A 57,671-nucleotide genomic window follows, 5' to 3' on the forward strand; every position below is an offset into this window, starting at 1 on the left:
GGAGAATTCGGGTGTGCGACGACCTTGCCGGTCGGTCAATTCATCATCCGGCGGAGAGCCTTGATCTGCTCTCTCTGCATCTCGATGTATTTTTCGATGGCCTTGCGCAGCTCCCGCGAGCGGAGCTTTTCGGTATCGCGCTGCACTTCGTCGAGTGCGGCTTCGGCGTTGGCGAGCGTGGTCTTCATGGCGGGCCCAGTTACGAAGCGGCCCCGGCGTGCCTAGGAGTCCGGGGCCATAACCTCAGCACCTTTGCGCCAGGCTGCTCGGCTACGACTGCCAATATATAGAACTTCGGCTTGCAGAAATTGAGCTGGCTCAAGCACCGTAAGATACCGGTGGCTCCGTATGATTGCGGAGGGGCTGACGGCGCGTCAGAACGTCGGCGGCGTGCAGGCCGAGATCACTTCGCACGGCTTGCCGCCGACGCAGCGGAAGCGATGCGGGCGGCGGCTCTCGAAATAATAGGCGTCGCCCGGATTGAGAATGCGACGCTCGTCCTCGACGGTGACTTCGAGCTTGCCCGAAATCACGATGCCGCCTTCCTCGCCGTCATGGACGAGATGAACGCGTCCGGTGTCGCTGCCGGGCTCGTAGCGCTCTTTCAAGATCTGCAGGCTGCGGCCGAACAGATTGTCGCCGACTTGCCGATACGAGATCGGCTTCTTGCCGACCTCGGTCAGCTCTTCGGCGCGGTAGAAGATCTTGCGTCGGCTCTCCGGCTCGAGCGCGAAGAACTCGGCGAGTCCCATCGGGATGCCGTCGAGGATGCGCTTGAGCGCGCCGACCGACGGGTTCATCTGGTTGGATTCGATCAGCGAGATCGTCGAATTGGTGACGCCGGCGCGTTTTGCCAGTTCACGCTGCGACAGCTTGTGGCGCGCCCGGATGAATCGCAGCCGTCCACCGATGTCGACGCTCATGCCCAAGTCCTGTGTTGCAGGTGTTGCGGATCGCGCAAATATGGACCGGTAGCCCCAGTAAAATCAATGGCTTGCAGGCCGTCAGAAAAGGACTTGTTGCGCTTTTGAAGCCGTGGCTCTGCTAGCATGTCAGCAAAGGAGCGCGGCCGTGACCCTTCATCAGATTCCGAACACTATCAAGACCGACTCGTTCTGGATGCCGTTCACGGCCAACCGGCAGTTCAAGAAGGCGCCGCGCCTGTTCTCCTCGGCCGAGGGCATGCACTACACCACCGTCGACGGCCGCAAGGTGATCGACGGCTCCGCCGGCCTCTGGTGCGTCAATGCCGGCCACGGCCGCAAGCAGATCGCGGCTGCGGTCGAGCGGCAGCTGATGACGCTGGACTTCGCGCCGTCGTTCCAGATGGGCCACCCGCTGGCATTCGACTTCGCTGAGCGCCTTGCCGAGATCGCGCCGAAGGGCCTCGATCGCATCTTCTTCACCAATTCCGGCTCCGAGTCGGTCGACACCGCGCTGAAGATCGCGCTCGCCTATCATCGCGCCACCGGCCAGTCGAGCCGCACCCGCCTGATCGGCCGCGAGCGCGGCTATCACGGTGTCGGCTTCGGCGGCACCTCGGTCGGCGGCATGGTCGCCAATCGCCGCGCCTTCGCGACCCTGCTGCCGGGCGTCGACCACATCCGCCATACCCACGATCTCACCCGTAACGCTTTCGCCAAGGACCAGCCCGAGCATGGCGCCGAGCTCGCCGACGATCTCGAGCGTCTGGTGGCCCTGCACGGCGCCGAGACCATCGCCGCCGTCATCGTCGAGCCGGTGCCGGGTTCGACCGCGGTGCTGCCGCCGCCGAAGGGCTATCTGCAGCGCCTGCGCGAAATCTGCGACAAGCACGGCATCCTCTTGATCTTCGACGAGGTCATCACCGGCTTCGGCCGTCTCGGCACGCCGTTCGCCGCCAACTTCTTCGGCGTCACGCCGGACCTGATGACGACGGCCAAGGGCATCACCAACGGCACCATTCCCTGTGGCGCGGTGTTCGCCAGCCGCAAGGTGCATGACGGCATGATGGTCGGCCCGGAGAGCCAGATGGAGCTGTTCCATGGCTACACCTATTCCGCGCATCCGACCGCCTGCGCCGCCGGTATCGCGACGCTCGACATCTACAAGGACGAGGGCCTGCTCACGCGCGGTGCCTCGATCGCCGAATACTGGCGCGATGCACTGCATTCGCTCAAGGGCCTGCCGAACGTCGTCGACATCCGCAATTGCGGCCTGATGGGCGCGGTGGAGCTGGCGCCGCGCGACGGCGTCGTCGGTGCGCGCGGCTATGACGTCATGGTCGACTGCTTCAACACGGGCCTCTATCTGCGCATGAGCGGCGACAGCTTTGCGATGTCGCCCCCGCTCATCGTCGAGAAGAGCCACATCGACCAGATGGTTTCGATCCTCGGCGACGCCATCAAGAAGGTGGCCTGATAATTGCTCTCGCCGTTGCGAGTTGTTTCCTTGCAGCGGCGAGCGTGATGCCGCGGGAGTTTGACCAAGCGTGAAAGTTCTGATCCTCGGCAGCGGTGTCATCGGTGTCACCTCTGCCTACTACCTCGCACGTGCCGGCCATGACGTGACGGTCGTCGACCGTCAGCCGGAGCCGGCACTTGAGACCTCTTTTGCCAATGCCGGCGAGGTGTCGCCCGGCTATTCCTCGCCCTGGGCCGGTCCCGGCGTGCCGGTGAAGGCGGTCAAGTGGCTCTTGATGAAGCACGGCCCGCTGGTGATCCGGCCGAAGCTCGACCCTGTGATGTGGGTCTGGCTGCTCAAGATGCTGCGCAACTGCACCAGCGCGCGTTACGCGGTCAACAAGAGCCGGATGATCCCGATCGCGGAATACAGCCGCGATTGCCTGCGCGATCTGCGTCGCGACATCGGTATCCAGTATGACGAGCGCTCGCAGGGCACGCTGCAGCTGTTCCGCCACCAGTCCCAGCTCGACGGCACCGGCGAGGATATCGCCGTGCTCAAGCAATATGGCGTGCCCTTCGAGGTGCTGAGCCGCGAGGGCTGCATTGCGGTGGAGCCGGCGCTCGGCGGCGTGAAGGAAAAGTTCGCCGGCGGGCTTCGCCTGCCGCAGGACGAGACCGGCGACTGCCACATGTTCACGCAGGCTCTGGCCAAGCACGCCCAGGCGCTCGGCGTGCGCTTCATGTTCAACACCGGCATCGATCGCATCGTCACCGACGGCGCGCGCGTCAGCGGCGTCGCCAGCAGCGCCGGCCTGTTGCAGGCGGACGCTTACGTGCTCGCGCTCGGCAGCTGGTCGCCGCGCCTCGTCGCGCCGCTCGGGATTTCGCTGCCGGTCTATCCGGTGAAGGGTTATTCGATCACGGTGCCGATCAAGGACGCCTCCGGCGCGCCGGAATCGACCGTGATGGACGAGAGCTACAAGGTCGCGATCACCCGCCTCGGCGATCGCATCCGCGTCGGCGGTACCGCCGAGATATCAGGCTATTCGAGCAAGCTCTACGACGCGCGCCGCGCCACGCTCGATCATTCCCTGACCGACCTGTTCCCGCGCGGCGGTGACCTGTCAAAGGCGACGTTCTGGAGCGGCCTGCGCCCGATGACGCCGGACGGCCCGCCCGTGATCGGCCCGGCCCAATACGCCAACCTCCACCTCAACACCGGCCACGGCACGCTCGGCTGGACCATGTCCTGCGGCTCCGGCCGCGTGCTCGCCGACATGCTGTCGGGCAAGAAGCCGGACATCGATGTCAGCGCGCTGACGGTGGACCGGTACAATCACCGGTTCGGGTGATTTGCTTCAGCGCCTTGATGCGCGTTCAGCGAGAAACCTGGTGACGGGCCCTTCGTCACCGTACATCGCCTTCCAAAGATCGGCGCCTGAGGCCCAATCTCCCATCCATTGGGCAAAGCTAGGAGCTTCGTCGAAGAAGGCTTCTTTCCAATCGGAGCCGTCGTAGACGTTCGGATCGAATATGCGCATCCGGAAATCTCCGTCTGCACAATCTACGCAGGACAAGATTGCGCATCCCCAGTGGCAGACAGGCAGAAGTCTCGCAGGCCACTTCCAATTCGGCTCGTCGGCACAGTCGCCCTGAAATTGCTCATAAATGGCAGGGGCGGTTTTGCCTGTATCGTCCGGCACACCATTGGTGAGCCCGATCAGACCATACCCAGGCCCAAAACCACCATTACCGATCTCGGCGTAAATTCGTTTCAAGAGGGGCGGGAACGAGAATCCGAGTCGTTGTTCGTCGGATGCAACATCAGCAGGGTTGCTACGTGTCAATCTCGACCGCGAGCCTTTGCCAAGATCGGTAAGTCCCATCCTTAATCGCTGGTGGATGGCCGCAACAATCAAATCGTCCATCGGAGCTTCTTTCAAAGATGACGCGGTCATCTCAGCACATCAAAGGGATGCGTGCTACCCCGCCCCCGTCACGCAGTTCACCCACAGCACCACGGCCTTCGCATCCTGCGCCGGGTTCGAAAACCGGTGCGGCCGTCGGCTGGCAAACCGAAAACTGTCGCCTTGCTTCAGCGACCACGTTTCGCTGTCCACCGTCAGCATCATCTCGCCTTCGAGCACGAGGCCGGCCTCTTCGCCGTCATGGGTGTAGAGCTCGTCGCCGGTGGAGCCGCCGGGCTCCAGATGCACCAGGAACAGGTTGAGCCTGTTGTCGGCGCTCGCCGGGCTCAGCAATTGCTTCGACACACCGGTGCGCCAGAGCTTCAGCTCGGGGCGCTGCAGGCCGCGCGTCACCACCTGGTCGGACGCGCCGTCGGCGCCCGGGCTCGCGCCGAACAGTGCGGCGATGCCGACGCCGAGCACGTCGGCGAGCGTCGCCAGCACGCGCAGCGACGGCGACGACAGGCCGCGCTCGATCTGGCTGAGGAAGCCGATCGACAGCTCCGTGCGCGCGGCGACCATCTCCAGCGAGAACTGCCTGACGCGCCTGAGATTGCGGATGCGACGACCGACCGCGACGTCCATCGCGGGCTCGGCCGGTTTGGCGACGGCTTTGGCTCTCGCCTTCCTGGCCGGCTTTGCGGCGGCCGGTTTGCGCATTCTTTTGCCACCGCTCACGTCAAACCGCTTCCTTCATGTGCATGAAAACCGCTTGCATCACTGGCGAAAGTGTGACCAAATTTTCATATTGGTGAAAATAGGCCGAAACGGCTTGGCCCGCAACGTCTGCGATCAAGACATCTGCGAGGCCCACTTCGGCCGGGCCCAAAGGGGGATGCGATGAAGCGTTTTGTTCAGGCCGCGATTGCGGCGCTCGCGCTGTTTGCCGCCGCGCCTGGCTCGGCGCAGCAGGTGCTGAAGGTCGGCTCGACGCCGACAGGCATTCCCTTCACCTTCCTCGACACCAAGACCAACACCATCCAGGGCATCATGGTCGATATCATCACCGAGGTCGGCAAGGACGCCGGCCTCAACGTGCAGATCGAGCCAATGGCGTTCTCGGCACTGATCCCGTCGCTGACCTCGAGCAAGATCGACATCATCGCGGCTGCGATGTTCATCACCGCGCCGCGCAAGGAGGTCGTCGACTTCTCCGACCCGATCTACACCTACGGCGAGGGCCTCGTGGTGCCGAAGGGCGACACCAAGGCTTACACCACCCAGGAAGACCTGAAGGGCGAGACCGTCGGCGCCCAGGTCGGCACCGCCTTCGTCGATGCGCTGAAGAAGTCCGGCCTGTTCGCGGACGTGAAGGCCTACGACACCATCCCCGACATCCTGCGCGACGTGAACACCGGCCGTCTCAAGGCTGGCTTCGCCGACTATCCCATCCTCGCCTATAACCTGAAGCAGGGCGGTTTCCCCGAGGTGCGTCTCGTCGACGGCTACAAGCCCGTCACCGTCGGCTCGGTCGGTATCGGCGTGCGCAAGGGCGAGAGCGCGCTGCTCGGCAAGATCAACGCCTCGCTGGCGAAGCTGAAGGCCAACGGCACCATCGACAAGATCCTCGATAAATGGGGCCTGAAGGCGCAGGGTTGATCGATAGAGGCTGATCGAAAGCTGCCCGATGAAAGGCTTCTGGCACGACGCTGCCGAGTTCTTCCCGATCCTGATGAACGGCGTCGCATTGACGATCGTCGTCACCATCGGCTCGCTGCTGCTCTCGACCCTGCTCGGTCTCGTCTGGGCGATGATGCGGGTCTCCGGCATCAAGGCGCTGTCGATGCTCAGCGCCAGCCTGATCAACGTGATCCGCGGCATCCCGATCATCGTCCTCTTGTTCTATCTCTACTTCGTGATGCCGGATCTCGGCGTCACGCTGTCGGCCTTGCAGGCCGCCATCCTCGGGCTCGGCATCGCCTACTCGGCCTATCAGGCCGAAAACTTCCGCGCCGGCATCGAGGCCATCGACAAGGGCCAGATCGAGGCGGCGCAGTCGATCGGCATGGGCTGGTGGCTCACCATGCGCCGCGTGGTGCTGCCGCAGGCCGTGCGCATCGTGCTGCCGCCCTACGGCAATGTCATGATCATGATGCTGAAGGACTCTTCGCAAGCCTCGACCATCACGGTCGCCGAGCTCGCGCTGCAGGGCAAGCTGATTGCGTCCTCGACCTTCAAGAACACCAGCGTGTTCACGCTGGTTGCGCTGATGTATCTCACCATGAGCATTCCTTTGATCCTGCTGGTCCGTCATTTCGAGAAGCGGGCCGGCAAGAAATGATCGAGCTGAGCGACGTCCACAAGAGCTTTGGCGAGGTCGAGGTGCTCAAGGGCATCACGGCTTCCGTCGAGAAGGGCGAGGTGGTCTGCATCATCGGTCCCTCGGGCTCCGGCAAATCCACCATCCTGCGCTGCATCAACGGGCTAGAAAGCTACGACCGCGGCGAGATCAGCGTCGAGGGATTGAAGGTCGACCGCGACGCGCCGTCGATCGTGAACATCCGCACCCAGGTGTCGATGGTGTTCCAGCGCTTCAACCTGTTCCCGCACCGCACGGCGCTGGAGAACGTGGTTGAAGGTCCGCTCTTCGTGAAGAAGGAGCCGCGTGCCGCAGCGCTCGAGCGGGGCCGCGCGCTACTCGCTCAGGTCGGCCTCGCCGAGAAGGCCGACGCCGACCCGCCGCAGCTCTCCGGCGGCCAGCAGCAGCGCGTCGCGATCGCGCGGGCGCTTGCGATGCAGCCCAAGGCAATCCTGTTCGACGAGCCGACCTCGGCGCTCGACCCTGAATTGGTCGGCGACGTCCTCGGCGTGATGCGCAAGCTCGCCGACGACGGCATGACCATGGTCGTCGTCACCCACGAGATGGGCTTTGCCCGCGACGTCGCCGACCGCGTGCTGTTCATCGACGGCGGCGTCATTGTCGAGCAAGGGCCGGCGAAATCGGTGCTCAATCAACCGCAGCACGCGCGCACGCAGGACTTCCTGCGCCGCGTGCTGCATCCGCTCTGACCGGACTTCGCCATGACGCGCCTGCCCCTGCCGCCCTCGCTCTATGCCGACACCGCCGTCGCGCCGGTCGCGACACCGCCGCTCGACGTCGACAAGACCGTTTCCGTCGCGATCATTGGCGGCGGCTATACCGGTCTGTCCACCGCCTTGCATCTGGCTGAGCAGGGCGTCGAGGCGCTGGTGCTGGAGGCGCAGGAGCCGGGCTGGGGCGCGTCCGGCAACAATGGCGGCCACACCAATCCCGGCCTGAAGCACGATCCCGATCAGATCGAGGCGGATTTCGGCGCTGAGCTCGGCCGCCGCATGATCGAGTTCTCCTACGGCACCCCGAACTTCACGCACGATCTCATCCGGCGCTACCAGATTCCCTGCGAGGCGCGGCAGAACGGCACGCTGCGCGCGGCTTACAATGAGGCCAGCGCCGCCGCGATCGAGGCGACCGCGCAGCAATGCATCCGTCGCGGCATGCCTGTGACGTACCTCAACCGCGAGCAGCTGCGCGAGATGACCGGCACGGACCGCTACATCGGCGCCATGCTGGACAGCCGCGGCGGCGATCTGCATCCCCTCAGCTATGCCCGCGGCCTTGCGCGCGCTGCGATCTCCGCGGGCGCAAAGGTGCATGGCGAGACGCCGGCTTTGTCACTGCGCCGCGACGGCAATCGCTGGCGCATCGAGACGCCGCGTGCGGTCGTACATGCGGAGAAAGTTCTGCTTGCGACCAACGGCTTCACCGACGATCTCTGGCCCGCGCTCCGCCGCACCATCGTGCCGGTGTTTTCCTCGATCGCTGCCACCGCACCGCTGTCCGACGATGTCGCCCGCTCGATCATGCCGACGCGCCCGGTGCTCTACGAGAGCGGCCACATCACCGTCTACTATCGCATCGACCAGCAGAACCGCCTGCTGATGGGCGGCCGCGGTCCGATGCGCTGGATCAACTCGCCGCACGATGTCGCCTATCTCATGCGTTATGCGGAAAGGCTGTGGCCCCAGCTCAAGGGCGTCGCCTGGACCCACGGCTGGAACAGCCGGCTCGCGATCACCGGGGATCATTACCCGCATGTGCACGAGCCCGCGGAGAGCGTCCTGATCTCGCTCGGCTGCAACGGCCGCGGCGTCGCGCTCTCGACGGCGATGGGCGCGCAGCTCGCGCGCCGGCTGATCGGCGGCGCCAGGGCCGAAATCGACATGCCCATATCAGGCATCAAGCCGATCCCGATGCACGCGTTCTGGCCGGTCGGCGTGACCACCGCTGTGATTGCGGGCCGCGTGCGGGACCGGCTCGGCATATAAAGAAGGCGCCGCCTTGTTACGGGCGGCGCCTTGCAGGAATTGCAGATGGCGTCAGCAGCGGCCCTGCTTCCACAGTCCGGGCGGGCAACCGTGGCCGCGCCAGCCGACCTTGCGTCCATGCGACCATCCGGGCGGCGTGCCATGGTGATGATGGCCCATCGCGTGGCCATAACCGTGTCCGCCGCCATGGCCGCCCTTGGCCAGCACGGGGCTGGTGAGCGTGAGGCCGGCTGCAACGATCAGCGACGCGGCGAGCGCAAGTTTCTTCATCGTGTCCTCCAGTGGGGCGAGCGCACTTGTCCGTTCAATGAACAGACGACGCGCAGCTAAGTTCCTTGCAAATGTGGAGGAGTCGTGACGCTCGCGGAGATGCGCAATCGCGCATCGGTTCAACGCGTGCTGGCACATTCTCGCTTGCGACGTACACGCGGTTCAAACGGACTCAAGCCTCCGCCACCGCATCGGCCCAAGGCTGGAAGATCTCGACCGCGCCGGAATTGACCTCGCCCTCGCGCATCACCACGCTCGGACAGGCGAACTTCTGCGGCAGCGCCTGCACGCGGCTCTCTTCATAGTCGAAGCGCGCCGCCAGGACTTCGCGCACCTCCGCCGGCAGGCGGCAATCGCCGATCACAGTCGCGCCTTCGCTGGCGTCGATGCGAGGCTGATGGATGGCGGCATCGAGGTCCATGCCGAAATCCATCGCGAAGGACACGAGCTGCATGACAGAAGGCAGGATGCGGCGGCCGCCGGAGGCGCCGACCGCGAGGCGCTTGCCGTCCCCGGTTTCGGCGATGACCGGCGTGTAGTTGGTGAGGCAGCGCTTGCCTGATACGAGCGAGTTGGTGGTGCCGGGCGTCGGATCGAACCACATGATGCCGTTGTTCATGGCGATACCGGTATGAGGCGTCACGTATTTCGAGCCGAAGGACGAGAGCAGCGTCTGCGTCACCGCCGCGATGTTGCCGTCGCGGTCGACCACGGAGAAGTGCGTGGTACAGGCCGGCGCGAGATATTCGGCGCCGAGCGAGCGCTTGCCGTCGGCATCGCCCATGTCCTTGAGCCGCTCGCGATAGGCCGCCTGCAGGGCCACCGCATATTCGGCGTAGGCGGCCGCATCGGGCTCGCTGCCCGGCTTCAGATTCTGCTCGAGCAGGCGCAGCGCATGCGCCAGCGTCGGTCCTGCCGTGAGCTCCGGCGTCGCGAACACCTTGCCGCCGCGATAGGGGATCGCCAGGGGCTCGCGCAGATGGCTGCGGAATGCTGCGAGATCCTCCACCGACAGCGAGCCGCCGTCGGCTTTGATGTCGGAAGCGATGCTCCTGGCGAGATCGCCCTGGTAGAAGTCACGTGGGCCGGCGTCGGCGAGGTGCGACAGCGTCGCCTTCAGATTGTCCAGCGGAAGCCGCGTCTCGGACTTGATGCCCCAGGGCGCGCTCGGCGGCAGGCCGTCCTTCAGGAATGTCGCCGCGCTCGCGGGATAGCGCCTGAGATCGGCCGCCGAGTTCGCGATCGTCAGCGTGGTCCACCAATCGACCAGCATGCCTTCGCCGGCGAGTGCGACAGCCGGCGCGACCAGATCCTTCCACGGCAGCTTTGCGTGGCGGCGATGCGCCTCCTCCATGCCGGCGACGACGCCGGGCACCGCGATCGCGCCGGGGCCGTGGATGTTGCGGTCGTCCTTCACTCGCTGCCAGGGAAACAGATCGGAGGCCGCCCCCTGGCCGCTGAGCGGATAATCGGCGGCGCGCAGGCTCTGCGGCGCGCACATGCCGTAGTCGATCACCTCGTAGCGATTTTCCCTGGCGCGGTAGAGCACCATCGCACCACCGCCGCCGATGCCGCTGTTCCAGGGCTCCAGCACGTTCAGCGCCATGGTGGTTGCCACGATCGCGTCCACGCAGTCGCCGCCCGCCGCCAGCACCTCCGCCCCCACCTCCGCCGCGCGCCGCGATTGCGCGGCGACGATGCCGCCCTTGGACTTGACGGCGGGCTTGCGGACGGTTTGGGCGAGGCTGAACTGATGAGGCATGATGTCGCTTGTTGTCTTGGCTTCGTTGCGCTGACGTCGAGGCTCCACATTGGCGGAGCGCGCGGACAATGGCACATTGCCGGCAACGAGAACATCCAAAGGGAGACGCGACATGGCAGGTGTGAAACAAGCGCGGGATGGCGCGGTCGGGATTCTGACCCTCGACGAGCCCGCGAGCCTGAACGCGATGACGCCGGACCTGCTCGGCGCGCTCGCCACCGCCATCGCCGAGATGACGCAGGACGAGGACGTGCGCGCCCTGATTCTCACCGGCGCCGGGCGCGGCTTCTGCTCGGGCCAGAACCTGAAGGCGTCCGCGGCGCTCGGCGAGGACATCGCGGCGGGCGTGATGCGGTTCTACTGGCCGGCCTTCAAGGCATTGCGCGAATGCCGCGTGCCTGTTGTCGTCGCCGTCAACGGGGTGGCGGCCGGCGGCGGCTTCAGCCTCGCGATGGCCGGCGACATCATCGTCGCGGCGCGGTCGGCGAGCTTCATCCAGGTGTTCAGCCGTATTGCACTGGTGCCCGATCTCGGCTCGACCTGGCTGCTGCCGCGCCTGATCGGCCGGCAGCGGGCGCTCGAACTGATGCTGCTCAACGAGCCGCTGACAGCGGAGCGCTCCCAGGAGATCGGCCTCGTCCGGCAGGTCGTCGACGATGCGAAGCTGATGGATGAGGCGTTGGTGCTGGCGCGCCGCCTGGCGGAGGGGCCGACGCGCGCTTTGGTCGCAAGCCGCACCCTGGTCGAGGAGAGCGAGCACGCGACCTATGAAGCTCAGTTCCGCCGCGAGATCGAGCTCCAGGCCACGATCCGCAAGAGCTCAGATGCCATCGAAGGCCGCAACGCCTTTGTCGAGAAGCGCAAGGCGAAGTTTACGGGACGGTGAGGGGCGGTGCCGTCCCCAAACGCATCATGGCCGGGACAAGCCCGGCCATGATGAGGAGGAGACGGAAATCAGCCGAAGAGTGCGCTCAGCGCGTGCGGTCCAGCCGGCTGGCCTGATACTTGGCGTGCCATTTCGGGCCGGGCCCGCGCATGTAATGAAGCTCGGGGCGATAGGGGTTGCCGGCGACCCTCACCAGCGTCTGCCATTTGCTGGCGACGAAGGTCAGGGGCTGGCGGAGCAGGCTCAGTGAAGCGAGCAACATGGCATCACCTCAGTGCGGCTTGCCGAGCATGGCGGTGAAGGGGAGATCGAAGATCTCCTCGCCGTCATCATCGCTGACATGGATCACCCAGTCGCGCCAGTCTTCGGCACCGGGGGTCTGGATCATCGAGTGCATGATCTGGGCAGCGCGGTCGCGCGCCTCGGTCAGACTGGCGACGGCGGCGCCGTAGCGGTCGATCAGCGTGCCCTCGGTGTTGGAGCAGTGAAAATAGACCTGGACCATAAGCGCCTCCTGGAGAGAGCGATCGGGATGGCAAACCGATACCACCCCAAGCATTCGCGAAACATTCGGGTTGAGCCCGGTAAGGGAATTTACGGAGATTGGTCGGCACCAAGCTCGTTACAGGTTTAATCACAGGCGAGTGATGACTGGACGGCACCCAGGCGCCATGGAACAAGCGTCCCCGGGAAGTCGGGGGGCCACCGTGAACCAGTTCACATTCCAGGGCGAACGGCGAAATCTGCGCTTGCTTGCAGCGGTCGTCTTTGCAGCGGTTTTGGCCGTCGCGCTGCTCGGCTCCGTCCCGTCATCGTCCGAGCCGGTCAGGAAGAGCGGCTACGCGATCGGCACGGATCGCTGTGGCAGCGGCGACCTCGCCTTTCCCAGGATCCAGATCGACATGAAGGCGGGATTTTGCGCCGGCCTCGTCGCCAGCGAAGAGGACCGCCTCAAATTCCCGCGTTCAATCGTCCAGGTGTCCGGCCGCGACCTGTTCGTGGTGGCCGACATGGGCGGCTGGGGCCATACCGACGGGAGGATGCTGCTGCTCGATCCGCATGCGCCTCAAGGCCAGCGCTTCAAGGAGCTGCTGACGGGGCTCGAATACCCGTTCGGTCTCGTCACTGGTCCGGACAAAAAGCTCTATGCCTCGACCGCGGAGGCGATCTTCCGGTTCGACCCGCTCGCAGACAACCCGCGCAGCACGGTCGAGACCATCATCCGTCACATGCCCGGCCGCCGAATCACGCTGCCGGATGGCACGAGGCTCGACGAGAGCGCGCATCCGCTCAAGCAGTTCGTCTTCGATCGCGGCGGGCGGCTGTTCGTCAATGTCGGCTCGCACAGCGACGACTGCATCACGCCGGTGCCGATCACGAAGCCCTGCGCCGCGGCCGAAGGCAGCTCCGCGATGGCCGCGATCTGGCTGTTCACGCCGCCCGCAGGCGGCGTCCTCCCGGCATTGAAGCCTGGCGATCCCGACCCGCCGCACACCGTCTATGCGCGCGGCTTGCGCAACTCGATGGCGCTGGCGCTGCACCCGAATTTTCCTGATGCCGGCTACGCCTTCCTGCAAGGCGAGAACGCCCGCGATCTGCCCGACATCTTCAAGCCGAACGAGGAGATCAACGCGATCGAGCAGGGCAGGCACTACGGCTGGCCCTATTGCTACGACCTGTCGACGCCGAGTCCCGAATTCAGGCTCGTGCTGCAGTCGGGCGCGTACAAGTCGCTCTGCTCAGCCAATGCGCTCTACAAGCCGCCGCTCTCGCTGATGCCGCCGCATGGCGCACCGCTCGCGATGCTCTATTACCACGGCGCGAAATTCCCCGAGCTGGACGGCAAGCTGCTGGTCGGCCTGCACGGCTATCGTCCGACCGGCAGCCGCGTTCTCGTCTACGATGTCGACGATCACGGCTTTCCCAGGCCGAGCGCTCCGCCGGTGCGCTATCACGTCAGTTGCGCCGCCGATCCGACGCGCAGTTTCCAGACCGACACGGGCGAGGTCGCCGCCGCGCCGTTCGACGAACTGATCGCGGGCTGGCACCGCGTCAACGGCGCGCGGCCGCAGGGCGCGCCGGTCGGCATGACGGTCGCGGAGGATGGCGCGATCTGGCTGGTCGAGGACAAGAACCAGACCGTGATCCGGATCGATCGCGCGGCCGGCGAGCCGCCTCAGCCGCTCCCCTGCGACACGCGGAGCCAGGCGATGATCGATCAGCTCGCGGCCTTCGTCGCCAGGGATGCGCAGAACAGCGTTCGCGTCACCACGTTGCGCAAGGGCCTCGTCGAGAAGCACTGCGTCGGCTGTCATTCCGATTTCGGCCTGAGTGCAGGGCAATCGGATGCGGAGAAGGACAGGGCGGTGCTGCGTTTCATGCTGTCGCAGGACGGCTGGATCTATCCCGGCGATCCCGATGCCGGCAGGCTGCGCACGCGCCTGCGCGGTCTCGGGGCCGGGAAGCTGATGCCGCCGGGCGGCGAGAGCCTGCCGAAGACCGAACCCGGTTACACGCGCCTGCTCGATACCGCGGACCTGCTCGTCGCCAAAATGGTTCCGGGCACGCGGATGCGGATCAAGCCCGGCCCGCCGCAGCGGAAGTTTTTCAGCAAAACCAACAAGGAATGCGGCGAAATACCGGCCGCCAAGGTCGTCGTCGTGACACAAAGGAACGCTGTAGACAGACCCGGCTTCAGCCGATTCTTCCGGCCGGCCGATCCCTATCTGAACGGCGAGTGCACCGACGACGATGGCTATTACATCCGGCAGGAATTTCTGGTGCCTGTGCAGTAGCATTTTGCTTGTCGCGACGCCGCCGGCCGCTGCCGAAACAAAACTGTTCGACAGCGTGCAGGTGACGCCCGCCAGCGAATACACCTTCGGCATCGAAGGGCCCGCGGCCGATCTCGACGGCAATCTGTTCGTCGTCAATCTCGGCAGGCCCGGCACCATTGGCAAATTGCCTGCGGGCGGTGCAGCGTCGGAGCTGTTCACGACACTGCCCGAAGGCAGCGTCGGCAACGCGATCCGTTTCGATCGCAGCGGCACCATGTTCATCGCCGACTACAAGAAGCACAACATCTTCGCGATCCTCAAGGGCGCGACCGAGCCTGCGGTCTGGTTTCACTCCGACGAGATGAGCCAGCCCAACGACATCACCATCGCGCGCGACGGCACGATCTATGCGAGCGATCCGAACTGGAAGGGGCGTGAAGGCCACATCTGGCGCATCGCCAGGGGCGCGGACGGTACGGTGCAGGGACAAGTGATGTCGGCGTCGCGCGCGATGGGCACCACCAACGGCATCGATCTCAGTCCTGACGGCAAGACGCTCTATGTCGGCGAATCCAGCAGCGGCCAGATCTGGTCCTATGCGATCAACGGCAACGAGCTCACTGCGGCAAGACTGGTCAAGGCGTTTCAGCCCGACACCGTCGACGGCCTGCGCACGGACGTTGCCGGCCGCCTCTACGTCGCGCGCATTCTCAAGGGCACGATCGCGCTGATGAAGCCGACCGGCGCGGTCGAGCGCGAGATCCCGTTGAGAGCCAAGGAGCCCACCAACCTTGCCTTTGGCGGCAGCGACGGCAAGACCGTGTTCGTCACCCAGCGCCAGGGCGGCTTCATCGAGGCCTTCCGCACCGACCAGCAGGGCCGCGAGCACTGTCTTCAGCGCGGGCGTTGCTGAGCCCGAGCCGCTCAAAGGCGGTCTGCTTCCCGTGCAGAACAGTGCGGTGAGGGCGGCATTCTTCTTGCTTGCATCTGGCCGTCGCAGGCATCAAGACATCTGTGGCACCGTCAAAGCGTTTTCAAGCGAAGTGGATACCGGTTCGCGTAAAGAAAACGCGTCAGAACAAGAATCCAGCACGCGACCACGGAGTGTTTGAGTGAAAGCCGTCCATACCGAACTGCACCGCAGCCACGATCCGCAATTCTTCCTGGTCCGCGGTGTCGTCAAGCGCACCACCGAGCAGCCCGAGCGCGCCGACCGCCTGCTCAAGGGCCTGAAGGACGGCAAGCATCAACTGGTCGAGCCGACCAAATTCGGGCAGGGGCCGCGCGCACGCATCCACAGCCCGGAATATCTTTCGTTCCTGAGCGAAGCCTGGGACGCCTGGACCGCACTTGGCGATTCCGGTCCGGAGATGATCGGCAACATTCATCCGGTGCGCCACGCCGCGACCTATCCGACCCACATCGTCGGCAAGCTCGGCTGGCATACGGCCGACACCGCGGCGCCGATCGGTCCGGGCACGTGGGCGGCGGCCTGTGCCGCAACGGACGTTGCGGTCACCGCGGCGCAAATGGTGATGGACGGTGAGGATGCGACCTATGCACTCTGCCGTCCGCCCGGCCATCACGCCTATCGCGACATGGCCGGCGGCTTCTGCTTCCTCAACAACAGCGCGATCGCGGCGGCGCATCTGCGGCTCAAGCACGAGCGCGTCGTGATCCTCGACGTCGACGTCCATCACGGCAACGGCACGCAAGGCATTTTTTACGCGCGGCCTGACGTCTACACGATCTCGATCCATGCCGATCCCGTCGCATATTATCCTTATGTGTGGGGCTATGCACATGAGCGCGGCGAAGGCCCGGGCCTCGGCACCAATCTCAACATTCCCCTCGCCATCGGCACCGGCGATGATGGCTACATCCAGGCGATGGACGTCGCGCGCAAGGCGATCGAATCCTTTGCGCCCGGCGCCCTCGTCATCGCGCTCGGCCTCGATGCCTCCGAGCACGATCCGCTGAAGGGCCTCGCCGTCACCACGCCCGGCTTCCGCCGCATCGGCCAAGCCATCGCCAGGATGGGCCTGCCGACCGTGTTCGTGCAGGAGGGTGGCTATCTCTCGGATATTCTCGGTGCGAATTTGACGTCTGTGCTGGCGGGGTTTGAAGAGGCGCGCTGACCTTCGCCTCACTCCTTGAACAAAATCTGCTCCAGCAAGTCGATCCGCCTGATCCGGATGATGCTGCCATCGATGGAAATGATGCGGCGGTTCTGGAAACGTTTCAGCATCATCGTCACCCACTGACGGGTCGAGCCGACCATGGCCGCGATCTGATCGTGGGTGATCTTGCGGTGGATGATGATGGTATCGCCGTCGGCGGTGCCGTGCAGCTCCGACAAGGTGAGCAGAAATTGCGCCAGCCGTTCGATCACCGACCGCGTGCCGAGGATCTGCGCCATCGACGAGTAGCATTTACCTTTGGCGACGAGGCCGTCGATCAGCGCCAGCGCGAAGCTGGGCATGCCGGTCAGGAGCTTCTCCAGCGCCGGGCCGGACAGTGCCGCGATCTCACAGGCCTCGATGGCGATGCCCGACCACATGTGAATGCCGCCGCCGGAGATTTCGGGGCCGCCGATGAAATGTCCCGGCGTCCAATAAGCGAGCGTGATCTCGCGGCCTGACGGTGCGGTGTAGTAGACCCGCACCTGCCCGCGACGAATGATGAAGATGCCGTCGTGCCCGTCGCCTTGGCTGAACACCATCTCGCCCTGCGGAACGGTGATCGTGCGGGCGGCCGCGTGCACGCGCGCCTGTTCCGATGCCGACAAGCGATCGAGGAAGTGCGCGCCGGCATTCAGCCCGTCGATCGTCTCGCTCATGAACAGCGCCGAGCTCGCGGGCCTCGTGCGTGTGCTGCGGGTACGGCGTGCCCGCTCGGGGGCGGGCCAGTGGAACTGAACGCCGGCAAGAGGCCGCTCTGTGAAAGCGGCAGGCTCGGTCGCGGCAGCTTCCTTGAGTATGGTCATGGCAATCTGTCAGCTTTTCCGGGTCCTTGCGAATAGGTAAGAGCGGCGATAGCGCGATGTCCATCTCTTTGCGATCGTTCCAGATCACTTAGCAAAGCTTGATGCGCGTGGCGTTCGGCGGCGACATGATTTCTCTGCCGGCAGCTCCGTCCCGAGAAAATCCTTTGCGCCGTCGTGCGACGGATTCACGACCGCGAGCCATCGCCGATGGCGATGCAAATAATTGCTTCAAACATTGCGACGCGACTTCGATAGTACCGGCCAGCGTTTGTTGCCGGCACGCGCCCGGCTTGTCGAGGACAGTTCGATGGTCGAATTCAGCTCTTTGAGAATCAGTGCGGCCGTCGTGGCCATCACCGTCGCGATGCTCGGGCCGGCGCGGGCGGAGACGATCCGTGTCGCCGTCGGGACGCAGGACACGACGATCAACTGCGCGACCGGCGGACTGCTCATTCGTGAGCTGAAACTGCTCGAGAAGTTCCTGCCGCGCGACGGCAAGTACAAGGACGTCACTTACGACATCCAGTGGAAGAATTTCACGAGCGGCGCACCGCTCACCAACGAGATGGTCGCGGGCAAGCTCGATTTTGGCGCGATGGCGGATTTTCCGGGTTCTCTGAACGGCGTTGCGTTCCAGAAGGCAGGACGCCGCAGCCTTTTCATCAGCGTGTTGTCCGGCAGCACCAAGGGCAGCGGCAACGGCATCGTGGTGCCCTCGAATTCGCCGGTGCAGTCGCTCGACGAGCTCAAGGGCAAGACGATCTCCGTTCCCTTTGCCTCGACCTCGCACGGCATGCTGCTTCGCGCCATCGAAGCCAAGGGCTGGAATCCTGAGACCGACGTCAACATCATCACGCAGGCCCCGGAGGTTGCGGGGCCGGCCTTGCAGGCGGGCAAGATCGAGGCGCATGCCGATTTCGTTCCTTTCGTCGAGCTGTTTCCGTGGCGCGGTTTCGCGCGCAAGATTTTTGACGGCGCACAGGCGAACGCCCCGACGTTCCACGGCAGCCTGGTTGATGCGGAGTACGCCGAAAAATATCCTGAGGTCGTCGTCGCTTACCTTCGCGCCGCGCTTGAGGCCGATCGGCTTATCGCCGAGGAACCCGAGAAATACAGCGAACTGATCGCCAAGGTGACCGGCATCGAGGCCGAGGTTGATTATCTCTTCCATGGCCCGCTCGGTCTTCAGACCCGCGACGTGACCTGGAAGCCAGAGTACCGGCAGGCGGTCGCAACCTCGATCAAGACGCTGAAACTGCTCAAGCGCGCGGACAGCGATCTCGATATCAATCAGTTCGTCACCGATAAATTCATTCGGATTGCGGCCGCGCAGGCCGGGCGCGACTATGACGCGCAGCTGAAGAACTATGCGCAGCTCCCGCTTAGGGCCAGGGACGCCGCAACGGGTGCCGAGATCAGCGACTTCAGTCGCGTCGCGCAGGTCTGGGTCAGGGACGAGCCCCATGTGCGCCACTACGCCTCGCCCGAGAACGCGTTGAAGGCGCTCGCTGGCCTCGAGAAGGACGGCAAGGCGATCCGCGTGGTCTATGCCCAGGATCGCGAAAGCGGCATCAAGCTGTTTGCCAACCAGGCCTGGTTCGTGCGGTCGCCGCAAGGCGAGTTGAACGCGTTCCTGCTCAAGGATGCGGCCGAGCGATGGTCGAAGCAGAATGGCGGCGCCGTACTCGACTTCGCGGCTGCGCGCGAGTCCCTCGTCGTGAGCCGGTGAGGCCATGGCGTCGACTGTTGGGGCCCGGCCCGCGAACGTCCGATGGGCGATCCGCAGCCTTTCGATCCTCGCCTGCATCGCCGCGTGGCAGGTCGCTGCGACGTATCATCTCAATCTCGGGGTTGTCACCTTCCGCAATGTGCCGCCGCCTGTCGAGGTCGTCCAATCCGCCCTGACCCTGTTCCGGTCGCCGAAGCTGGCGGCGCATATCACCAGCAGCCTCTGGCGTGTGTTCGCTGGCTACGGTGCTGCGGTGGTGATCGGCGTTATCCTTGGCTTTGCGATCGGCCGGTCGCGAGCCGCGAGCGACCTGCTGCTACCGCCGCTCGAATTGCTGCGGCCGATTCCGGCGGTGGCGTGGATACCGCTGTCGATCCTGATCTTCCGGTCGTCCGAACTCTCGATGATCTACATCACCTTCATCGGTGCGCTGTTTCCGATCGTGCTGAACACGGTCCACGGCGTTGCAAATGTCGACCGCCGGCTGGTCGCCTCCGCCCGCAGCCTGGGTGCGGGCGAGTTGGCGATCCTGACGGAGGTGGTGCTGCCGGATGCCGCGCCCAGCATCGTCACGGGCCTTGCGATCGGCATGGGCACCTCATGGTTCTGCCTCGTCACCGCGGAGATGATCTCGGGCCAGTTCGGCATCGGCTACTACACCTGGGAAGCCTACACGCTCCAGAATTATGCCGACATCATCGTGGGCATGCTGATCATCGGCCTGCTCGGCATGGGATCGAGCTGGCTGCTGACGACGGCCGGCCGGCTTCTGATGCCCTGGCGCAGCCCGAAGGTGGCGCGATGAACATCCGGGTCGCGGATATCGGCGCGAGCAGCGTCGGCCGTATCGACATTGCTGATGTCTCGATTTCTCTTGGCGAGGGAGACCATGCGTTCGAGGCGGTGAGAGGTCTCGGGTTCGCGATCGCGCCGGGTGAGTTCGTCTGCATCCTTGGTCCCTCCGGCTGCGGCAAGTCGACGCTGCTAGGTGCGCTGGCCGGGCATCTGCCGGTCACGGCTGGCCGGCTCACGGTCGACGGGCAGAAGATCCAGGGTCCGAGCCCCGATCGCGGCGTGGTGTTTCAGCAGCACACGCTGTTTCCCTGGAAGCGTGTTCGCGACAATGTCGCCTTCGGCCCGAAGATGCGCGGCCTTGCGAGGAGAGAGCGCGACCGCGCTGCCGACGCGATCCTGAAGCTGGTCGGCCTGTCCGGATTCGAGGCGTTCTATCCTGCGCAACTCTCGGGCGGAATGCAGCAGCGCGTCGAAATTGCGCGGGTTCTGATCAATCAGCCGCGGGTGCTGCTGATGGACGAGCCCTTCAGCGCGCTCGATGCGCAGACGCGCGGCATGATGCAGGAGGTCCTGCTCGACATCTGGAGTAAAATTCCAACCACCACGGTCTTCGTCACGCACGACATCGACGAGGCGCTATTCCTTGCGGACCGCATCGTCGTGATGAGCGCGAGGCCCGGTCGGGTGATCGAGGATATCGCGCTGCCCTTTGCACGACCGCGAGACCACGAGCTTGTGACTGAACCCGAATTCGTGCGCCTGAAGCGGCATGTCATGCAGCTTCTGCGGCGGCCGGAAGGCTCCGAGCCGCTGGCGCGGCTCAGCCCGCTCGGCGTGCCGTCCTAGAACATCCCGCTCGCCACGAGCGCCTTGCGGACATGCTGCATCTCGGCTTCATCCGCGACCATGTCGAGCATGACCGTGGTCAGTCCCTTCGCCTCAAACGCCCTCAGCTTGGCGCCGATCTCCTCGTAGCTGCCGACGAGATAGGGGCAGTCCGCCTGGAAGGTCAGGAACGGCAGCAGCCAGTAGCCGTTGTCCAAGAGCTCGCCGCTCTGCCCCTCATACAGCCGCCGCTTCCACACGGAGTCGCTGTTCTCCACGGTGAGCGCGAGCAGCTCACGATCATCGGGGTTGTCGCGAAAGCGTGCCTTCGCCGCTTGCCGCGCTTCCTCGCTTCTCTCGCGTGCGAAGATGCCGAAGTTCATGCCTGGTGCATCGAGGCCATGATCGAGATCCGGCGGCAGCATCTGCATCTTGATGCAGCCGGTCTCTTTCGCCACGCGCTGCGCTGCTTCCGATTGGCCGGCGATCAAGAATTCCGGCATCAGCTCCGCCGGCAGGCGCGGACGAAGCTGCAGGTTGGTCGCGCGGTAGAACTGCCCCTCGATAGTCACCGGCCGCGGGCTCGAGAGCAGCTGGCGTATCAGCGCGACGAACTCGCCGAGCCTGACATAGCGGTCGGCATGAGTCTGCTCGTCGCCGAGGCCCTGCAAGTCGCTGACCGCGGTCCCCATGATCATGTTGAGATAGACCTTGCGGCCGTAGAGCTGCGCGAACGACGAGACGAATTTCGCCGCCGTGAACGGGTGCATGTAGACCGGGTTGACGGCGATCAGCGGCGAGCTTCGGGTCGTCGCCGCCATGATGTGCTGGGCCATGGCCCAGGGCTCGACGAACACGTCGTTGCCTTCGAACAGCAAAATGCCTTCGAAGCCGTTGCGGTCGGCGAACTCTGCCACCCGCATCAGCTCACCGACATATTGCTTGGGATCGCGGTTACGCGAGATCGCGGGAAAGACGCGCAGCCGCGAGTTCGTCATTCAGCCGCTTCCTGGAACGGCCAGGCATTGCGGGTGATGGGAAGACCGCCGTCCGCCCGGGAGCCGTCGGCGATCGCGAGGCGGTGCGAGGGGGAGGGCGAGCACAGCGAGAAACGCCATCCCGAGGGATCGTCGGCGATATCAGGCTTGAAGCTGATCTCGATGGCCTCGCGCGACACCTGCATCGCGAAGGCGTCGAGCGGCAGGTTGAGCCCGAAGCCCTTGGCCTTCAGATAGGCCTCCTTGAGCGTCCAATAGTCGAAAAAGCGCTCGATCGCCGCCGGCTCCGGCAGCCTGCGCAGCGCTTCGACCTCCTCCGGCGCAAAGAAGCGATTCGCGGTGGAAAGCGGGGCGACACGCCGTGATACGGTTTCGACGTCGACGCCGACAGCCTCATGTCCGGATACGACGCAGGCAACGCAGCCGTCGGCGTGCGACAGGCTGAAATGCAGCGCGGTCGAGGTTTTGGGCGATGCGACAAACGGCCGCCCATAGCGGCCGGCCCCAAAGGACCAGTCGGTGGGAGCGACGTCAGGCGCGACCTGCGACAGCGCCAGGCGCAGCATGGCGTGGGCGAAAATATATTGCCGCCGATGCCGCTCGAACATGAAGCGGTCGGCGCGGATCCGTTCGTCGACCGAGAGCAGCCGTCGGCACGCATCGGCCGCCCCCGGCGCGTCAATGGTCGCGATCAGTCCGACAAACAGTTCAATTCTGTCGTCTGCCATCAATTGGGCCTTTGGCGTCAGGCAGAGGCCAAATCCCCGGCGCTGACGGAAGAATCAACTGAGCAAGAATCAACCAAGTGGACCGGTCTTAGCGGTCCACCCAGGCAAATTCTTGTCGATTTGCAGGCCGGTTTACAGGCGCAAGCTTGTGCGAGACCCCAACTCGAGGAGCGAGCGGCCCAATTTGAAAACCGGAGGCCGAAAAATGAAGCCTGAAGATTGGTGCGGCGTCCCTGCCGACTAGTCTTACTTTTTCTTCTTGGCCTTCTTCGACCCGCCCAGCATCGAAAGGCTGGCGTCGACGTCCTTCAGCGCGGCCTGGAGCTTCTTCTTCTCGTCGGTCAGCAGCTTCTGCAGGGCCTTGCGGTCCTTGTCGCTCAACGAGGTGCCCTTGGTAAATTTGATGAAACCCATAACGCACTCCCCCGGTTGAAAATAATCGTCCAAATCAAAAAGGCGGGAATAATCTTGCGCGGTGGCGTCAAATAATCAAGATGCAACTTGATCATGCACAGCTTTGACGAGTGAACCTGTATTCGCCCTCGTGTACGGCCAGTCATGCCGCCTTGCGCGCGAGCAATTGGCCAAGTGGTGTGCCGGGTTGGGCGACGGCCGCCTCCAGCAGCGCGACGAGATCCGTCATCCATGTGTCGACCGTGCCGCCGTCGAGCAGCTCATGCTTGTAATTGCATGAACCGGTGATTCCGGTCGGACGCTCCTTCAGCATCAGCGACAGCCAGGTCTGGTCGATCGGCAGCACCGGTTGGCCCTCGCGCGCGACGTTTCCGATCGATTGCACCGCAATCTCCGGCAGATCGAGCGGCTGGCGCAGCGGATTCTGCAGCGTGAAATAGACCTGGAGCAGCGCGGCCGGGTCGATCCCCTCCCGCTCCAGATGGTCGGCCAGCAGGTTGAACGGCAGCTCCTGCCGTGCATGCGCATCGAGCACGCTCTGGCGCACCCGGCTCAGGGCCTGCGCGAACGACAGATCCGGCGTGATTGTCGTGCGGACGATCACCGTGTTCTCGAACGGGCCGACGATCCGGTCGGTGTCCGGCTGGGCGCGATTGGCCATGGCGGTGGCGACCGAGATGTCGGTGCGGCCGGTCTGCGCCAGCAGCAGGGCCTTCAGGCCAGTCAGCAGGCACATGAACAGCGTACCATTGTGCTGACCGGCGAACGCCGTGAGTCGTGCGATCAGATCTGGCTCGAGCCCGACCGGATGGTGCCCGGTGGATGCGCCGGGCGCCGCTTTGCCGTCGAAGATCGGAGCCGCGCCGCGCAGATTCTCCGCCCAGTCGGCGGCCTGGCGGCGGGCCGCGTCGGTGCCGCACCACCAGTGCTGCCAGCGTGCGACGTCCGAAAAGGCCGGCGGCGGCCTCAGTAGCGGTACAGCCGGGCGCCCGGCCAGCGCCGCATAGCGGCTGGACAATTCCTCGAACAGCACGCCGATCGACCAGCCGTCGGCAACGGCATGATGCAGCGTCATCAGCAGCACGTGGTCATCGGCATGGAGCCGTAACAGCCGCGCCCGCAGCAGTGGCGGCCGCGCGGTGTCGAACGGGGCATAGGTCTCCTGCTCGATCAGCAGATCGATTTTTCTGAGCTCGAGCGCCTTGCGCCGCTTGTTGTTGTGCGGCCGCCCGTCGCCGATGAGCTCGACGGAGAGGACGGGCCCAAGCTCGCTGGGGGTGGCGATGCGGCTGACGGGCTCTTCGCCGTTCCAGCCGAAACCGGTCCGCAGCGATTCGTGGCGGCGCACGATGTCGCCGAATCCTTGTGCGAGGATGGCCGGATCGAGCGGGCCCCGGAGACGGAAGGCAAAGGGCAGGTTGAACAGCGGCAATCCCGGCAGGTTCTGCTCGATCCGAATCATCTGGTCCTGCGCGATCGAGAGCGTTGGCGGCCCGCTTTCGATCAGCCGCGACATGCTTGCGGCAGGCTTTTGCGGTTTCGCCGCCACGGCCTCGTCGACCCGACGGGCAAGCTCTTCGACCGTCGGCGCCTCGAAAATGGTCTTGATCGGCAGCGACACGCCGAGCGCACGGGCGACGCGCGCCATCGCCTGGCCGGCCAGCAGCGAATGGCCGCCGAGATCGAAGAAATTGTCTGTCACTCCGAGGCTCTCGACCTTCAGCAGGTCGATCCAGATGTCGGAGAGCACCTTTTCGGTGAAACGCCGCGCCGGCACGGCCGCATCCGGCGCGGAGGTTTCCTGTTGTGGGGGCGCCAGCAGCGCGGCGCGATCGATCTTGCCATGGGCATTGAGCGGCACCTGGTCCAGAAACAGGAAGGCGGACGGAATGGCATGGCCGGGCAGCCGGCTCTTCAGGAATTCGCGCAGTTCGCTGGCGCTGACCCGGCTGCCGGGCTCGGCAACGATATGGGCGATCAGCCTGACATCGCCGCCGGCCTCGCGGCGCGGTTCGACGATGCCGGTGCGCACGTCAGGATGATCGGTAAGCGCGTTCTCGATCTCCTTGAGCTCGATGCGGTAGCCGCGGACCTTGACCTGATGGTCGGCGCGGCCGAGGCATTCGATCGTGCCGTCCGTGCGGCGTCGGGCGAGGTCGCCGGTGCGGTACAGCCGGCCTCCCGCCTGGCGCGAAAACGGATCGGGCAGGAAACGCTGCCGGCTCTGCGCGGGATCGTTGACATAGAAGCGGCCGACTCCGGCGCCGCCGATGCAGAGCTCGCCGGTCACGCCGACCGGCTGCGGCTGGAGGTTTGCGTCGAGCACGTAGAGCTGGGTGTTCGGCAGCGGCGCGCCGACCGGAACGTTGCCCGTTGCGGTCGCCGGCGCCTTGGTCAGACGATGCAGCGACACGTCGTCGGAACATTCCGACGCTCCATAGGCATTGATCAGCGGCACTTTCGGGCAGCGGGCGAACCAGGCGCGGCAGAGATCGACCGGCAGCGGCTCGCCGGTCGAGATCAGGAGCCGCAGCTTCGCGAAGGCGCGCTGGACCCGTGCCTCGTCCATGCGGTCGAGGATCACACGCAGCAGCGACGGCACGATCTCCAGCACCGTGATGTCTTCGCGCTCGATTTCCCGCGCGAACAGGATCGGGTCCTGCACAATCGCGTTGCTGCAGACATGGACACGCGCGCCGACCATGGGGCCTGCGAGAAACTGCCAGACGGAAATGACAAAACTCTGCGGCGCGGTCTGCGCGATCACGTCCTTAGGCGACAGCTTCAGCTCGGCAATCAGCGACGCCAGATGGTTCGACAGGCCGCGCTGCTCGATCATGACGCCCTTCGGCGCGCCGGAGGAGCCGGACGTATAGATGAGATAGGCAAGGTTTGAAGCTGCGCGCCGCGCGGCGCGGGCCGGCTTGGTCGCCCCTGGCGCGATGGTGTCGTCGAGTTCAGCCACCTGGATGCGCTCGACCAGCGGCTCGAGCAGCGCCTCGACCATGGTCGATTGGGCGCGCCCGGTCAGCAGCACGCGGGCGCAGCTCGATCCGAGGATGGTCGTGAGCCGCGCAGTCGGCTGGTCCGGATCGAGGTTCAGGAAGGCCGCGCCCGCGCGCTGCACGGCGATCATGGCGGCGAGCAGATCGGGGCCGCGCTCGGCGAGCAAGGCGACCACCGTCTCGGGCCCGACGCCCTCGCACAGGAGCCAGCGCGCGATCGCCTGGCTGCGGCGCGCCAGTTCGCGATAGCTCAGGGACGCGCGTCCGTCCGACACCGCGATCGCGTTCGGCGTCTTCTTCGCTTGGCGCTCGAAGCGTTCGCTCAGATTGCCGCGTGTGGCGAAGTTGGCCGGCACGCCGTGGCCTTTCGCCAGCAGCTGCCGGCGTTCGGCCTCGGTCAGCAGCGGCAGGCGCGAGATGCGCTGTTCCGGATCTGCGATGACGGCCTTGAGCAGCGTCTTGAACTGCGCGGCCATGCTTTCGATCGTTGCCGCGTCGAACAGATCGGTGGCGTATTCGAAGAAGCCGGTGAATCGCCCGTCGGCCTCGACCAGTTCGAGCGTGATGTCGAAGCGCGCCACCTTCGGGTCCACCTCCAGCCGTCGTGTCGACAGGCCGGGGAAGCGTGCCGCCTCGATCGAGGCGTTCTGGAGGATGAACATGATCCGGAACAGCGGATTGCCGTCCGTCCTTCGCGCGATCTGCAGCGCGCGCAGCACCTCCTCGATAGGGAGATCCTGGTTGCGGTAGGCATCCAGCGTCACCTGACGCACTCGCCGCAACATTTCGCCAAAGCTCGGATCGCCGCCAAAATCATTGCGCAGGATCAGGGTGTTGGCGAACAACCCGATCAGGCGCTCGCTCTCGATCTGGTTGCGGTTGGCGATCAGCGATCCCGTCGCGACATCTTCGTGCGAGGTGTGGCGGAACAACAGGCACTGGAAGGCCGCGAGCAGGGTCATGAAGGGCGTGACGCCCTGGGCCTGGCTCAGCGCGCGGACGCTGCCCGAGAGTATCCTGGAGAACTCGATATAGTGACGGGCGCCATGACCGCTCCAGATCTCGGGCCGTGGCCGGTCGGTTCGCAGCGGCAGCGTGGTGACGCCCTCGAGCTGCGCCCGCCAGTAATCGAGCTGCTCCTTCGCCGTCGGCGTCTGAGCCCAGCTCTGCTGCCAGAGCGCGAAGTCGCGATACTGGAAAGCCGGCGAGGGCAGCGCCGCCACGTCCTTCTTGTGGGCCGCGGCATAGTGGGCGGCGAGTTCCTCCCAGAATAATCGCTGCGACCAGCCGTCGGTGACGAGGTGATGGACGTTGACGACCAGCGCGTGGCTGGATTTGTCGAACGACAGCAATGTGACCTTCAGCGGCGCTTCGCGTGCCAGATCGAACTTGTATTGCGCGAGCTTGAGTGCCTCGCGGCGGAGGATTGCCGCCCGCTTGTCCGCAGGACAGGGCTTGAGCTTGATCCGCTCGAACCGCGGCGGGGATTGCAGCACGCGCTGCGCCGGCTCGCCCTGCCGTTCGATGAAGACCGAGCGCAGCGCCTCGTGACGCGCGCAGATCGCGGTGAGGCTTGCAGATAATGCGGCGACGTCGACCAGGCCTCTGAGCACTGCGACCTCGACGACATTATAATTGTAGCGCGTCGGATCGAGCCGCGAGAGCAGATACATCCGCTGCTGCTGGAACGACAGCGGCGCGTCGGCTGCCGCCGCTTGGCGCCACGCCGGCAGCGTCGTTTCGCGACGGGCTGTGGCCGTCTCGATCCGGGCCGCAAGCGCGGCGACCGTGGCGCAATCAAAAATGTCCTCGAACGAGAAATCGACGCTGAAGCGTTCGCGCAGGCGCGAGCGCATCTGTGTCACCGCGAGCGAGTCCGCGCCGAGCGCGAACACATCCTGATCGATGCCGACCTGCGGCAGCTCCAGGAGACCGGCCCAGATCTCCGCGAGCTGCGTCTCCAGCGCATTGCGCGGCGGGTGCGTCTCGCCGGCATCCGCCGTCTCCGCGATCAATCCGGCCAGCGCATTGCGCTTGACCTTGCCGCTGCCGCCTTTCGGCAGCGCGGCCACGCTGCGGATCAGGCTCGGCACCTTGTAGGCAGCAAGACGCTTTCGCGCGAACTGGCGCAACTGGTCCGAGCTCGCCTCGGAATTCGGCCGCAACACCACGACGGCGGCGACGTTCTCGCCGAGCTTCGGGTGCGGGACGGCGAACACGCCGGCCTCCAGCACCGCCGGATGGCCGAGCAGCACGTCCTCCACCTCGAGCGGCGAGACCTTCTGCCCACCGCGGTTGATGACGTCCTTGATGCGGCCGACGATGAAGAGATAGCCGTCGGCGTCGAGATAGCCGAGATCGCCGGTCCGGAACCAGCCGTTGCGGAATGCGGCCTGCGTCGCCGCCTCGTCGTTATGGTAGCCACGCGTCATGTTCGCGCCGCGCAGCACGATCTCGCCGTGCTCGCCGCCCGCAAGCGCACGGCCTGACTCGTTCATGATCGCGATCTCGGGGCCCGCGGCGCGGCCGACCGATCCGACCTTGCGCAGCTCGAACGGATTGGCCGCGATCTGCGAGGCCGCCTCCGTCATGCCGTAGGTCTCGAGCACGGGAACGCCGAACGTCGCCTCCAGTCCGGACAGGATCGCGGGCGCAAGCGAGGACGAGGCCGAGCGGATCACGCGCAGCGACGAGGCCCGGACGCGGCCCGGGTCAGTTTCCGCTGCCGTCAGCAGCGCGCGATGGATGGTCGGCACCGCCGTGTACCAGGTCGGTTGCAGCTCCCGCATCCAGCCGAAGAAGGACGAGGCGTCGAAGCCGTCGGTGCAGATCACGCTGGAGCCCGCGGCGAGCGCGGTCAGAAGACCGGAGATCAAGCCATGGGCATGAAACAGCGGCAGGACGTTGAGCAGGCGATCATGGGATGTGAGCGACAGCACGCGGCCTGCATTATAGGCAGAGAGGCACACGTTGCGATGCGTCAGCGGCACCATTTTCGGCCGCGCCGCCGTGCCCGACGTCAGCAGGATGAAGGCATCGTCGTCGCCGCGTGAGGCACCGCTCGCGTTCGCCGGTCCGACGGTCGGGCCCATGAACTTGCAGCCGCCGAGATCGTCCTTCGGCCCCGGCACGAAGTCGATCACGGCGAGACCGAGCGCCTTGGCGACGTCGCGACTGGGCGAGTTCATGTCGGCGCGGGTGACGAGCGCCGTCAGCTTCAATTCGCTGAAATAGCGTTGCAGCTCGTCCGCGGTCAGGTCGGGATTGACGGGGATGCAGGCGCAGCTTGAGGCGACCGCGATCAGCGCCAGCGCGCTGTCGGCGCCGCGCGGCAGCGCAACAGCGATCCTGTCCGCAGGCGTAATGCCGAGCCCATGCAGCGTGCGCACGAGATCCTGCGTCCGCTCGCCAAGCGCGCCGTAGGTGAGGGCCGGCCGGCCAGGGGCGAGAATAGCGGGCGCCGCAGGAATCCTGCGGGCGTAGAAGTCGAGAAGGCCTCCGATATGGGAAAAGGCCTTCGTTTCGAGGCTCGCGCCGACCGATCCCGCTCCGGATGCAATGTCCGACAATGCCATTCCCTTTTGATCTGATTGGGCTATTCTTCCCAAGAGTTAGAGAACGCGTCCAGTCTGAGGTGAAGTTCGGGCCCCAAAATCTGTGGTTGAGGGCCCCAAAGCCCTTCGACGGAGTGATGGTCGGGCAGAATCACCATGCTGGAGAATGAGGCAAGCACGGCAACGGAAAGCGGGTTGAAGCGCTGGCTCGAGGGTGTCGGTCTCGGCCACTATTCCGATCTGTTCGCGCAGCACCGCCTCGATCTCGACGTCCTGGGGGATCTCACCGAGGCCGATCTGGTCGAGCTTGGATTGCCGCTTGGCGATCGCAAGCGGCTCCAGCGGGCCATGGCGGCGCTGTTCCGGGCTGAAACGGCGGAGGCCCCGGCGGCGGCACACCCGCAGGCCCGGGCGGAGGTCGGTGCCGAGCGGCGCCAGCTTACCACCATGTTCTGCGACATGGTCGATTCCACCGCGCTCTCGGTGCAGTTCGATCCGGAAGACGTGCGCGACATGATCGCGAGCTTCCGCGAGACCTGCGTCCGTGTGGTCAAGCATTACGAGGGCTTTGCCGCCCGTTTCGTCGGCGACGGCATCCTCGTCTATTTCGGCTATCCGACCGCACATGAGGACGACGCCGAGCGCGCGGTGCGTGCGGGGCTCGAGATCGTGCGGGTGTTGTCGACCGCGCGCGCGATCGAGCCGCGCGGCGCGCTCAGCCATTCGCCTGCCGTCCGCATCGGGATCGCGACCGGTCTCGTCGTGGTCGGCGATCTCGTCGGGCAGGGCACCGAGGAGCGCGACTCCGCAGTCGGTGAAACCGTCAATCTCGCCGCGCGGCTGCAAGCCCTGGCGCCGCCCAACGGCGTCGTGATCTCCGCCTCGACGCAGTCGCTGCTGAAGGGAAAGTTCGACTACCGCGATCTCGGCGTCCATGCGCTCAAGGGCATCTCGGAGAAGGCGCAAGCCTGGCACGTGATGCGCGCCTCGCGGGTGGAGACCCGCTTCGCCGCGGCGATGGGCGCGCGGCTGACGCCGCTCGTCAACCGCGAGGAGGAGATTGCGCTGTTGATGGGCCGCTGGCAGCAGGTCAAGGGCGGCGACGGCCAGGTCGTGGTCAAGTTCGGCGAACCCGGCATCGGCAAGTCGCGCATCATCCAGGAAATCTTCGAGCGGATATCAGGCGACCGGCATGCGCAGGTCTCGTTCCAGTGCTCGCCCTATTACACCTCGACCGCGTTCTATCCGTTCGCCGAGCAGCTCAAATTCTCCCTCGGCCTCGACCGCGAGGATGCCTCCGCGCTGTCGCTGGCGAGCCTGGAGACCGCGATCGCCGCCGCCCATGGCGACATCGAGCAGGTCACGCCGCTGTTTGCCGCGCTGCTGTCGATACCAACCGGAGGCCGCTATCCGCCACTCGACCTGTCGCCGCAGCAGCAGAAGGATGCGACCGTCGCGGCGCTGGTCAGTCACTTCCTCGGCCTCGCGCGCGAGATGCCGCTGGTGATCGCGTTCGAGGATCTGCACTGGATCGATCCGACCTCCCGTGAAGTCATCGACCTGCTCGTCGACCAGGTGCAGAACCGGCCGATCCTGGTCATCATCACTGCGCGCTCCGAATTCCAGCCGAGCTGGAACGCGCATTCGCATATCACGACGCTGGTTCTGAACCGCCTGAGCCGGCAGCTGCGCACGACGCTGGTCGAGCGCGTCGCGGGCCGCGAGCTTCCGAAGGAGGTTGTCGAGGAGATCATCGTCAAGACCGACGGCGTGCCGCTGTTCCTGGAAGAACTCACCAAGACTGTTCTGGAATCCAACCTCCTGACCGAGCGGCACGGACGCTACGTGCTGTCGGGCCCGTGGCGGCAAATGGCGATCCCGGCAACGTTGACGGACTCGCTGATGGCGCGGCTCGACCGGATGGGCCCGTTCAAGCGGATCGCGCAGATCGGCGCCACCATCGGCCGCGAGTTCTCCTACGAGACGCTCCAGGCCGTGGCCAACACGCCGGCGGAGCAGATCGAGGCCGCGCTCAACCATCTGGAGGAGGCCGGGCTGGTCATGCGGCGTGGCCATCCGCCGGATGCGCTCTACTCCTTCAAGCACGTGATGATCCAGAACGCTGCGCATGCGAGCCTCCTGCACAGCGAGCGCCGCAAGCTGCATGCGCGCATCGCGCAGGTGCTTAGCGAGACGTACCCGGAGAGGACCGATCGCGAGCCGGAGCTGCTGGCCCATCATCTCACCGAATCAGGCCAGAGCGAGGGTGCCGCCAGCTTCTGGCTCAAGGCCGGCAAGCAGGCGGCCAGGAGCGGCGCCAATCTGGAGGCGATCGGTCATCTGCGCCGGGGCTTGAGCGTCGTGCAGGCCAATGCGCGCATGCAGGGCGCCGACGAGATGGAGCTCGAGCTGCGCATCGCGCTCGGCAACGCGCTGATCGCCGCCAAGGGCTATGCGGTGCAGGAGGTCGAGGAGAACTACATCCGCGCGCTCGAGCTCGGCCAGCAGCTCGACGACGACGAGAAGGCCTTCGCCGCGACCCGCGGCCTCTGGGTCTGCCATTTCATCCGTGCCGATCTCACCCGCGCGCACGATCTCAGCGTCGAGCTGTTGAAATTCGCCAAGCGCCAGCGGTTCAACGAGCGGTCGCAGCCGGCACAGCAGACCGGCTATCTGATCGAGGCGCACCGTTCGATCGCGATGACCATGCTCTATCGCGGCCGTTTTGCCGCCTCGCAGCATCATCTGCACCGCTGTATCAACCTCTACAGCCCCGATCTGCATTCCGATCTGATGGAGCGGCACGGCACCGATCCGGGCGTCGTCTCGCTGTCCTATCTCGGCTATCTGCTCTGGTTCCTCGGCCGGCCCGACGCGGCGCGTCAGCACAGCGAGCAGGCGATCGCCAATGCCGAGAAGATCCGCCATCCCTTCACGCTCGCCTTCGCGCTCGTGTTCGGCGCCTATCTCTGCCAGCATTTGCGCGACGTCGAGGGCACGCGCGACCACGCCAACCGGGCCATGATCATCGCCACCGAGCACAATTTCCTGCACTGGAAGCAGCAGGCCGCGATCCTGCGCGGATGGGCACTGACGCAGCTCGGCGAGGCCGACGAAGGTCTCAGCCAGATGCGCTTCGGCCTCGACGAATACGAGGCGATGGATTCCTGGCTCGCCGGTTGCTGGTTCCGCTGCCTGCTGGCTGAAGCCTATGCCAAGGTCGGGATGCGCGATGCCGCCTTGCGCGCGCTGGACGGCGCGCTCGCGACCGCGCGGCGAACCGGCGATCATTCCTACCTCGCCGAGGTCTATCGCCTGCAAGGTGAGATCACGCTGTCGGGCGGCGACCCGGCCTCCGCGCAGGAGGCCGAGGACCTGTTCGGCCTGTCCTTGGAGGTCGCCCGCAAGCAGGGTGCGCTGTCCTGGGAGCTTCGCACCGCCGTCAGCCTGGCACGCCTGTCGCAGCAGGCCGGCAGGCGTGAGCACGCACGTCTGCTGCTCGTGCCGATCGTGGGCAGGTTCAGCGAAGGTTTTTACACGCCGGACCTGAAGCAGGCGATGCAGCTGGTCAACGAGCTCGATGCGGACGTGCCGGTTCGTGAACAGGCCGATGCGGCGAGATGAGCGATCTTGCCGCCGCGCGTGCGCGCTATGTGGAGTTGATTGCCAGGCGCGAGCGAATTTCCTCCAAGCGTCTGCTCGACGCGCTCGCTGCCGTTCCGCGCGAGGATTTTCTGGCCAGAGGCCCTTGGCGTATCAAGAGCGAGGCGGCGCGCAGCTACCGGCTGACGCCGGACGCCGACCCAGTTCATCTCTATGACAATGTGCTAGTCGCGATCGACGCGCGCCGCAAGCTCGACACCGGCCTGCCGAGCCTGTGGGCCCATCTGATCGACGTGCTCGAGATCGGTCAGAAAGACGACGTCGTGCAGATCGGCTGCGGCCTCGGCTATTTCTCGGCGGTGCTGGCGGAGATCGTGGGTCCAAGGGGCAGGGTGCGTGCGATCGAATGCGACGAGCGGCTTGCCGCTCGCGCTGCAAATTACCTTCACCCATATCGCAACGTTGAGGTCGTTCACGGTGACGGCTGTGAAGCGCTCGACGAGTCCGCCGATGTCATCATCGTCCACGCCGGCTTTTCGCACCCGCATCCGCTCTGGCTCCAGTCGCTGCGTCCGCGCGGGCGCCTCCTGGTGCCGCTGACGCAGCGGGATCGCGAAGGCGCGGTGATCAAGATCAATCGGAGGGGCAAGGGCTTCGAGGCCGAGGCGGTGCAGCAGATCCGGATATTCCCCGGCCAGGGCCGCGGCATGACCGCGCTCGACGACCGCGTCGCCGACTGGTGGCAGCGCGCCGCCGCTCTGGCGCCGCTGCGCTTTCGCAGGCTCGAGCAGGGGCTGCCGTCGGATGGCTAAGTCGTTAAAAATACGACGTTTTATGTTCTTCTGGCATTCGCCGTTGAATACATGGAATATATGAATTACATATTTCGCGGTTTTGATGTGATCTGGTGAGGCATGCGGGATCTAAAGGAGTTCAGTGCGCAGGATCTGCAAAGGCGGTTAGGCGAGGTCCAGGACGCAGCCCTCGTTGCACCGATTGCGATCACGCATCGCGGTCGCCGGCGGCACGTCATGATGTCCATCGATGAGTTCAACCGCCTCGAACAAGCCGCCAGCGCGAGGGTCTACAGGATCGGAGAACTGCCCGCCGATCTGGCGGAGGATCTGGCCAATGTCGAGATGGATTCCCGGCATGATCATCTCGACAAGCTGCTGGACTAGGTGACGGCTTGAGCGAGCAATTGCCGGCACCTGAACCGGGCATGGTCGTTCGCTTCGATTATCAATGGGCCCGCAGCGTTCGCGACCGGCTCGTCGAAGAGTTGAAGAACCAGCGGTTGAAGATGGAGAATGTGCGCTATCTGCCGCCACGTACGAGGTCGTAGCTGTCCGGCAGACTCTCGAAGCAAGGCTGCCGTCGGATGGCTAACGCTTCGTTTCATTTTACCTTGATTCCGTTTGTGAGTTTCCAGCATCTCGCGGTGCGGCTATGAGTGCGGCCAGATCGCCATTCGAGCGCGCCCAATGCATTCCGTTGCCCTGCTGACTGCGAGCTATGCCAAGGATATCGAACGCTTTTCGCTGCTCAGCGAGAGCATCGACACCTGGCTGACGGGATACACGCGGCATTATGTTCTCGTTAACGATGAGGACGTGCCGCTGTTCGCGCGCTTCGCGTCCGACAAGCGCGTCATCGTTCCGGCCTCGCGTTACTTGCCGAAATGGCTGTTCGCGCTGCCGCCGGCGCTCCAGTTCATCAGCAAACGACGCGTCTGGCTGTCGCTGCTGTCGTCGCCCGTGCACGGCTGGCACATCCAGCAGATCCTGAAGATCGCCGGCGTCCTCAATGCGCCCGAGCAGCGCGTCTGCATCCTGGATTCGGACAATCTGTTCTTCCGCGAGTTCGACGTCGGCCGGTATGCCGGGGCTGAGAAGACGCCGCTCTTCGTCACGCGCAAGGGGATCGACGCCGACCATCCCTTGCATGTGCTGTGGCTGCGCACCGTGGATCAGCTTCTCGGTGTCAAGGAGCGCTCGTTCCCGGCCGACGATTATGTCGGCAACGCGCTGGTCTGGGACAAGGACACCGCGCGCGCGATGACCGACGCCATCAAGTCGGCGACGGGCCTGAGCTGGGCTCTGGCGCTGTGCCGAATGAAGAAGTTCTCGGAATACCTGCTCTACGGAAACTTCGTCGCCAGTTCGCCGACGCATCTGGCGGCCCATCGGGTGACGGAAGACAGCATCGCGGTGTCGCACTGGGACGACACCCGCCTGGACCGGTCGGCGATCGAGGCGATGATGCGCGCAGCTTCCCCCGAGCAGGTCGCGCTCTGCATCCAGTCCTATTCGTCGACCTCGATCGAGGATATCCGAGACGTGTTCAGGCTGAACTCGGCTGACAGGCGCAGTCCGAGCCTGGCTCCCGATCAGATCGGGGACGCACCCGCGTTCGAGACGCCGAAGGCAGGTTAGCCTTCAGGCGTCCTTCGTGAACTTGCTGATGACGTCCAGGAACGGCTTCGGCTTGAACTCGCCGTCGAGCGGCAGCGGACGGTTCGGCTGCTTGTCCTTGCGGGCAAAGGTGCCGTTGATCCAGCTGTAGCGGTCCGAGATGCCCCAGGTCAGGATCGAGCGCACCGGTCCGCTGGCCGAGACGGCCGTCAGCAGATCGTCGACGCGCTTGGCGACGATGGTGTCGCGTTCCGCCGGATTGCCCGTCAGCTTCTGGTCGTCGACGTCGAGCTCGGTGACGAGCACCTCGAGCCCCCATGATCGCAGCTCGGTGACGAATTCGGCGAGGCCATGCGTGTCGATCTCGAGCTCGGCATGCAGATGCGATTGCAGTCCCACGGCGTGCAGCGGAACGCCCTGGTCGAGCAGCTCCATGATGAGGTTGCGGTAGGCCGCGCGCTTGGCGATGAAGGAGTCCTTCACCGATTCGATGTCGTATTCGTTGATCGCGAGCTTTACGTATGGATCGGCCGCGGCCGCCGTGCGGAACGCCAGCGGAATCCAGCTTTTGCCGAGATGCTGCGTCCAGAACGTATCGCGCCGGTCGGTGATCCCCTTCGGGTTGTCCGGGATCGGCTCGTTGACGACGTCCCACGACGTCAGTTTGTCCTTGTAGTAGGACACAACAGTGCCGATGTGGTCGAGATACGCGCGCTCGACGCCCTTGGCGTCCTTGATCTGCTTGGTCCAGTCCGGAATGTCGTGATACCAGGCGAGCGCGTGTCCGCGCATGGTCAGATCGTTCGCCCGCGCGAAGTCCAGGATCGCATCGGCGCGCTCGAAGGCGAAGGTGTGCGCGTCCGGCCGCAGCATCGGCCATTTCAGCTCGAGCACCGGAACCACCTGCGTGCAATAGGTGCTGATGGCCTCGCCGAGCCTGGGATCGGCTTGCAGGTCCCAGAGCGTTGCCGCAGCACCAAAGCCCGGACGACGCTGGGCGATTTTAGAGGCCGGTAACGCTGACGCGGAGACGCCCGCCGCGAACGTCGCGGCGCTGCCGAGGAGAAATTCGCGTCTGTCGAGCCTGGTCACGCGTGGTTCTGCATCACGGCTTCGGCGATCTCGTAATAGTGAAGCGCGCCCTTCTCGAGCGTCAGATTTTCGGTCACATAGTCGCGCGGCGCGAAGTCACCGGCGTTCACATGCGACCAGAACGCGCTCCAGCCGGAGATGAAGCCGGCGGCGTCGGCGAAGGTCATGCCGCAGCGTGCGTCGAAATAAGGCACCGAGGATACGCCGCCCTCGTACCGCACCTTGTGCGGAAAATACTTCGGATCCTGCCACGGCCCGCCGCGATCCCACGCAAAGACGGGGACGCCGCTCGACAGCGCCTGCTCGCATGCGATGCCCTGGCTCTCGTGCTCGCACAGGAAGATCATGCTGCGGCAACGCGCCAGCGCCGCCTTGTAGTCGTCTTCCTTGTAATGACCGTAGCGGATCACCTCGACCGTGCGGCCGCCGGCTTCGAGATGCCTGCGGATCGGTTCGATCAGTTCGGACTCATATCGCTCGTAATCCCAGCGGACCTTGTCATAGAGCAGCACGTCCACGCTCTTGCGGTCGGCCGGTGTCGGCGTCCACAGGTCGGTGTCGATGCCGACGGGCCAGGCGTCGACATGGGGCCAGTGCGGACGGAACATGTCGGCGTACCATCTGCACGGCACCAGGACGCGCTTCACCTGCAGGTCGTTCAGGCGTTCCGGTGCATCGACCGGGTGGTCATACATGGCGACGCCGAGCAGGAGCGGGTTCTTCCACTTGAACCAGTCGAGCACGAACGGCCGCCCGATGATGCAGGCGAGCTCCTCGGGGTGCTTCTGGATGTAGCGATAGTCGTTGACGCGGTAGCGGATGCCGAGCCGGTCGAGGCCCGCGCACAGATTGAGCAGGACGCGGCGCTGTCCGCTGATGAAGGACTCGCCCTTGACCAGGCGCCGCAGCAGCGGCCGGATGTGGCGATCACCGGGAAGCCAGCGGTCGTCGCGCTCTTCAAAGAAGAGGTTGAGGACCATCCTCTCGCGGTTTTGCGAGCCGAAATCCGCCGGAACGAGCGGAGCGTCGGTGCCGCCATGCGGCCGGGAGGTCGGGTGCGCCCGCGTTCGTTCGGCAACGTCCATGTCAGTCACGTCCACGCATCGGATGGGTCGGGCGACCTTTTGATATCATTGCTTCTTTTCTGTGATCGCGCCGGTTCCTACAAGGACAGGGCAAATTTAACGCTAACGCGCGATAACCGCTGACACGTTTCATTCGCGATCCGATTTGCAGGCTTATGCGACTATCTTGATCGGCGCTCGCGGCGCTGGTGCGACGGCCGCAGCAAAGGCCAACTGTTTTAACGTCCCGTTAATCTTCAAGGCGCCGCCGGTCCCGTGCTCGCATGCTGAACCGCCATTTCTCGATTTACCTCGTGGCCTACATCCTGCCGGCGGCGGTGGGCTTCTTCGCGGTCACCGCCTACACGCGGCTCCTGAGCCCGGCGGAATACGGTGTCTATGTCGTCGGCATCAGCCTTGCCGGCATTCTCGGCGCGATCTTCTTTGCCTGGATCAAGCTGTCGGTGTCGCGTTATCAGGCGATGTCGGCGGAGGTGGATTTTCGCGGCACGGCGATGGTCGCCTTCGGGCTCACGGTCGCTGTGCTCTGTGCCACCACCCCGCTCGTGTTCCTGTTCCGCAGCGATGTGAGTGTCGAGCTGTTGCTCGCCAGCATGTTCGTCGCGATCATGGCCAATGCGGTCGATGTCGGCCAGGAGTTCGAGCGCGCCAAGCTGCGGCCCTATCGTTTCGCCGCGATCTCGATCGTGCGCAGCGTGGCGAGCGTCGGCTTCGGGCTCGCCGGAATCTGGCTGGGCTGGGGCGGCCTCGGCCTGCTGGCGGCGTTTGGCCTTGGCTCGCTCACCGGCATCATTCTCAATCTCGTCGGCGACCGCACCAGGATCGCGCGCTTCCAGCGCAGCCAGTTCATGCAGCTCGCGCGCTACGGCCTGCCGCTGACGCTGGCCGGACTTTCGGTCGCGCTGTATTCGAGCTGCGACCGTCTCATCGTCGCTTATCTCCTCGGCAAGGACGCCGCCGGCATCTTCGGCGTTGCCGCCGACCTGCCGCGCCAGTTCATGGTGATGATCGCGTCCAGCGTCGCCGCTGCGACCGTGCCCCTGGTGTTCCGGTCGCTGTCGGAGAAGAACAATGAGGTCACGCGCGAGCGGCTGACCGAGAGCCTCGAGCTGCTGCTCGTCGTCGTCGCACCCGTCGCGATCTGGCTGGCGCTCGCAACCGACCAGGTTGCGGGCACGCTCGTGGGCGTCGATTTCCGTGCCGGCGTGTCGGCACTGCTGCCGACCCTGGTGCTCGCCCGTTTCTTCGGCATCGCCAACCAGTTCTACGTCCAGATCAGCTTTCAGCTCGCCGAGCGTCCCTTCATGCTGGCGGCGCAGTCCTTCCTCACGCTGGCGGTGAGCATCGTCCTGATGTTCGCGCTGGTGGCAGGCTACGGGATCAATGGCGCCGCGCTGGCGACGCTCGCGACCGAGGTGATCGGCTTCGTCGTTGCGGTCGTCCTGATGCACCGTGCCCATCCGGTGCCGTTCGACGCGAGCCGCCTCGCCGGCGTGGCCGCCTCCGCAGCAGTGATGGCGGCAGCGATCCTGGTCGCGCGAACGCAGATCGACGGCACCGGTTTCGTCGCGCTCACCATCGTGAGCCTTGCCGGCGGTCTCGCTTATGCCGCGGCGGCCTGGCTGCTCAATGTCGCCAATGTGCGCACGCTGTCGCTCCGTGTGCTGCGGACCTTTAACCGGAAGGCGCTGGGCGTGTAGCGCGCCTCTGTCCGGCGTGGTCTCGCCGCCCTGACGTCGGCCGGGCCGGCTGCAACCGCCGCCAGTCCCCGGACATTCTGCCGCAGCGGTGGACCGCCAGCTCCGGACCAGCCTGGGCCGCAAGCGCCCTTCCGCCGGTGCAGGCCGTCGTATATGAGAGATTTGCCGCCGGAGCGTGCCGAATATCGCCACAGACGGAACGTATGGCGGCTGTGATTTCTTAATTCAGAGATCGCAAACTGAGATTTGACCGGCACGCGCGGACTGGCATTTCGACCGAGGATGGCATGAAAAACCTGATGACAACGGCGCAATCCACCGTGGCGATGCGGCGTTGGGTGCCTCCCGGAATTGTGACCCTGGCCGCGATGGTCGCATTCGCGACGCTGGGCCCGGCATCCGCAGCCAAGCAGGCCCGTCAGCCAGCCGAGGCGGTGGCGCAGCGCGAGGCGGGCGAGCCGATCATGGCGGTCGTGTCGATCAAGAGCCAGCAGGTCACCTTCTATGATGCCGACGGCTGGATCCTGCGCGCGCCGGTCTCGACCGGCACCACGGGACGCGAGACGCCGGCCGGCGTCTTCGCCATCGTCGAGAAGGACAAGGACCACCACTCGACCATGTATGACGATGCCTGGATGCCGAACATGCAGCGCATCACCTGGAACGGTATCGCGCTGCATGGTGGGCCGCTTCCGGGCTACGCCGCCTCGCATGGCTGCGTGCGCATGCCGTTCGGCTTTGCCGAGGGTCTGTTCGACAAGACCAACATCGGCATGCGGGTGATCATCTCGCCGAATGACGCCGCTCCGGTCGATTTCACCCATCCCTCGCTGTTCGTGCCGAAGCGGGAGGCGATCGCGGCGGCGCCGGGCCGCATCGACAAGCTCTCCGCCGAGGCCGAGGAGGCCATACGGGCCGCCGATGAGACCAAGAAGGCTGCGGCCGCGGCCGCGAAGGAGGCGGCCTCGCTCCCGGCATCGCTGCGCAAGCTGGAGCAGCAGAAGGCCCGGGCCGACGCCGAGCTCGCCTTCGCCGACAAGACGCTTGCGAATGCAAAGACCGATCAGACCCGCGCCAAGGCCGAGGAGCTGAAGCAGAAGGCGGCCGCCAGGGCCGCCGACGCGACGACGCAGCTCGATGCCGCCAAGGCCGCGGCGCAGCCGAAGCGTGACGCCGTCGCCGCGACGAAGGAGGCCGCGAAGACGGCGGCGGCCAGGAAGGCCGATGCGGTGAAGGCAGCGACCGATGCAAAACTCGCGCTCGAGCCGGTGTCGGTCTACATCAGCCGCGCGACGCAAAAGCTCTATGTGCGGCGGAACACGCACAAGCCGGCGCCGGATGGCGGCGGCGAGGTGTTCGACACCAGCATCGAGGTCCCCGTCACGATCCGCAATCCCGACCAGCCGCTCGGCACGCATATCTTCACGGCGATGGCGAAGACCGACACGGGCCTGCGTTGGAGCGTGGTCACGATCGAAAACGGCGACGACGCCAAGGACGCGCTCGACCGCATCACCATCCCGCAGGACGTCTGGGATCGCATCGGTCCGACCGCGCTGCCGCGCTCCTCGATCATCATCTCGGACGAGCCGCTGAGCAGCGAGACCAACTACCGCACCGAGTTCGTCGCGGTGCTGAGCAACCATCCCCAGGGCGGCTTCATCACGCGCAAGCCGACCGCGCCGATGGACATTGCCAGCGACGACGGCTGGGACAATGGCGGCAACGGCTTCGGCTTCTTCTTCCAGCAGCGCGATCCGTACGCGCAACCGGTCAATCCGCGCCGGCAGCGCGGCCAGTACCCGTACTATCAATCGACGCAGCCGATGCAGCGGAGCTGGTGGTAAGGCACGCTGCGCGCGCCGGGCTGAGGCCGATTACCGGCGCGCTTCGATCACGATCGCCTGGATCTTGCCCTCGACCGCTCCGGCTCCATGCCGCGTCCGGATCGCGTCGGCAACGATATCGGTTGCAGCCTGCAGCTTGCTGGCATCCCTTGCCTCGATCTCGCTGCGCAGCGGCGTGCCCTGGCAGAGCGCGATCGCGACGTATTCGGCCGACGGCGCGCGGCTGATCTCGGATCGCGATTCGATTGTGATGTCGTGGAAGCCCGCACGTTCGAGGTCGGTTCTGATCACGGCCTTGTCGTGATAGCCGTGCGGCGTCCGGACCATGAATCGGGGCGGATCGTCGGGAAACAGCTTTTCGAGCGCGACTGTCGCTTCATGCGTGAGCACGTTGTCCTCGATGCGATCCCAGACGTTGAACACGAACGTGCCGCCCGGCTTCAGGACGCGCTTCACCTCTCCATAAGCTTTGACGCGATCCGGAAAGAACATCGCGCCGAACTGGCAGCAGGCGACGTCGAACTCGCCATCGCCGAAGGGCAGGGCGGTGGCATCCGCCTGACGCCAGGTGATGCGATCATCGCTCGCCTGGCGCTGCGCGGCGACCGCGAGCATCGGCTCGTTCAGGTCGGTCGCGACATAACGGATTCCGCGCGGCAGCGCCGCCGCCACTGCGCGCGTCACTGCGCCGGTGCCCGCGGCGATCTCGAGCAGCACGGAAGGAGCGCGCGCGGCGACGCGCCGTGCGATGTCCTGCGCATAGACGGAGAAGATCAGCGGGACGAGATATTCGTCGTAGATTTTCGGAATCGAGCCGGCGAAAACCTTGTCAGTGTCGGACATGCTTGCCTCGCTGAAGGTTCGGACACGAGAGTCAATCTATCACGGATCGCCTCTCAACGCGCCAGCTTCCTTGCCGAGATCATCGACGGCAAGCAGAAGATCGTCGAGACCCTGCCGAAGCTGAAAGGCGGCAAGGCCGAGTGAAGGCGAGGGGCTACGATGATGTGCTATTACATCCGCACACATGCCTCGCTCGGACAGTCCCAACACATGAAAATCACGCTGCTGAAACCCGAAGACTACACCCGTTCGCCCTGGAAGAATGGCGGCGGCATTCTCACCGACATTACGGGCGCCCATCGTGCAGACAGCCCGGTGAAGGACTGGGACAGCCTGCTCTGGCGCTTCGCGTCCACGCCGATCGTGACGCCTGGTCCGTTCTCCTACATGCCCGGCATCGACCGCCTGCAGATGGTCGTCAAGGGCCGCGGGCTGGTGCTGAAATCGCCGATGCAGGAATTCGACGAGCGTGAACCTTTTACGACGGTGCGCTTCACCGGCGAACTCGAGATCGTGACCGCGCTCGAGCAAGGTCCCGTCGAGGTCGTGAACCTGATGGCGCGGCGGGGAGCTGCAGAGATCGAGCTTGCAGCGCTGAGGGAACCGGGCGAGCGGCCATTGTCCGCCGGCACGCATCTCGTCTACGCGGTTTCCGGCGATTGCAGCCTTCGTCTCAATAGCGAGGATATCCTCGTTCCCGACGGCAGCACGCTGAAGGTCGAGCTGACCGAGGCGTCCGGTCTGGCGCTCGTTTCAGGCTTGGCCGTGTTGGCGTCGATCCAGCCCGTCGGCTAAAGCATGATCCGGAAAAGTGCGAAGCGGTTTTCCGGAAAGATCATGCGTAAACAACAACCTAAAGCGCGATGACGCTTAATCCTAATCTCATTGCGCTTTAGGCTGCAACCGCCCTCGGGATGCGCGCAATCCGTGCAACTGGCTAGGTTGGCGCGGCCCGGCCCGTGCACTATATCTCCTGCCGATGCAGACCGCCGCGAAGGGGCCGGATATGAACGCGCCACACCAAAATCCCCCCACGCTGTCCGACGGCGTCGTCCACTGGCTCACCAACGGCACGCGCGACGAGCGCTTCATCGACAATATCTTCGCGGAGATGTGCATCCGTCTCCAGCAGGCGGGCATTCCGCTCAAGCGGTCGACGATGCACATCCGGATCCAGCATCCGCAATGGCTCGGCGCCGGTTTCATGTGGTCGGACGGCATGCGCGAGGCGAAGATAACGCGGGTCGACTTCGACGTGCTCGAGCGATCCGAGTTCATCGGCAGTCCTATCAACGAAATGATGGACGGCGCGACTGAGCTCCGCGAAAAGCTCGAAGGCGATCCGTCGCTCGGCCGCAAGCATGCGCTCTATGACGAGATGCGCGCGAAGGGCCTGACCGACTACGTTGCCTGGCCGCTCCATCACACGCTCGGCAAGCGCCATTTCGTCACTTTCGCGACTGATCGTCCCGGCGGTTTCGACGATGCCCATATCGCGGCCCTGAAGAACGTGCTGCCGGTGCTGGCGCTGGTCAGCGAGATCCGCATCAAGAATCGCCTGGCGCGAACGCTGCTGGAGACCTATGTCGGCGCCCATGCCGGCGAGCTGATCCTGGCCGGCGCCACCAGGCGCGGCACCGGCACCACGGTGCGCGCCGCGATCATGATCTGCGACTTGCGCGATTTCACAAAAATCTCCGACAACTGGCCGCGCGACGACGTCATCGATCTCCTCAACGACTATTTCGACGCGATGTCGGAGCCGATCGCGCGGCACGGCGGCGAGATCCTGAAATTCATCGGCGACGGCCTGCTCGCCATCTTTCCGCTGAGCCAGCCGGATGCCTGCGCCAACCTGCTGCATGCCGTGAGCGAAGCGAGGGGAGCCATGGCCGCGCTGAACGAGCGCAACAAGAGCAGCGCCCGCGCGCCCCTGAACTACGGCATCGGCGTCCATGTCGGCGACGTCATGTACGGCAATATCGGATCTTCGAGCCGGCTCGATTTCACCGTGATCGGCCCCGCCGTCAACATGGCCTCTCGCCTCGAGGCGCTCACCAAGCAGCTCGGGCGCAACGTGCTGCTGTCGCGCGACTTTGCCGAGCAGGTCCAGCCGAAGTTCGAGCTGGAGCGGGTCGGCAAATACGAGGTGCGCGGTTTCAGCGACCCGATCGAGCTGTTTGCGTTCGCGGGCTGACACGCGCGAGACCGCGCGGTCGTCGTCACTCGTCTCCATGTCACCTTCCCGGCGGGGCCGGCTTGAACGCCCCGCGATCACGCCTCCTCGCGGCGTTTCCCGGATCGTGCCGGTTGCGCAAACGCACGTTTGCCTGCCACCGCTTCATGCGCGGGGTCGCGCGTCGTGCGGATGGGCAATTGAGGACGTCTTGTTGAAAGAGATCGCTGCGCGGGACTCGTAAGCTGATGTCGTTGGCGGCTCAGACGACGAGTGCCGCCGCTTCATCGGGAACCGAGACAGGTCCCGGTGCAACAGAAGAGGTGATTGGCGACATCCGGCGTGACAACAAGAGGAGGCTTCGATGCCAACCTGCTCCGAAAATCTTCATGGTCGAACCGGGCGATGCGCGGTCTGCGACGGCAGATTCGGTCTCGTTCGGTACTACGCCTGGCGGAGGCCTCTTTGCTCCAAGAAGTGCGTCGAACGTTTCGCCACGCGCCGCCGGGATGACCGCGACTGGATGGGCCGTTTTCCGATCGCGTTCGATGCGCTTGCAGAGAACCGCGTGAGGATCCCATGACGCTCCAGATGTCACGACGAGGCAAGGCTTATATGGAAACGGCGCAGAGCCTGCTCCGCGCGGCCCGAAGCATGACCGACGATGCGGTTGCGGCGCGGCTGAAGATTCTCGCCGGCGACTATCAGCGGCGCGCCGAAAAGGCCTCAAGCGCCGATGCAGAAAGGTCGGTGGCGCGCTCGGCCGCCAAAGCCGGGTACGACTGGTCGAAGGAGCTTGCGTGAGATGATCCGGATCATTGCCGTGCTCTGTCGCCTTTCCTCTCCCACGGACTGTCATGAACAGATCGTCACGACCTCGGACTTCGCCGACGTGACGATGCAGTCCTGCCTGATGGGCGCGCCGCAGCTCGCCGAATGGATGGCGCAGCATCCGGCCGAGCGTCTGGCTGCATGGCGCTGCACGATCGGCAAGCAGAACGGCAGGGGCGCCTAGGATGCGGAGAACGGAGGAGCGAGCCCGGAAGCACCGTTGCCAACGCGAGCATGTGCCACTACGCTTGACCGCAAGTCGCCCAGACGGTCCTGCGATCAGCCGCTCGTTCATGCCCAAATTCCTTCGCATCGGTGTCCATCAGTCGAACGTCTCAGGGTACACGTCGAAGGCGTGGTGCATCAGGCGTGCCGGCTCGACGATCTTCCTGAAGTGGGGCGCCGTGGAGGTGCATGGCACGGGTGCCGTGCGAACGGTCTACTGGACGCGCGTGCCGCAGGAGAAGACGATCCGCTGCCGCACGGCGCAGCGCGCCCAGGACTATGCCCGGGCCGCGATCGCGCGGCGACGCAACCACCGCTATGAACCGCTGACCGGGGCCATCGCGAACCGGCGCCCATCGGCCGCAGGCAGCGCCGAGCTCAAGCAGGCGCTCGCCACCATCCTGATCGTCGACATTGTCGGCTCGACCGCAAAGGCTGCCAAGCTCGGCGATGCGCGCTGGACCAAGGTGATGGGCCACTATTACGCCGCCGTGCGCAGGGAGCTGAAGAGCTCGCGCGGCAAGGAAGTCGTGACCACCGGCGACGGTGTGCTGGCGACCTTCAAGGCGCCCGCCGCCGGCATCACTTGCGCGACCGCGATCCAGAAGGCCGTGCGCACGCTGGGCCTCGAGATCAGGGTGGGCCTGCACGCCGGCGAATACACGATCAGCGGCGGCGAAATGGTCGGCCTCGCCTTCCACATCGGCACCCGCATTGCCGCCAAGGCGCGCGCCGGCGAGGTCCTGGTCTCGAGCGCGGTGAAGGAGCTCTTGAAGGCGCAGTCCGCGATCAGCCTGCAAGATCACGGCGTGCACCGGCTCAAGGGCGTGCCGGAGCGGTGGAGGCTGTACCGGGTGGAAGGGTGAGGGGATGGCGCTGCAGGCTGTAGAGCATCATCGAGCACTATCTGCACGAGTGTGCAGCGATGCTGTCCTTGTCCCTGTCATCGTGCGGCGAGGTGCCCCACCTCGAAGTTAGTACCACCTTTTCGCCCATTTACCGGGAGCTCTCTTGCGATCTTACTAGGAACTTCGACGCCTGGGTTTGCCTCGCGTCAGCGATTGCAGATTTTACATTTGATCACGCGGGCAGAACCGCTTCGTATGCGTTGGCGTTGCAATTTCAGCTACGGCATCTCGTTTGCTTCTCCACTTGCCTTCGAAGCGGTTTGCAGCAGATCGAGGGAGCATAGCATGCAAAAGTGTTTGATCATTTTCTTGCCGGTGCTCGTTTTCCGCACTGACGCTTCAAGCAGGGTAGCAAGGGCGAGCGCGAAGTAGGCGCAAGCTTCGCTACGCCCCATTTCCTTTGGCAGATCGTTCTCAACGAGCCGACGGCTCCTCGTGGCAAACGCGGTGGATCGCCGAAGAGCCGGCGCATGGAATTTCCGTCACCCAGGAATTTCGGGGCCGGTCGCCCGCCAGGATGCGGTCGGTCTTATGGCTCTCGGCATCCAATGCTGAACCGATAGGAGAATACAATGGCACTCGACATCACGACTCAAGAACTCGTCATCGACGAGACCACCGGCCTTCAGGACGATGACAGCAGCGTCAGCAATTCGACCGTAACGTATCTCCTCAGTCTTGATAGTGCGGGCGGGCTGACCTCACCGGAGGTTGCCGTCCAGGCCGACTTCGTGGTGGCCTCGGCGAGCGCGGGGGAAACGATCACCTCGGTCGTTCTCACCCAGGATTCCAACGGAACTCCGTTTTCCACCACCGTGGGCGTGAACAGCGGCATCAAGACAGTCGATGGCAACTACGTCTGGTTATTCCAGGACGCCACCCATGCCAACGTAGTGATCGGCGTCATCGGGACCTCTGACGCGAACGCCGCGCCCGATCCGACCGGACCGCTGGCGTTTTCGTTCGCACTGGTCAGCACCAGCGCCACCCATGCGGACCTTTATACGGTGCAGTATGTGCCGCTGTTCCATCCGGATGATACCAACCCGGACGACCGCATCGACCTGACCGACAAGGTGTTCGCCTCGGTCGAGGGTACCTCCACGGTCAGTTTCCTGGGCTCGAACGCCGCGCCCGGCAATCGTGATTTCTACCTGATCGATTCGTCCAGTGACGCTTCCAAGCAGGTTCTGGTGATAGGTCTGAACGGTCTAACCGCCAACGTGAGTGAACAGGGCTTCGGCGTCAAAAACCAGAGCATCAATCCGGGCGAAACGCTCCAGGTCGATTTCGTGACCGGCGGTACCCAGCCCGCAGGTACTGATGCCTCGGAGATTCAGTACGGCAGCCATATAGAAACTATCACGCAGGCCGGGTTCACGATCAACCAGATCACGCCTTCTCAGCCGGACAAGCGGGTGGACATCACGATCAGTGCCTTCAACAATACCGGCAATGACCAAGGCTCGAACTTCTATGACGGCACCGCGACCACCGCCGTGGACATCACCAGCATCAAGCTGACCGGCGCATCGGGGTTTGCTTCCATCATCACCGCGGACGGCACCTATGCCACGGGAAGCGGCAACGTTACCATCACGGGGCTTAGCGGCACCGGGAACGCCGTCACCATCACCGGGCTCGACAACGTCACCACCGTCGATATCACCACCGCCAGCCCAATGGATCGGCTGCAGGTCGCGGGGGTCGATGCCAACGAGGGGTGCGACATCACCGAGTTCCATTACTCGGTGACGAGCACCAACGCCCACACCGAAGAGGTCGGCTCGTTCATCAACTTCGACGATGACGGTCCGACGCTCGAGATCACGGCCGCGCCGGTGGTTGGCGCCGCCGAGGTGGTGGAGGCGAGCGGAGCTGGCGGGCAGAGCCAGGCGACGATCACGCCGCCGACCTTCACGGCGAGCGCGGTCGACGGCTACACGACGGATGTGAGCTATGAGCTGGCCCTGGCGGGCGGCACGGCGACCGGGCTGCAGACGACGGTGGGCAACCACGCGATCACGCTGGTGGTCGATTCGGCCACCCAGATCTCCGGCAAGTACGACAGCGACGGCAACAGCTCGCTCGATGCAACCGCGTTCACGGTGACGCTGTCCGGTACGACGGTGACGCTGACATCGTTGGTTGCGCTTGAGCACTCGAACTCGCCGCAAGGTGTAGGCGAGGACAACACGCTTGACCTCAATGGCCTGATCAACGTGGTGGCGACGGTGACGGTGACGGACGGCGACAATGACTCCACGTCGTCGCAAAGCACGAGCGCGGGGCTGTCGCTGACCTTCGACGACACCGATCCGTCGCTCTCGGTCACGGCCGTGCCGGTGGTTGGCTCCGCCACGGTGACCGAGGCGAGCGGGGCTGCGGGGCAGAGCCAGGCGACGATCACGGCTCCGGGCTTCACGGCGAGCGCGGTCGACGGATACACGTCGGATGTCAGTTACGTGCTATCCCTGGTGAACGCGGCGACCGGGCTGCAGACGACGGAAGGCAACCATGCGATCACGTTGGTGGCCGATTCAGCCACCCAGATCTCGGGCAAGTACGACAGCGACAACGACACCACGCTCGATGCGACCGCGTTCACGGTGACGCTGTCCGGCACGACGGTAACGCTGACATCGTTGGTTGCGCTTGAGCACTCGAATACGCAAGGTCCAGGCGAGGACAACACGCTCGACCTCAACGGCCTGATCAACGTGGTGGCGACGGTGACGGTGACCGACGGCGACAATGACTCCACGTCGTCGCAAAGCACGAGCGCGGGGCTGTCGCTGACCTTCAACGACACCGATCCGATCATCACGGCTCCGTTCGATGCTGACCCCGCCGCTCCCGGCATCCAAACCCCGGAGCAGATTAGCAACACCGCGGGAGCGACGGCCAGCGGGACCTTCGGCTACGACATGACGGACAAGCACACGGCCGCGGAGTATCTGGCGGGTGTGAGCGACTTTGTCGATGCCGATACGATCCTCGGAGGTGTGCAGATTACCCTGACGGGTACAGTTGCCAACGCCCAGAACCCCAACATCACTAACGCCGTGGTGACACTCGCGTCAGAGAGCCTTACCTCTGCGTCGTTCAACTTCTCATTCCACTACGACGCGGACCCGATCACGGCGGGCGTTCAGGACGCTACGGCGGGCGGCACTCTTGTCTTTGACAAGGTTGCCGACACCTACACGTTCACCTTGAACGACGTAATCGACGGGTTCAGCTTCGACGTGCTGCACACCGCCGAGCTCTTGTCCAAGGAACCTACGAGCAACACCGGACACCCCGAAATCGTAGTGGAGCGGCTCGCTGCGGACGACCCGACTACGGCAGTGGACGAGGACTTCTACGTGCAGTTCACCGCGAACTCGATCACCCAAAAGATCGGCTTCGGCTTTAACTCGACCGGCGACGGAGCGCCTGTTGGCGACACCACATTCAACAACGGCGGTGCCACCCACGACATGGTCACCAACACCCACGAAGACTGGGTGAGCGCAACTCAGGCCACGAATGGCGTCGCTGGTGACACGATCCAGCAGGGCGAGCTGCTGACACTGAGGTTCTTCAACAGCAACGTTGGTATCGCCAACGAGGCGACCGACCCGACAGCGAAAGCTGCCGGAGTTGCCATCAAGTTTGATGGCATCGGTAGCAGTGAAGACCTGATTCTGATCTTGGACCTCAAGGACGCCAACGGGAACGAGATCACAAGGGCCATCACGGTCGACAATGCGGACATCTTCAAGACCGGACAGGTTCCATTCCCGTACAACACCGAGTTCTCGCTCGACAACAATGATGGCCTCGTGGTTATCGAAGCCAACGACTACAACCTTTCGGGCGAGACTTACCAAATCCAAGGCATCCAGATCATGCAGTCCGCAAATGGGCTGACAGGGTCCGGCATCAACTTGAACGGCGCGGTTGGAGCCAATGGCGGCAGCGTCCAGAACGGCGCCTTCACGCTCCAGAGCTTCACCGACGCCAGCTTCGGCAACGAGCAGGATGTCCTGAAGATCGTGGACATCGGCTTCGTGCAGAATACCAGTGGGACAATCGACGCCAACCTCGACTTCTCGTTCCAGATTGTCGACGGCGACGGCGATACCACGCCGATACAGGATCTGCTGCTCCATGTGTAGCCCGCGACGGCGCGTCTAGAGACCGGCAGTGAGCGCCGGCCGCCAGACGAGCCAAGCGGCGAACCGGCCGGCGGCGCATCCTTAAGCAGAGGAGCAGCGCCGCCGGACCAAAGCCCCCGGAGTTGAAACAATCTCGGAATCATTGCCCGTGCTGGACATTCTTTCACAGTGCTGCGCTCAAATCGCTGCCGACGCGCGAGTCTGGCTCGGCCCGGTTCTCGACGGGCCGCGCGACTTCGCCCTACGGGCGGCGCCGTTCATTGGGGCGGCGATCATTCTCGTTCGCTTCGGCCTGGCGCGACGCCGGCGAGCGCGCGTTGCGCCCGGTGGCGATCACGACGGGTCACCGCCCGTACGCGACCTTGCCTCGCCGCTTCAGGCCTGCCGCGGCGTGCTGGTCGGGCTCGGCCTGATCACCGCCATGCTGAACGTACTGTACCTGACCGGCTCGTTCTTCATGCTGGAAGTCTACGACCGCGTGGTGCCGAGCCACAGCGTGCCGACACTGATCGGCCTCGCCGCGCTGGTCGGCGCCCTCTACGTGTTCCAGGCATTCCTCGACATTCTGCGCGGGCGCATCCTTGTCCGCATCGGCGAGTGGCTCGACCGCGCATTCTCGGCACGCGCCTACGACATCGTCGCGCGCTGGCCGCTGCGTGCGCGCGCAAGCGGCGACGGGCTGCAGCCGATGCGCGACCTCGACCAGGTGCGCAGCTATCTCTCCGGGCTCGGCCCGACCGCGCTGTTCGACCTGCCGTGGATTCCGTTCTACCTCACGATCTGCTTCCTGTTTCATCCGCTGCTCGGGCTCACTGCGTCGGTCGGCTCGGTGCTGCTCGTGTCCCTGACCATTCTCACCGATCGGCTGACGCGTGCGCGCACCAAGGAAGCCACCGGCCAGATTGCACAGCGCAATGCACTCGCCGAGGCCAGTCGCCGAAACGCCGAGGTTCTGCAGGCCATGGGCATGCGCGGACGCCTTGCCGCGCGCTGGTCGGAGGCCAACGACATCTACATGACCACCCAGCGGCGCGCCGCCGATATCGCCGGCGGCTTCGGCTCCGCCTCCAAGGTGCTGCGCATGGTGCTGCAATCGGCGGTGTTGGGAGTCGGCGGCTATCTGGTCATTCAGCAGGAGGCCAGTGCCGGGATCATCATCGCCGGCGCCATCCTCACCTCCCGCGCGCTCGCGCCGGTCGAACTCACCATCGCCCACTGGAAAGGCCTGATCGCGGCCCGGCAGAGCTGGAAACGTCTGCAGCAGCAATGGGCGCAACTCCCGGCCGAGGAGGAGAAGACGCCGTTGCCGCCGCCGTGCAGGGCGCTCGCGGTCGAGGCCGTCTCCGTGGTGCCGCCTGGCGAACAGACCGTCGTGGTCCAGGAAGCATCCTTTGCGTTGAACCCGGGGCAGGGGGGCGGCATCGTCGGCCCGAGCGCATCGGGCAAGTCGTCGCTGGTGCGTGCCGTCGTCGGCGTGTGGGGAGCGGCACGCGGCAAGGTGCGGCTGGACGGCGCCGCGCTCGACCAATGGAGCTCCGAGGCGCTCGGCCGCCATATCGGCTATTTGCCGCAGGACGTCGAGCTGTTCGCGGGCACGGTGGCGCAGAATATCAACCGCTTTGAGCCCGCCCCCGATGCCGAGGCGACGATCGCCGCCGCGCGGGCGGCCGGCGTGCACGAGATGGTGCTGCGATTGCCGAAAGGCTACGACACCCCGATCGGCGAAGGCGGCGCGGCGCTCTCCGCCGGGCAGCGGCAGCGCATCGCGCTCGCCCGTGCGCTTTATCGCGATCCCTTCCTGGTGGTGCTCGACGAGCCCAACTCCAATCTCGACGCCGAGGGCGACCAGGCCCTGACGCAAGCCATTCTCGGCGTGCGTGCGCGAGGCGGCATCGTCATCGTCGTCGCGCATCGCACCAGCGCGCTCGCCGGCGTGGACCAATTGATCGTGATGGCCGAGGGGCGCGTGCAGGCGTTCGGACCCAAGGACACGCTGCTGGCCAAGATGATGCAGCCGCGGCCGGCAGTGCCGCTTAAGGTCGTAGCCGAGGGAGCAAACTCTTGAACCGCGAGCCGGTGAACCAGGTCCCGCACGCGATCCGCCAGCACCTGCGCGCCGGCCTTGTGGGAGTCGTCATTCTTGCCGGCGGCGCCGGCGGCTGGGCGGCGACCACGGAATTGGCCGGCGCCGTCGTCGGCTCCGGCACGCTGGTGGTCGACAGCTACATCAAGAAGGTGCAGCATCCGACCGGCGGCGTGGTCGGTGAACTCAACGTTCGCGAGGGCGCCCGGGTGAAGGCCGGCGACGTGATCGTGCGCCTCGACGAGACGGTGACGCGGGCCAATCTCCTGATCGTCGTCAAGAGTCTTGACGAGCAGGTGGCGCGCCGGGCGCGGCTCGAGGCGGAGCGCGACGGTCAGGATTGGCTCGACTTTCCCGCCGACCTCACTGCGCGTGCCGGCGATCCGGATGTCGATCGGTTGATCGTTGGCGAGCGCAAGCTGTTCGAGTTGCGCCGCGCCGCCCGCGCCGGCAAGCAGGCGCAGCTCAACGAGCGCATCGGTCAGCTTCAAGAGCAGATCCGCGGGCTCGACGAGCAGATCCAGGCGAAAGACCGCGAGACCACCTTCATCGACCAGGAGCTTCTGGGCGTGCGCGACCTGTGGCGAAAGAATCTGGTCCAGATCACGCGCCTGACGACGCTCGAGCGCGACGCGGCGCGCCTGCATGGCGAACGCGGCGCGTTGGTCGCCGCCATTGCCGAAGCCAGGGGCCGGATCACCGAGACCACGCTGCAAATCATGCAGATCGATCAGGATCTGCGCAGCGAGGTCGGAAAGGATCTCGCCGAGATTCGCGCCAAGACCTCGGAGCTGGTCGAGAAGCGCGTGGCCGCCGAGGATCAGCTCAAGCGCATCGATATTCGAGCGCCGCAGGACGGCACCGTGCATCAGCTGGCGCTGCACACCATCGGCGGCGTCATCAGCCCCGGCGAGCAGATCATGCTCATCGTCCCCGCCCACGATGCGCTCGTCGTCGAGGTGCGGATTCCCCCGCATGAGATCGATCGTCTGTCGGTCGGCCAGCCGGTGCTGCTGCGCTTCACGGCCTTCAATCAGCGCACCACGCCTCAACTCAACGGCGAGGTGAGCAATGTCTCTGCCGACGTCGCAGTCGACCAGAAAAGCACGGCGAGCTTCTACGTCGCCCGCATCGCCGTTCCCGAAGCGGAGATCGCACGCCTGGGCGAGCTGAAGCTGATCGCCGGCATGCCGGTCGAAGCCTTCATCCAGACCGGTCAGCGCACGGTGATGTCGTACCTGGTCAAGCCGCTCTCCGATCAGTTGATGCGCGCCTGGCGCGAACGCTAGCCGGCGAGCCGATCATGTCCATCGTCCCCGACGGCGGCATGCGCGCGTCGTCCACGTCCGGCGTTAACCACCACCAACGGTTCCAGCCTGAGCGAAATCGCTTCGAAGTTTCTTAAATTTTGCTGGGTATCTCTTCCGGGCATGGTGATCCGGGGAGAGATATGAGTAAGCGGGCCAAACGTGGAAAGGCAAAGACGCTCGCACTCCCAATGGTCGGGAGAGTTGCAATTGGCGCCGTGGCCGTCGCCGCATTGGGCTACGGTTTGCTGTCTCGCCCGGCGGGCGTGCAACCGGCAAGGAAGTCGTCCGCGTCCCAAGCCATGGCGTCGTCAACTCCGGTTTACGTGTCGACTCCGGCTCATGCGTCAGCTCCGGCTCCGATTCCGGCTCCGGCGCCTGTGGTCGAACCACCAAAAGCCGCTGACGGTCCCGGAACATTTGTCCGGCAGGTGGTTGACTACGCCAGCCACCAGACGCCGGGCACCGTGATCATCGATACCGGAAACACATTCCTTTATTTCGTTCTGAACGACAGGCAAGCGATGCGCTACGGCATTGGTGTCGGCCGCGAAGGTTTCGCATGGTCCGGTGAGCAGACCGTGGCCCGTAAAGCAGAATGGCCGGATTGGCGCCCGCCTGCGGAGATGGTCTCGCGTCAGCCTTATCTGCCGCGGTTCATGGCAGGCGGTCCCGGCAACCCGCTCGGCGCTCGGGCGATGTATCTGGGCGAAACCGAATACAGGATTCACGGCACCAACAAGCCCGATACAATCGGGAAGCGGGTTTCGTCCGGCTGTATCCGGCTGACCAATGAGGACGTCGTGGACCTCTATGAGCGGGTGAAAGTCGGAGCGAAAGTGATCGTGCTTCCGGCAACCGCTGCCCGCCGACCATCCCAGGGAGCGCCGCCCGACGCCGCTTTCCGATCGCCGGACCCGGCATTGCCGCCGAGCCGGCCCTCGGCGACCAACGCGCAGATGCCGTCATCCGGACCGAAGATCGCCGAGGTCCAGTAACTCAGCACTCCGTTCCCGGTCCGCAACTGAGGACAGGGAGGCAATTCAAGTCGTCGCTTTTATGACTGCTGCGCGGGCTCCAGGTCGTCATCGTCGAGCACGACGTCAACCGCGCCGACGGACGGCTACAGCGTGCGGACGTCCGTAGAAATATTCGGTGTCGCTCGCATCTACAGGAAGCGCGCTAAGCGCTCGGGGCTCGTCGCGGCCGAGAAGGTGTATGCAAGGCTTCACTGACGGGAAGTCCGATGTGTTCGTCGCGCCAAGGGGCGGGTCCGGTATCATGCTCCGCAGCCGTTGATTCAAATCAATCTGCTGGTCCTTGGCACTGTCAAGGTTTGCGCGCCTTGCTTGTTGAACGGGAGTGCTCGCAATGGGAATCCCTCGCAGTGCATTTGCAGGCGCATTCGTATTGGCCTTCGGCTGGACTCCGGTAGCTGCGCAACAGGTGACAGGCACTCCGGGCTCCCCTGGTGCCACGACCACCATCACCGGCCAGCAACTTCCGTCGCCGCCGCCAAAGTTTGGCGGCGTGATCAAGGAAAAGGCGTCGGAGTCGAGTTCGTGGTGGGCGCCGCGGATCGTGCCACCGAAAGGCGCGCCTAACGTGCTGCTGATCATGACGGATGACCAGGGCTTTGGGGCGCCCAGTACCTTCGGCGGCGTCATCCCCACGCCATCGATGGATCGCATCGCCAAGGCGGGGTTGCGATACACCAACTTTCATTCTACGTCGCTGTGCTCGCCGACGCGGGCCGCTCTGATCACCGGGCGCAACCATCACTCGGTTGGCTATGGGGTGGTCGGCGAAATCGCAACAGGCTTCCCGGGTTACGACTCCATCATCCCGATCGAGAAAGGCACCATTGGTACGATCCTGAAGGCGAATGGCTACGCGACCTCGTGGTTCGGCAAGGACCACAACACGCCGTCCTACCAGTCGAGTCAGGCCGGCCCGTTCGATCAATGGCCGAATGGAATGGGTTTTGATCATTTCTACGGCTTCGTGGGTGGCGATGCGAGCCAGTGGCAGCCGAACCTGTACCGCAACACGACGGCCATTTATCCCTTCCTCAACAATCCCGGCTGGAATCTCGAGACGGCAATGGCCGACGAGGCGATCCAGTACATGAAACAGCTCAAGGAGGTCGCGCCCGACAAGCCGTTCTTCGTCTATTACGTGCCGGGCGCCACCCACGCGCCGCATCATCCGACGCCCGAGTGGATCAAGAAGATCAGCGACATGCACCTGTTCGATGAGGGCTGGAACAAGGTGCGCGAGACCATCTTCGCCAACCAGAAGCGGCTCGGCATCATGCCTGAGAATGCCAAGCTCACGCCATGGCCGAAGGACCTGCCGGAATGGGACTCGCTGAGCTGGGACGAGAAGAAGCTCTTCATCAAGCAGGCGGACATCTACGGGGCCTATCTCGCCTACGCTGATCACGAGATCGGCCGGGTCATCCAGGCGGTCGAGGACCTGGGTCAACTCGACAACACCCTGATCATCTACATCGGTGGCGACAACGGCGCGAGCGCTGAAGGCATGCTCAACGGCACGCCGAACGAGTTCACCAGCTTCAACGGCGTCTCCGTGCCGGTCAAGGATCAGTTCCTCTGGTACCCGTTCTGGGGATCGGAACGGACCTTCCCGCATTACGCGGCAGGCTGGGCGTGGACGATGGATACGCCCTTCAAATGGGTGAAGCAGGTGCCGTCGCACTTCGGCGGGACCGCCCAGGGCATGGTCATGTCCTGGCCCGGCCATATCACGGATCTGGGCAGCATCCGCCGCCAGTTCTCTCACGTCATCGACGTCGTACCGACGATCCTCGAGGCGACCGGCATTCAACAACCCGACACGATCAACGGAATCAAGCAGAGTCCCATCGAAGGCGTCAGCATGATGTACACGTGGGACAAGGCGAACGCCAATGCGCCCACGCGGCACACCACGCAATATTTCGAGATGCTCGGCAATCGCGCCATCTATCAGGATGGATGGGTCGCAGCCACCACTCCGGCGACGATTCCGTGGGAGCTAAGCGCCAAGCCGGCACCTGATGTCATCACCGGCTACAATTGGGAACTGTACAACGTCCAGGACGACCCGACGCAGTCCAATGACCTTGCCGCCAAGATGCCGGACAAGCTCAAGCAGATGAAGGATCTGTTCTACTCCGAAGCGAAGAAGTACAATGTGCTGCCGCTCGACAACTCGACGCTCACGCGCTGGAATACCCCGCGCCCGAGTCTCACGGCAGGGCGGACGACCTTCACCTATTCGGGTGAGTTGATCGGCACACCGGCCAGCGCCGCGCCCGATATCCTGAACAAGGGCTACACGATCACTGCTGAGGTCAGCATCCCCGAAGGGGGCGCTGAAGGCATGATCGTGACCCACGGTGGGCGCTTCGGCGGTTATGCCCTCTTCCTGAGCAAAGGCGAGTTCGGAATTGGTCGCGGCAAGGCGGTGTTTTTGTACAACCTGCTCGACCTCAAGCGAACGGCCTGGGAGGGGCCGGAATTGACAGCCGGCAAGCACACCATCGTCTTCGACTTCAAGTCCGACGGTCCGGGCCTCGGCAAGGGCGGCACCGGCATCCTGTCGGTAGACGGCAAGGAAGTGGCGCGGAATTCGCTGGAGCACACCATCCCGGTCACACTGCCCGAGGACGAGAGCTTCGACGTCGGGCAGGACACCCGCACCGGCATCGCGCTGGTGGAGTATCGCTACGATCCTCCATTCAACTTTACCGGCAAGATCGACAGGCTGACCGTCAAGCTCGAACCGGAGATGCAGACGGTGGGCAAGAATTGACGATCCAGTAATTCGTCTCGCGGCGCGGCGTTAGACTTGCCTTCGCGTTTCAAAAAAGTCGCAAGGCGGTTGCGATGGATCAAGCCGATCCGTCCCGGCTTCCTCCCTACTGGCGACAAGGGAAAAGGGGCATCTGCTTCGAGGAGGCAGGTCATGGCGCAACAGGTATCGGGTGGTGTTGCCGAAGACC

General features: G+C 64.8%; 47 protein-coding genes (1 of these 47 running past the window's edge). 31 read left to right on the forward strand and 16 right to left on the reverse strand.

Translation table 11 applies throughout. The features are described from left to right. Positions 1 to 35 precede the first annotated feature (35 nt). Entirely contained in the window at positions 36 to 188 is a 153-nt protein-coding gene (locus GGD63_RS25490) for a hypothetical protein (protein ID WP_183245909.1), read from the reverse strand. Positions 189 to 374: 186 nt separating this feature from the next. Continuing rightward, on the reverse strand, positions 375 to 923 hold the full coding sequence (locus GGD63_RS25495; protein WP_018646206.1) for a cupin domain-containing protein: 549 nt from the start codon (positions 921 to 923) through the stop codon (positions 375 to 377). Positions 924 to 1,071: 148 nt separating this feature from the next. Here GGD63_RS25495 and GGD63_RS25500 point away from each other — a divergent pair, with 148 nt between their 5' ends. Together GGD63_RS25500 and GGD63_RS25505 are read left to right on the forward strand one after the other, a co-directional pair. Next, positions 1,072 to 2,400 carry an aspartate aminotransferase family protein gene (locus GGD63_RS25500; protein ID WP_183245910.1) on the forward strand — a complete coding sequence of 443 codons (1,329 nt, stop codon included), beginning with the start codon at positions 1,072 to 1,074 and terminating at the stop codon, positions 2,398 to 2,400. A gap of 70 nt (positions 2,401 to 2,470) precedes the next feature. After that, positions 2,471 to 3,736: a D-amino acid dehydrogenase gene (locus GGD63_RS25505; protein ID WP_183245911.1), complete on the forward strand. Its 1,266-nt coding sequence runs from the start codon at positions 2,471 to 2,473 to the stop codon at positions 3,734 to 3,736. A 6-nt stretch (positions 3,737 to 3,742) separates the two neighbouring features. Here GGD63_RS25505 and GGD63_RS25510 read toward each other — a convergent pair whose 3' ends face one another. After that, a complete protein-coding gene (locus tag GGD63_RS25510) occupies positions 3,743 to 4,342 on the reverse strand; it encodes an SMI1/KNR4 family protein (RefSeq protein ID WP_246785632.1) in 600 nt (199 codons plus the stop codon). Positions 4,343 to 4,366: 24 nt separating this feature from the next. Continuing rightward, positions 4,367 to 5,011, reverse strand: a complete 645-nt coding sequence (locus GGD63_RS25515) for a helix-turn-helix domain-containing protein (RefSeq protein ID WP_183245912.1) — start codon at positions 5,009 to 5,011, stop codon at positions 4,367 to 4,369. Between the two features lie 180 nt (positions 5,012 to 5,191). On the opposite strand from GGD63_RS25515, the gene GGD63_RS25520 reads away from it, so the two are divergent. The 4 genes from GGD63_RS25520 to GGD63_RS25535 are packed head-to-tail and all read left to right on the forward strand — an operon-like array spanning position 5,192 to position 8,656. After that, on the forward strand, positions 5,192 to 5,950 hold the full coding sequence (locus GGD63_RS25520) for an ABC transporter substrate-binding protein (RefSeq protein ID WP_183245913.1): 759 nt from the start codon (positions 5,192 to 5,194) through the stop codon (positions 5,948 to 5,950). A 28-nt stretch (positions 5,951 to 5,978) separates the two neighbouring features. Further along, complete coding sequence (locus GGD63_RS25525) at positions 5,979 to 6,632, forward strand: amino acid ABC transporter permease (RefSeq protein ID WP_183245914.1); 654 nt, start codon at positions 5,979 to 5,981, stop codon at positions 6,630 to 6,632. Further along, positions 6,629 to 7,360 carry an amino acid ABC transporter ATP-binding protein gene (locus GGD63_RS25530; RefSeq protein ID WP_183245915.1) on the forward strand — a complete coding sequence of 244 codons (732 nt, stop codon included), beginning with the start codon at positions 6,629 to 6,631 and terminating at the stop codon, positions 7,358 to 7,360. The genes GGD63_RS25525 and GGD63_RS25530 overlap by 4 nt, the downstream gene beginning before the upstream one ends. 12 nt (positions 7,361 to 7,372) lie before the next feature. Then, positions 7,373 to 8,656, forward strand: coding sequence for an FAD-binding oxidoreductase (locus GGD63_RS25535; RefSeq protein WP_183245916.1), 1,284 nt, complete (start codon positions 7,373 to 7,375; stop codon positions 8,654 to 8,656). Between the two features lie 51 nt (positions 8,657 to 8,707). Here the strand turns inward: GGD63_RS25535 and GGD63_RS25540 are convergent, their stop codons facing one another. Both GGD63_RS25540 and GGD63_RS25545 read right to left on the reverse strand, forming a co-directional pair. Then, positions 8,708 to 8,926, reverse strand: coding sequence for a hypothetical protein (locus tag GGD63_RS25540; protein WP_183245917.1), 219 nt, complete (start codon positions 8,924 to 8,926; stop codon positions 8,708 to 8,710). Positions 8,927 to 9,098: 172 nt separating this feature from the next. Then, entirely contained in the window at positions 9,099 to 10,688 is a 1,590-nt protein-coding gene (locus tag GGD63_RS25545; protein WP_183245918.1) for a gamma-glutamyltransferase family protein, read from the reverse strand. A gap of 112 nt (positions 10,689 to 10,800) precedes the next feature. On the opposite strand from GGD63_RS25545, the gene GGD63_RS25550 reads away from it, so the two are divergent. Next, a complete protein-coding gene (locus tag GGD63_RS25550) occupies positions 10,801 to 11,574 on the forward strand; it encodes an enoyl-CoA hydratase-related protein (RefSeq protein ID WP_183245919.1) in 774 nt (257 codons plus the stop codon). 85 nt (positions 11,575 to 11,659) lie between these two features. Here the strand turns inward: GGD63_RS25550 and GGD63_RS25555 are convergent, their stop codons facing one another. Together GGD63_RS25555 and GGD63_RS25560 are read right to left on the reverse strand one after the other, a co-directional pair. Continuing rightward, a complete protein-coding gene (locus GGD63_RS25555; protein ID WP_183245920.1) occupies positions 11,660 to 11,836 on the reverse strand; it encodes a hypothetical protein in 177 nt (58 codons plus the stop codon). A 9-nt stretch (positions 11,837 to 11,845) separates the two neighbouring features. Next, the gene (locus tag GGD63_RS25560) at positions 11,846 to 12,079 is read right to left on the reverse strand and encodes a DUF6894 family protein (protein ID WP_183245921.1); all 234 of its coding nucleotides are present in this window, start codon (positions 12,077 to 12,079) and stop codon (positions 11,846 to 11,848) included. A 202-nt stretch (positions 12,080 to 12,281) separates the two neighbouring features. Between GGD63_RS25560 and GGD63_RS25565 the strand changes: the two genes are divergently transcribed. The 3 genes from GGD63_RS25565 to GGD63_RS25575 all read left to right on the forward strand — a co-directional run bounded on the left by GGD63_RS25565 (position 12,282) and on the right by GGD63_RS25575 (position 16,489). After that, positions 12,282 to 14,369 carry a PQQ-dependent sugar dehydrogenase gene (locus GGD63_RS25565; protein WP_183245922.1) on the forward strand — a complete coding sequence of 696 codons (2,088 nt, stop codon included), beginning with the start codon at positions 12,282 to 12,284 and terminating at the stop codon, positions 14,367 to 14,369. Next, positions 14,326 to 15,264: an SMP-30/gluconolactonase/LRE family protein gene (locus GGD63_RS25570; RefSeq protein WP_183245923.1), complete on the forward strand. Its 939-nt coding sequence runs from the start codon at positions 14,326 to 14,328 to the stop codon at positions 15,262 to 15,264. The genes GGD63_RS25565 and GGD63_RS25570 overlap by 44 nt, the downstream gene beginning before the upstream one ends. Before the next feature lie 199 nt (positions 15,265 to 15,463). Beyond that, complete coding sequence (locus tag GGD63_RS25575) at positions 15,464 to 16,489, forward strand: histone deacetylase family protein (protein WP_183245924.1); 1,026 nt, start codon at positions 15,464 to 15,466, stop codon at positions 16,487 to 16,489. A gap of 8 nt (positions 16,490 to 16,497) precedes the next feature. On the opposite strand, the gene GGD63_RS25580 is transcribed toward GGD63_RS25575, so the two are convergent. Continuing rightward, positions 16,498 to 17,337, reverse strand: a complete 840-nt coding sequence (locus GGD63_RS25580) for a Crp/Fnr family transcriptional regulator (RefSeq protein WP_409334094.1) — start codon at positions 17,335 to 17,337, stop codon at positions 16,498 to 16,500. 307 nt (positions 17,338 to 17,644) lie between these two features. Between GGD63_RS25580 and GGD63_RS25585 the strand changes: the two genes are divergently transcribed. From GGD63_RS25585 to GGD63_RS25595, 3 genes are read left to right on the forward strand one after another with little or no spacing between them, the layout of a single operon-like run. Beyond that, entirely contained in the window at positions 17,645 to 19,066 is a 1,422-nt protein-coding gene (locus tag GGD63_RS25585) for an ABC transporter substrate-binding protein (protein WP_183245925.1), read from the forward strand. 4 nt (positions 19,067 to 19,070) lie between these two features. Beyond that, positions 19,071 to 19,871, forward strand: a complete 801-nt coding sequence (locus tag GGD63_RS25590; protein WP_183245926.1) for an ABC transporter permease — start codon at positions 19,071 to 19,073, stop codon at positions 19,869 to 19,871. Next, positions 19,868 to 20,707 (forward strand): ABC transporter ATP-binding protein, encoded by an 840-nt coding sequence (locus GGD63_RS25595; protein WP_183245927.1) that lies wholly within the window; start codon positions 19,868 to 19,870, stop codon positions 20,705 to 20,707. Before GGD63_RS25590 ends, GGD63_RS25595 begins: the two co-directional genes overlap by 4 nt. On the opposite strand, the gene GGD63_RS25600 is transcribed toward GGD63_RS25595, so the two are convergent. The 4 genes from GGD63_RS25600 to GGD63_RS25615 form a co-directional block, all read right to left on the reverse strand. Continuing rightward, positions 20,704 to 21,684, reverse strand: a complete 981-nt coding sequence (locus GGD63_RS25600) for an LLM class flavin-dependent oxidoreductase (protein WP_183245928.1) — start codon at positions 21,682 to 21,684, stop codon at positions 20,704 to 20,706. The genes GGD63_RS25595 and GGD63_RS25600 overlap by 4 nt on opposite strands. Next, entirely contained in the window at positions 21,681 to 22,412 is a 732-nt protein-coding gene (locus GGD63_RS25605) for a 4'-phosphopantetheinyl transferase superfamily protein (protein WP_183245929.1), read from the reverse strand. Before GGD63_RS25605 ends, GGD63_RS25600 begins: the two co-directional genes overlap by 4 nt. Positions 22,413 to 22,658: 246 nt before the next feature. Continuing rightward, positions 22,659 to 22,826 carry a hypothetical protein gene (locus tag GGD63_RS25610; protein ID WP_183245930.1) on the reverse strand — a complete coding sequence of 56 codons (168 nt, stop codon included), beginning with the start codon at positions 22,824 to 22,826 and terminating at the stop codon, positions 22,659 to 22,661. A gap of 142 nt (positions 22,827 to 22,968) precedes the next feature. Then, positions 22,969 to 29,406 carry a non-ribosomal peptide synthetase gene (locus GGD63_RS25615; protein ID WP_183245931.1) on the reverse strand — a complete coding sequence of 2,146 codons (6,438 nt, stop codon included), beginning with the start codon at positions 29,404 to 29,406 and terminating at the stop codon, positions 22,969 to 22,971. A 135-nt stretch (positions 29,407 to 29,541) separates the two neighbouring features. Between GGD63_RS25615 and GGD63_RS25620 the strand changes: the two genes are divergently transcribed. The 5 genes from GGD63_RS25620 (at position 29,542) to GGD63_RS25640 (ending at position 35,423) form a co-directional block, all read left to right on the forward strand. Beyond that, the gene (locus GGD63_RS25620; protein ID WP_183245932.1) at positions 29,542 to 33,009 is read left to right on the forward strand and encodes an AAA family ATPase; all 3,468 of its coding nucleotides are present in this window, start codon (positions 29,542 to 29,544) and stop codon (positions 33,007 to 33,009) included. Beyond that, positions 33,006 to 33,800, forward strand: coding sequence for a protein-L-isoaspartate O-methyltransferase (locus GGD63_RS25625; protein WP_183245933.1), 795 nt, complete (start codon positions 33,006 to 33,008; stop codon positions 33,798 to 33,800). Before GGD63_RS25620 ends, GGD63_RS25625 begins: the two co-directional genes overlap by 4 nt. A 102-nt stretch (positions 33,801 to 33,902) precedes the next feature. Continuing rightward, positions 33,903 to 34,169, forward strand: coding sequence for a type II toxin-antitoxin system Phd/YefM family antitoxin (locus GGD63_RS25630; RefSeq protein ID WP_183245934.1), 267 nt, complete (start codon positions 33,903 to 33,905; stop codon positions 34,167 to 34,169). A gap of 8 nt (positions 34,170 to 34,177) precedes the next feature. Further along, positions 34,178 to 34,333 carry a hypothetical protein gene (locus GGD63_RS25635; protein ID WP_183245935.1) on the forward strand — a complete coding sequence of 52 codons (156 nt, stop codon included), beginning with the start codon at positions 34,178 to 34,180 and terminating at the stop codon, positions 34,331 to 34,333. Positions 34,334 to 34,472: 139 nt separating this feature from the next. Then, complete coding sequence (locus tag GGD63_RS25640; protein WP_183245936.1) at positions 34,473 to 35,423, forward strand: DUF6492 family protein; 951 nt, start codon at positions 34,473 to 34,475, stop codon at positions 35,421 to 35,423. 3 nt (positions 35,424 to 35,426) lie between these two features. Here the strand turns inward: GGD63_RS25640 and GGD63_RS25645 are convergent, their stop codons facing one another. Together GGD63_RS25645 and GGD63_RS25650 are read right to left on the reverse strand one after the other, a co-directional pair. Further along, positions 35,427 to 36,494, reverse strand: a complete 1,068-nt coding sequence (locus GGD63_RS25645; protein ID WP_183245937.1) for an endo-1,4-beta-xylanase — start codon at positions 36,492 to 36,494, stop codon at positions 35,427 to 35,429. Then, positions 36,491 to 37,579, reverse strand: coding sequence for a glycosyltransferase (locus GGD63_RS25650; RefSeq protein ID WP_183246040.1), 1,089 nt, complete (start codon positions 37,577 to 37,579; stop codon positions 36,491 to 36,493). Before GGD63_RS25650 ends, GGD63_RS25645 begins: the two co-directional genes overlap by 4 nt. Before the next feature lie 263 nt (positions 37,580 to 37,842). Between GGD63_RS25650 and GGD63_RS25655 the strand changes: the two genes are divergently transcribed. Together GGD63_RS25655 and GGD63_RS25660 are read left to right on the forward strand one after the other, a co-directional pair. Continuing rightward, a complete protein-coding gene (locus GGD63_RS25655; protein ID WP_183245938.1) occupies positions 37,843 to 39,279 on the forward strand; it encodes a lipopolysaccharide biosynthesis protein in 1,437 nt (478 codons plus the stop codon). A 287-nt stretch (positions 39,280 to 39,566) separates the two neighbouring features. Further along, entirely contained in the window at positions 39,567 to 41,126 is a 1,560-nt protein-coding gene (locus GGD63_RS25660; RefSeq protein ID WP_183245939.1) for a L,D-transpeptidase, read from the forward strand. 30 nt (positions 41,127 to 41,156) lie between these two features. Here GGD63_RS25660 and GGD63_RS25665 read toward each other — a convergent pair whose 3' ends face one another. Further along, positions 41,157 to 41,969, reverse strand: coding sequence for a class I SAM-dependent methyltransferase (locus GGD63_RS25665; protein ID WP_183245940.1), 813 nt, complete (start codon positions 41,967 to 41,969; stop codon positions 41,157 to 41,159). A 210-nt stretch (positions 41,970 to 42,179) separates the two neighbouring features. On the opposite strand from GGD63_RS25665, the gene GGD63_RS25670 reads away from it, so the two are divergent. The 11 genes from GGD63_RS25670 to GGD63_RS25720 form a co-directional block, all read left to right on the forward strand. Continuing rightward, positions 42,180 to 42,764, forward strand: a complete 585-nt coding sequence (locus GGD63_RS25670) for a HutD family protein (protein WP_183245941.1) — start codon at positions 42,180 to 42,182, stop codon at positions 42,762 to 42,764. A 211-nt stretch (positions 42,765 to 42,975) separates the two neighbouring features. Continuing rightward, positions 42,976 to 44,166 (forward strand): adenylate/guanylate cyclase domain-containing protein, encoded by a 1,191-nt coding sequence (locus GGD63_RS25675; protein WP_183245942.1) that lies wholly within the window; start codon positions 42,976 to 42,978, stop codon positions 44,164 to 44,166. A gap of 558 nt (positions 44,167 to 44,724) precedes the next feature. Then, positions 44,725 to 44,949, forward strand: a complete 225-nt coding sequence (locus tag GGD63_RS25680) for a hypothetical protein (protein WP_246785633.1) — start codon at positions 44,725 to 44,727, stop codon at positions 44,947 to 44,949. 1 nt (position 44,950) lies between these two features. Next, positions 44,951 to 45,160, forward strand: coding sequence for a hypothetical protein (locus tag GGD63_RS25685; protein ID WP_183245943.1), 210 nt, complete (start codon positions 44,951 to 44,953; stop codon positions 45,158 to 45,160). Positions 45,161 to 45,269: 109 nt separating this feature from the next. After that, on the forward strand, positions 45,270 to 46,067 hold the full coding sequence (locus tag GGD63_RS25690) for an adenylate/guanylate cyclase domain-containing protein (RefSeq protein WP_183245944.1): 798 nt from the start codon (positions 45,270 to 45,272) through the stop codon (positions 46,065 to 46,067). 614 nt (positions 46,068 to 46,681) lie between these two features. After that, entirely contained in the window at positions 46,682 to 50,272 is a 3,591-nt protein-coding gene (locus GGD63_RS25695; protein WP_183245945.1) for an S-layer family protein, read from the forward strand. A 151-nt stretch (positions 50,273 to 50,423) separates the two neighbouring features. After that, positions 50,424 to 52,337 carry a type I secretion system permease/ATPase gene (locus GGD63_RS25700; protein WP_183246042.1) on the forward strand — a complete coding sequence of 638 codons (1,914 nt, stop codon included), beginning with the start codon at positions 50,424 to 50,426 and terminating at the stop codon, positions 52,335 to 52,337. Next, on the forward strand, positions 52,334 to 53,644 hold the full coding sequence (locus tag GGD63_RS25705) for an HlyD family type I secretion periplasmic adaptor subunit (protein WP_183245946.1): 1,311 nt from the start codon (positions 52,334 to 52,336) through the stop codon (positions 53,642 to 53,644). The genes GGD63_RS25700 and GGD63_RS25705 overlap by 4 nt, the downstream gene beginning before the upstream one ends. Positions 53,645 to 53,805: 161 nt before the next feature. Further along, the gene (locus GGD63_RS25710; protein ID WP_183245947.1) at positions 53,806 to 54,660 is read left to right on the forward strand and encodes a L,D-transpeptidase; all 855 of its coding nucleotides are present in this window, start codon (positions 53,806 to 53,808) and stop codon (positions 54,658 to 54,660) included. Positions 54,661 to 55,033: 373 nt separating this feature from the next. Then, on the forward strand, positions 55,034 to 57,481 hold the full coding sequence (locus tag GGD63_RS25715; protein ID WP_183245948.1) for an arylsulfatase: 2,448 nt from the start codon (positions 55,034 to 55,036) through the stop codon (positions 57,479 to 57,481). A 153-nt stretch (positions 57,482 to 57,634) separates the two neighbouring features. Continuing rightward, positions 57,635 to 57,671: the beginning of a hypothetical protein gene (locus GGD63_RS25720; protein ID WP_183245949.1), read on the forward strand. 164 nt of this gene lie beyond the right edge of the window; 37 of the gene's 201 nt are visible here — the first part of the coding sequence; it begins with the start codon at positions 57,635 to 57,637; its stop codon lies beyond the right edge, outside the window.

The organism is Bradyrhizobium sp. cir1 (assembly GCF_014198245.1).
Classification (GTDB): Bacteria; Pseudomonadota; Alphaproteobacteria; order Rhizobiales; family Xanthobacteraceae; genus Bradyrhizobium.

Bases quoted from the DNA above. Each gene is read 5' to 3' on its own strand.
- GGD63_RS25490 (WP_183245909.1), bottom strand. From the start codon at position 188: ATGAAGACCACGCTCGCCAACGCCGAAGCCGCACTCGACGAAGTGCAG.
- GGD63_RS25495 (WP_018646206.1), bottom strand. From the start codon at position 923: ATGAGCGTCGACATCGGTGGACGGCTGCGATTCATCCGGGCGCGCCAC.
- GGD63_RS25510 (WP_246785632.1), bottom strand. From the start codon at position 4,342: ATGACCGCGTCATCTTTGAAAGAAGCTCCGATGGACGATTTGATTGTT.
- GGD63_RS25515 (WP_183245912.1), bottom strand. From the start codon at position 5,011: ATGCGCAAACCGGCCGCCGCAAAGCCGGCCAGGAAGGCGAGAGCCAAA.
- GGD63_RS25520 (WP_183245913.1), top strand. From the start codon at position 5,192: ATGAAGCGTTTTGTTCAGGCCGCGATTGCGGCGCTCGCGCTGTTTGCC.
- GGD63_RS25525 (WP_183245914.1), top strand. From the start codon at position 5,979: ATGAAAGGCTTCTGGCACGACGCTGCCGAGTTCTTCCCGATCCTGATG.
- GGD63_RS25530 (WP_183245915.1), top strand. From the start codon at position 6,629: ATGATCGAGCTGAGCGACGTCCACAAGAGCTTTGGCGAGGTCGAGGTG.
- GGD63_RS25535 (WP_183245916.1), top strand. From the start codon at position 7,373: ATGACGCGCCTGCCCCTGCCGCCCTCGCTCTATGCCGACACCGCCGTC.
- GGD63_RS25540 (WP_183245917.1), bottom strand. From the start codon at position 8,926: ATGAAGAAACTTGCGCTCGCCGCGTCGCTGATCGTTGCAGCCGGCCTC.
- GGD63_RS25545 (WP_183245918.1), bottom strand. From the start codon at position 10,688: ATGCCTCATCAGTTCAGCCTCGCCCAAACCGTCCGCAAGCCCGCCGTC.
- GGD63_RS25550 (WP_183245919.1), top strand. From the start codon at position 10,801: ATGGCAGGTGTGAAACAAGCGCGGGATGGCGCGGTCGGGATTCTGACC.
- GGD63_RS25555 (WP_183245920.1), bottom strand. From the start codon at position 11,836: ATGTTGCTCGCTTCACTGAGCCTGCTCCGCCAGCCCCTGACCTTCGTC.
- GGD63_RS25560 (WP_183245921.1), bottom strand. From the start codon at position 12,079: ATGGTCCAGGTCTATTTTCACTGCTCCAACACCGAGGGCACGCTGATC.
- GGD63_RS25570 (WP_183245923.1), top strand. From the start codon at position 14,326: ATGGCTATTACATCCGGCAGGAATTTCTGGTGCCTGTGCAGTAGCATT.
- GGD63_RS25580 (WP_409334094.1), bottom strand. From the start codon at position 17,337: ATGACCATACTCAAGGAAGCTGCCGCGACCGAGCCTGCCGCTTTCACA.
- GGD63_RS25585 (WP_183245925.1), top strand. From the start codon at position 17,645: ATGGTCGAATTCAGCTCTTTGAGAATCAGTGCGGCCGTCGTGGCCATC.
- GGD63_RS25590 (WP_183245926.1), top strand. From the start codon at position 19,071: ATGGCGTCGACTGTTGGGGCCCGGCCCGCGAACGTCCGATGGGCGATC.
- GGD63_RS25595 (WP_183245927.1), top strand. From the start codon at position 19,868: ATGAACATCCGGGTCGCGGATATCGGCGCGAGCAGCGTCGGCCGTATC.
- GGD63_RS25600 (WP_183245928.1), bottom strand. From the start codon at position 21,684: ATGACGAACTCGCGGCTGCGCGTCTTTCCCGCGATCTCGCGTAACCGC.
- GGD63_RS25605 (WP_183245929.1), bottom strand. From the start codon at position 22,412: ATGGCAGACGACAGAATTGAACTGTTTGTCGGACTGATCGCGACCATT.
- GGD63_RS25610 (WP_183245930.1), bottom strand. From the start codon at position 22,826: ATGGGTTTCATCAAATTTACCAAGGGCACCTCGTTGAGCGACAAGGAC.
- GGD63_RS25615 (WP_183245931.1), bottom strand. From the start codon at position 29,406: ATGGCATTGTCGGACATTGCATCCGGAGCGGGATCGGTCGGCGCGAGC.
- GGD63_RS25620 (WP_183245932.1), top strand. From the start codon at position 29,542: ATGCTGGAGAATGAGGCAAGCACGGCAACGGAAAGCGGGTTGAAGCGC.
- GGD63_RS25625 (WP_183245933.1), top strand. From the start codon at position 33,006: ATGAGCGATCTTGCCGCCGCGCGTGCGCGCTATGTGGAGTTGATTGCC.
- GGD63_RS25630 (WP_183245934.1), top strand. From the start codon at position 33,903: ATGCGGGATCTAAAGGAGTTCAGTGCGCAGGATCTGCAAAGGCGGTTA.
- GGD63_RS25640 (WP_183245936.1), top strand. From the start codon at position 34,473: ATGCATTCCGTTGCCCTGCTGACTGCGAGCTATGCCAAGGATATCGAA.
- GGD63_RS25650 (WP_183246040.1), bottom strand. From the start codon at position 37,579: ATGGACGTTGCCGAACGAACGCGGGCGCACCCGACCTCCCGGCCGCAT.
- GGD63_RS25655 (WP_183245938.1), top strand. From the start codon at position 37,843: ATGCTGAACCGCCATTTCTCGATTTACCTCGTGGCCTACATCCTGCCG.
- GGD63_RS25660 (WP_183245939.1), top strand. From the start codon at position 39,567: ATGAAAAACCTGATGACAACGGCGCAATCCACCGTGGCGATGCGGCGT.
- GGD63_RS25665 (WP_183245940.1), bottom strand. From the start codon at position 41,969: ATGTCCGACACTGACAAGGTTTTCGCCGGCTCGATTCCGAAAATCTAC.
- GGD63_RS25670 (WP_183245941.1), top strand. From the start codon at position 42,180: ATGAAAATCACGCTGCTGAAACCCGAAGACTACACCCGTTCGCCCTGG.
- GGD63_RS25675 (WP_183245942.1), top strand. From the start codon at position 42,976: ATGAACGCGCCACACCAAAATCCCCCCACGCTGTCCGACGGCGTCGTC.
- GGD63_RS25680 (WP_246785633.1), top strand. From the start codon at position 44,725: ATGACGCTCCAGATGTCACGACGAGGCAAGGCTTATATGGAAACGGCG.
- GGD63_RS25685 (WP_183245943.1), top strand. From the start codon at position 44,951: ATGATCCGGATCATTGCCGTGCTCTGTCGCCTTTCCTCTCCCACGGAC.
- GGD63_RS25690 (WP_183245944.1), top strand. From the start codon at position 45,270: ATGCCCAAATTCCTTCGCATCGGTGTCCATCAGTCGAACGTCTCAGGG.
- GGD63_RS25695 (WP_183245945.1), top strand. From the start codon at position 46,682: ATGGCACTCGACATCACGACTCAAGAACTCGTCATCGACGAGACCACC.
- GGD63_RS25710 (WP_183245947.1), top strand. From the start codon at position 53,806: ATGAGTAAGCGGGCCAAACGTGGAAAGGCAAAGACGCTCGCACTCCCA.
- GGD63_RS25715 (WP_183245948.1), top strand. From the start codon at position 55,034: ATGGGAATCCCTCGCAGTGCATTTGCAGGCGCATTCGTATTGGCCTTC.